General features: G+C 37.4%; 56 protein-coding genes and 1 tRNA gene (1 of these 57 running past the window's edge). 19 read left to right on the plus strand and 38 right to left on the minus strand.

Translation table 11 applies throughout. From position 1 onward, the window contains the following. The 6 genes from IKK64_07490 to IKK64_07515 all read right to left on the minus strand — a co-directional run. Nucleotides 1-1,302: hypothetical protein (locus IKK64_07490; protein MBR4119901.1), on the minus strand; the 1,302-nt coding region annotated here is incomplete at its 3' end. Nucleotides 1,303-1,332: 30 nt separating this feature from the next. Beyond that, on the minus strand, nucleotides 1,333-1,833 hold the full coding sequence (locus IKK64_07495; GenBank protein ID MBR4119902.1) for a T9SS type A sorting domain-containing protein: 501 nt from the start codon (nucleotides 1,831-1,833) through the stop codon (nucleotides 1,333-1,335). A gap of 391 nt (nucleotides 1,834-2,224) precedes the next feature. Beyond that, nucleotides 2,225-3,136 carry a ribonuclease Z gene (locus IKK64_07500; GenBank protein ID MBR4119903.1) on the minus strand — a complete coding sequence of 304 codons (912 nt, stop codon included), beginning with the start codon at nucleotides 3,134-3,136 and terminating at the stop codon, nucleotides 2,225-2,227. Between the two features lie 63 nt (nucleotides 3,137-3,199). Next, nucleotides 3,200-3,472 (minus strand): hypothetical protein, encoded by a 273-nt coding sequence (locus IKK64_07505; GenBank protein ID MBR4119904.1) that lies wholly within the window; start codon nucleotides 3,470-3,472, stop codon nucleotides 3,200-3,202. A gap of 1 nt (nucleotide 3,473) precedes the next feature. Further along, a complete protein-coding gene (locus tag IKK64_07510) occupies nucleotides 3,474-3,908 on the minus strand; it encodes a nucleoside deaminase (GenBank protein ID MBR4119905.1) in 435 nt (144 codons plus the stop codon). A 9-nt stretch (nucleotides 3,909-3,917) separates the two neighbouring features. Next, on the minus strand, nucleotides 3,918-4,625 hold the full coding sequence (locus IKK64_07515) for an SIMPL domain-containing protein (GenBank protein ID MBR4119906.1): 708 nt from the start codon (nucleotides 4,623-4,625) through the stop codon (nucleotides 3,918-3,920). 128 nt (nucleotides 4,626-4,753) lie between these two features. On the opposite strand from IKK64_07515, the gene IKK64_07520 reads away from it, so the two are divergent. Continuing rightward, complete coding sequence (locus IKK64_07520; GenBank protein MBR4119907.1) at nucleotides 4,754-5,275, plus strand: ferritin; 522 nt, start codon at nucleotides 4,754-4,756, stop codon at nucleotides 5,273-5,275. 142 nt (nucleotides 5,276-5,417) lie between these two features. Here IKK64_07520 and IKK64_07525 read toward each other — a convergent pair whose 3' ends face one another. The 8 genes from IKK64_07525 to IKK64_07560 form a co-directional block, all read right to left on the minus strand. After that, the gene (locus tag IKK64_07525) at nucleotides 5,418-7,454 is read right to left on the minus strand and encodes a transketolase (protein MBR4119908.1); all 2,037 of its coding nucleotides are present in this window, start codon (nucleotides 7,452-7,454) and stop codon (nucleotides 5,418-5,420) included. 172 nt (nucleotides 7,455-7,626) lie between these two features. Continuing rightward, nucleotides 7,627-8,787 carry a galactokinase gene (galK, locus tag IKK64_07530; protein MBR4119909.1) on the minus strand — a complete coding sequence of 387 codons (1,161 nt, stop codon included), beginning with the start codon at nucleotides 8,785-8,787 and terminating at the stop codon, nucleotides 7,627-7,629. A 31-nt stretch (nucleotides 8,788-8,818) separates the two neighbouring features. Then, the gene (locus tag IKK64_07535; protein MBR4119910.1) at nucleotides 8,819-10,099 is read right to left on the minus strand and encodes an MFS transporter; all 1,281 of its coding nucleotides are present in this window, start codon (nucleotides 10,097-10,099) and stop codon (nucleotides 8,819-8,821) included. 27 nt (nucleotides 10,100-10,126) lie between these two features. After that, a complete protein-coding gene (locus IKK64_07540; GenBank protein MBR4119911.1) occupies nucleotides 10,127-11,197 on the minus strand; it encodes a galactose mutarotase in 1,071 nt (356 codons plus the stop codon). Between the two features lie 110 nt (nucleotides 11,198-11,307). After that, nucleotides 11,308-11,979, minus strand: coding sequence for a YggS family pyridoxal phosphate-dependent enzyme (locus IKK64_07545; GenBank protein MBR4119912.1), 672 nt, complete (start codon nucleotides 11,977-11,979; stop codon nucleotides 11,308-11,310). A 17-nt stretch (nucleotides 11,980-11,996) separates the two neighbouring features. Beyond that, on the minus strand, nucleotides 11,997-12,446 hold the full coding sequence (locus IKK64_07550; protein ID MBR4119913.1) for a DUF4494 domain-containing protein: 450 nt from the start codon (nucleotides 12,444-12,446) through the stop codon (nucleotides 11,997-11,999). A 24-nt stretch (nucleotides 12,447-12,470) separates the two neighbouring features. Then, nucleotides 12,471-12,935, minus strand: coding sequence for a nucleoside deaminase (locus tag IKK64_07555; GenBank protein MBR4119914.1), 465 nt, complete (start codon nucleotides 12,933-12,935; stop codon nucleotides 12,471-12,473). Between the two features lie 19 nt (nucleotides 12,936-12,954). After that, on the minus strand, nucleotides 12,955-13,569 hold the full coding sequence (locus IKK64_07560; protein ID MBR4119915.1) for a YihA family ribosome biogenesis GTP-binding protein: 615 nt from the start codon (nucleotides 13,567-13,569) through the stop codon (nucleotides 12,955-12,957). Nucleotides 13,570-13,663: 94 nt separating this feature from the next. Between IKK64_07560 and recR the strand changes: the two genes are divergently transcribed. Together recR and IKK64_07570 are read left to right on the plus strand one after the other, a co-directional pair. Continuing rightward, nucleotides 13,664-14,287, plus strand: coding sequence for a recombination protein RecR (gene recR / locus IKK64_07565; protein MBR4119916.1), 624 nt, complete (start codon nucleotides 13,664-13,666; stop codon nucleotides 14,285-14,287). Between the two features lie 2 nt (nucleotides 14,288-14,289). Next, entirely contained in the window at nucleotides 14,290-14,814 is a 525-nt protein-coding gene (locus IKK64_07570; GenBank protein MBR4119917.1) for a GNAT family N-acetyltransferase, read from the plus strand. Nucleotides 14,815-14,865: 51 nt separating this feature from the next. Here IKK64_07570 and IKK64_07575 read toward each other — a convergent pair whose 3' ends face one another. From IKK64_07575 to IKK64_07605, 7 genes are all read right to left on the minus strand, one after another. Continuing rightward, nucleotides 14,866-15,471: a YqgE/AlgH family protein gene (locus IKK64_07575; GenBank protein ID MBR4119918.1), complete on the minus strand. Its 606-nt coding sequence runs from the start codon at nucleotides 15,469-15,471 to the stop codon at nucleotides 14,866-14,868. Nucleotides 15,472-15,548: 77 nt separating this feature from the next. Then, nucleotides 15,549-16,517 carry an ROK family protein gene (locus IKK64_07580; protein MBR4119919.1) on the minus strand — a complete coding sequence of 323 codons (969 nt, stop codon included), beginning with the start codon at nucleotides 16,515-16,517 and terminating at the stop codon, nucleotides 15,549-15,551. A gap of 127 nt (nucleotides 16,518-16,644) precedes the next feature. Next, nucleotides 16,645-17,853 (minus strand): cyclically-permuted mutarotase family protein, encoded by a 1,209-nt coding sequence (locus IKK64_07585; GenBank protein ID MBR4119920.1) that lies wholly within the window; start codon nucleotides 17,851-17,853, stop codon nucleotides 16,645-16,647. A 5-nt stretch (nucleotides 17,854-17,858) separates the two neighbouring features. Beyond that, on the minus strand, nucleotides 17,859-19,040 hold the full coding sequence (locus IKK64_07590) for an AGE family epimerase/isomerase (GenBank protein ID MBR4119921.1): 1,182 nt from the start codon (nucleotides 19,038-19,040) through the stop codon (nucleotides 17,859-17,861). A 3-nt stretch (nucleotides 19,041-19,043) separates the two neighbouring features. Continuing rightward, the gene (locus tag IKK64_07595) at nucleotides 19,044-19,961 is read right to left on the minus strand and encodes a dihydrodipicolinate synthase family protein (protein ID MBR4119922.1); all 918 of its coding nucleotides are present in this window, start codon (nucleotides 19,959-19,961) and stop codon (nucleotides 19,044-19,046) included. 20 nt (nucleotides 19,962-19,981) lie between these two features. Continuing rightward, nucleotides 19,982-21,235, minus strand: a complete 1,254-nt coding sequence (locus IKK64_07600) for an MFS transporter (GenBank protein ID MBR4119923.1) — start codon at nucleotides 21,233-21,235, stop codon at nucleotides 19,982-19,984. Between the two features lie 124 nt (nucleotides 21,236-21,359). Continuing rightward, nucleotides 21,360-23,741 carry a TonB-dependent receptor gene (locus tag IKK64_07605; protein MBR4119924.1) on the minus strand — a complete coding sequence of 794 codons (2,382 nt, stop codon included), beginning with the start codon at nucleotides 23,739-23,741 and terminating at the stop codon, nucleotides 21,360-21,362. Nucleotides 23,742-23,861: 120 nt separating this feature from the next. Here IKK64_07605 and IKK64_07610 point away from each other — a divergent pair, with 120 nt between their 5' ends. The 7 genes from IKK64_07610 to IKK64_07640 all read left to right on the plus strand — a co-directional run bounded on the left by IKK64_07610 (nucleotide 23,862) and on the right by IKK64_07640 (nucleotide 29,036). Next, nucleotides 23,862-24,467: a helix-turn-helix transcriptional regulator gene (locus IKK64_07610; GenBank protein ID MBR4119925.1), complete on the plus strand. Its 606-nt coding sequence runs from the start codon at nucleotides 23,862-23,864 to the stop codon at nucleotides 24,465-24,467. Between the two features lie 173 nt (nucleotides 24,468-24,640). After that, the gene (locus IKK64_07615; GenBank protein MBR4119926.1) at nucleotides 24,641-25,198 is read left to right on the plus strand and encodes a sigma-70 family RNA polymerase sigma factor; all 558 of its coding nucleotides are present in this window, start codon (nucleotides 24,641-24,643) and stop codon (nucleotides 25,196-25,198) included. Between the two features lie 41 nt (nucleotides 25,199-25,239). Beyond that, nucleotides 25,240-25,599, plus strand: a complete 360-nt coding sequence (locus IKK64_07620; GenBank protein MBR4119927.1) for a hypothetical protein — start codon at nucleotides 25,240-25,242, stop codon at nucleotides 25,597-25,599. 44 nt (nucleotides 25,600-25,643) lie between these two features. Continuing rightward, on the plus strand, nucleotides 25,644-26,108 hold the full coding sequence (locus IKK64_07625) for a hypothetical protein (protein MBR4119928.1): 465 nt from the start codon (nucleotides 25,644-25,646) through the stop codon (nucleotides 26,106-26,108). 21 nt (nucleotides 26,109-26,129) lie between these two features. After that, the gene (locus IKK64_07630) at nucleotides 26,130-26,624 is read left to right on the plus strand and encodes an SPOR domain-containing protein (GenBank protein ID MBR4119929.1); all 495 of its coding nucleotides are present in this window, start codon (nucleotides 26,130-26,132) and stop codon (nucleotides 26,622-26,624) included. Nucleotides 26,625-26,793: 169 nt separating this feature from the next. After that, nucleotides 26,794-28,068 (plus strand): glutamate-5-semialdehyde dehydrogenase, encoded by a 1,275-nt coding sequence (locus IKK64_07635; protein ID MBR4119930.1) that lies wholly within the window; start codon nucleotides 26,794-26,796, stop codon nucleotides 28,066-28,068. A gap of 14 nt (nucleotides 28,069-28,082) precedes the next feature. Continuing rightward, entirely contained in the window at nucleotides 28,083-29,036 is a 954-nt protein-coding gene (locus IKK64_07640) for an N-acetylornithine carbamoyltransferase (GenBank protein MBR4119931.1), read from the plus strand. A gap of 197 nt (nucleotides 29,037-29,233) precedes the next feature. Here IKK64_07640 and trxA (IKK64_07645) read toward each other — a convergent pair whose 3' ends face one another. Beyond that, nucleotides 29,234-29,548 (minus strand): thioredoxin, encoded by a 315-nt coding sequence (gene trxA, locus IKK64_07645; protein ID MBR4119932.1) that lies wholly within the window; start codon nucleotides 29,546-29,548, stop codon nucleotides 29,234-29,236. A 184-nt stretch (nucleotides 29,549-29,732) separates the two neighbouring features. Beyond that, the gene (gene dnaE / locus IKK64_07650) at nucleotides 29,733-33,605 is read right to left on the minus strand and encodes a DNA polymerase III subunit alpha (GenBank protein MBR4119933.1); all 3,873 of its coding nucleotides are present in this window, start codon (nucleotides 33,603-33,605) and stop codon (nucleotides 29,733-29,735) included. 179 nt (nucleotides 33,606-33,784) lie between these two features. Between dnaE and IKK64_07655 the strand changes: the two genes are divergently transcribed. The 3 genes from IKK64_07655 to IKK64_07665 all read left to right on the plus strand — a co-directional run bounded on the left by IKK64_07655 (nucleotide 33,785) and on the right by IKK64_07665 (nucleotide 36,357). Beyond that, nucleotides 33,785-34,453: an HAD family hydrolase gene (locus IKK64_07655; protein ID MBR4119934.1), complete on the plus strand. Its 669-nt coding sequence runs from the start codon at nucleotides 33,785-33,787 to the stop codon at nucleotides 34,451-34,453. Between the two features lie 516 nt (nucleotides 34,454-34,969). Then, nucleotides 34,970-35,515, plus strand: a complete 546-nt coding sequence (rfbC, locus tag IKK64_07660) for a dTDP-4-dehydrorhamnose 3,5-epimerase (protein MBR4119935.1) — start codon at nucleotides 34,970-34,972, stop codon at nucleotides 35,513-35,515. Nucleotides 35,516-35,526: 11 nt separating this feature from the next. Continuing rightward, a complete protein-coding gene (locus tag IKK64_07665) occupies nucleotides 35,527-36,357 on the plus strand; it encodes a sel1 repeat family protein (GenBank protein ID MBR4119936.1) in 831 nt (276 codons plus the stop codon). A gap of 122 nt (nucleotides 36,358-36,479) precedes the next feature. Here the strand turns inward: IKK64_07665 and IKK64_07670 are convergent, their stop codons facing one another. The 5 genes from IKK64_07670 to IKK64_07690 form a co-directional block, all read right to left on the minus strand. Next, complete coding sequence (locus tag IKK64_07670) at nucleotides 36,480-36,974, minus strand: hypothetical protein (protein ID MBR4119937.1); 495 nt, start codon at nucleotides 36,972-36,974, stop codon at nucleotides 36,480-36,482. 13 nt (nucleotides 36,975-36,987) lie between these two features. Then, a complete protein-coding gene (locus IKK64_07675) occupies nucleotides 36,988-37,635 on the minus strand; it encodes a PorT family protein (protein MBR4119938.1) in 648 nt (215 codons plus the stop codon). Between the two features lie 107 nt (nucleotides 37,636-37,742). Further along, a tRNA-Met gene (locus IKK64_07680) sits at nucleotides 37,743-37,816 on the minus strand. Between the two features lie 135 nt (nucleotides 37,817-37,951). Beyond that, on the minus strand, nucleotides 37,952-38,581 hold the full coding sequence (locus tag IKK64_07685; protein ID MBR4119939.1) for a porin family protein: 630 nt from the start codon (nucleotides 38,579-38,581) through the stop codon (nucleotides 37,952-37,954). Between the two features lie 22 nt (nucleotides 38,582-38,603). Continuing rightward, complete coding sequence (locus IKK64_07690; GenBank protein MBR4119940.1) at nucleotides 38,604-39,239, minus strand: DUF4136 domain-containing protein; 636 nt, start codon at nucleotides 39,237-39,239, stop codon at nucleotides 38,604-38,606. A 199-nt stretch (nucleotides 39,240-39,438) separates the two neighbouring features. On the opposite strand from IKK64_07690, the gene IKK64_07695 reads away from it, so the two are divergent. The 4 genes from IKK64_07695 (at nucleotide 39,439) to recG (ending at nucleotide 47,870) form a co-directional block, all read left to right on the plus strand. Further along, the gene (locus IKK64_07695; protein MBR4119941.1) at nucleotides 39,439-43,074 is read left to right on the plus strand and encodes a S8 family serine peptidase; all 3,636 of its coding nucleotides are present in this window, start codon (nucleotides 39,439-39,441) and stop codon (nucleotides 43,072-43,074) included. Between the two features lie 79 nt (nucleotides 43,075-43,153). After that, complete coding sequence (locus IKK64_07700; protein ID MBR4119942.1) at nucleotides 43,154-45,103, plus strand: WG repeat-containing protein; 1,950 nt, start codon at nucleotides 43,154-43,156, stop codon at nucleotides 45,101-45,103. 3 nt (nucleotides 45,104-45,106) lie between these two features. After that, a complete protein-coding gene (locus IKK64_07705; GenBank protein ID MBR4119943.1) occupies nucleotides 45,107-45,790 on the plus strand; it encodes a 2-C-methyl-D-erythritol 4-phosphate cytidylyltransferase in 684 nt (227 codons plus the stop codon). Continuing rightward, nucleotides 45,774-47,870, plus strand: a complete 2,097-nt coding sequence (gene recG, locus IKK64_07710; GenBank protein ID MBR4119944.1) for an ATP-dependent DNA helicase RecG — start codon at nucleotides 45,774-45,776, stop codon at nucleotides 47,868-47,870. Before IKK64_07705 ends, recG begins: the two co-directional genes overlap by 17 nt. A gap of 159 nt (nucleotides 47,871-48,029) precedes the next feature. Here the strand turns inward: recG and IKK64_07715 are convergent, their stop codons facing one another. Together IKK64_07715 and trxA (IKK64_07720) are read right to left on the minus strand one after the other, a co-directional pair. Next, nucleotides 48,030-48,263: a winged helix-turn-helix domain-containing protein gene (locus IKK64_07715; protein MBR4119945.1), complete on the minus strand. Its 234-nt coding sequence runs from the start codon at nucleotides 48,261-48,263 to the stop codon at nucleotides 48,030-48,032. A 72-nt stretch (nucleotides 48,264-48,335) separates the two neighbouring features. After that, nucleotides 48,336-48,683: a thioredoxin gene (gene trxA / locus IKK64_07720; GenBank protein ID MBR4119946.1), complete on the minus strand. Its 348-nt coding sequence runs from the start codon at nucleotides 48,681-48,683 to the stop codon at nucleotides 48,336-48,338. Between the two features lie 140 nt (nucleotides 48,684-48,823). On the opposite strand from trxA (IKK64_07720), the gene cls reads away from it, so the two are divergent. After that, the gene (gene cls, locus IKK64_07725) at nucleotides 48,824-50,281 is read left to right on the plus strand and encodes a cardiolipin synthase (protein MBR4119947.1); all 1,458 of its coding nucleotides are present in this window, start codon (nucleotides 48,824-48,826) and stop codon (nucleotides 50,279-50,281) included. On the opposite strand, the gene IKK64_07730 is transcribed toward cls, so the two are convergent. Further along, entirely contained in the window at nucleotides 50,276-51,688 is a 1,413-nt protein-coding gene (locus tag IKK64_07730) for an AAA family ATPase (GenBank protein MBR4119948.1), read from the minus strand. The genes cls and IKK64_07730 overlap by 6 nt on opposite strands. 156 nt (nucleotides 51,689-51,844) lie before the next feature. Here IKK64_07730 and IKK64_07735 point away from each other — a divergent pair, with 156 nt between their 5' ends. Beyond that, nucleotides 51,845-52,381 (plus strand): RsmD family RNA methyltransferase, encoded by a 537-nt coding sequence (locus IKK64_07735; GenBank protein ID MBR4119949.1) that lies wholly within the window; start codon nucleotides 51,845-51,847, stop codon nucleotides 52,379-52,381. Between the two features lie 7 nt (nucleotides 52,382-52,388). Here IKK64_07735 and IKK64_07740 read toward each other — a convergent pair whose 3' ends face one another. From IKK64_07740 to IKK64_07770, 7 genes are all read right to left on the minus strand, one after another. Further along, the gene (locus IKK64_07740; protein ID MBR4119950.1) at nucleotides 52,389-53,063 is read right to left on the minus strand and encodes a hypothetical protein; all 675 of its coding nucleotides are present in this window, start codon (nucleotides 53,061-53,063) and stop codon (nucleotides 52,389-52,391) included. Nucleotides 53,064-53,095: 32 nt separating this feature from the next. Next, complete coding sequence (locus IKK64_07745) at nucleotides 53,096-53,581, minus strand: gliding motility lipoprotein GldH (protein ID MBR4119951.1); 486 nt, start codon at nucleotides 53,579-53,581, stop codon at nucleotides 53,096-53,098. Next, complete coding sequence (locus IKK64_07750; GenBank protein MBR4119952.1) at nucleotides 53,565-54,725, minus strand: hypothetical protein; 1,161 nt, start codon at nucleotides 54,723-54,725, stop codon at nucleotides 53,565-53,567. Before IKK64_07750 ends, IKK64_07745 begins: the two co-directional genes overlap by 17 nt. 33 nt (nucleotides 54,726-54,758) lie before the next feature. Next, on the minus strand, nucleotides 54,759-56,297 hold the full coding sequence (rny, locus tag IKK64_07755) for a ribonuclease Y (GenBank protein ID MBR4119953.1): 1,539 nt from the start codon (nucleotides 56,295-56,297) through the stop codon (nucleotides 54,759-54,761). Between the two features lie 96 nt (nucleotides 56,298-56,393). Further along, a complete protein-coding gene (locus IKK64_07760; GenBank protein MBR4119954.1) occupies nucleotides 56,394-56,681 on the minus strand; it encodes a cell division protein ZapA in 288 nt (95 codons plus the stop codon). Nucleotides 56,682-56,693: 12 nt separating this feature from the next. Next, the gene (locus IKK64_07765) at nucleotides 56,694-57,011 is read right to left on the minus strand and encodes a DUF5320 domain-containing protein (GenBank protein ID MBR4119955.1); all 318 of its coding nucleotides are present in this window, start codon (nucleotides 57,009-57,011) and stop codon (nucleotides 56,694-56,696) included. An 89-nt stretch (nucleotides 57,012-57,100) separates the two neighbouring features. Then, nucleotides 57,101-57,671, minus strand: partial view of a thioredoxin family protein gene (locus IKK64_07770; protein ID MBR4119956.1) — the 3' end only. It continues 1,340 nt past the right edge of the window; the window shows 571 of its 1,911 coding nt (coding positions 1,341-1,911); its start codon lies off the right edge, out of view; it ends in the stop codon at nucleotides 57,101-57,103.

Below are 57,671 nucleotides of genomic sequence, written 5' to 3' on the forward strand. Positions count from 1 at the left end.
AACAGTATTGCGGTCAATCACATTTACAAGAGCAGTAGCTGTTTGAATACGGTATGTCTCGTATAATGCTTTGTCCTCTTCTGATAATGAAGGATCATCTGCTTTGGGGTTCTCAATTGTAAATCCAATATTTGCTTGTCCTGCTGCTTGTACCTCAAACTCAAACTCAAATTGTTGAGTATTGATTTTTTGCATACCAATATATTTAACAGGTGCATTTGCTCCTTGTGGTAATGTTAAGTTCCAGTCAATGAAATCTCCACGATCATCTGGACTCATTGTGTACCATACAATGATTTTGAATCTTTCTGGCTCTGCATTCTCTTCAACATTTCCACCTACATATTTTAGGTAACTTTTGTTTAATTTGCGACTTGTTAATTTTACATCCTCGCTGTATGTATTAATTTGGCTGAATGAGATATAAAGCTCATTAAAATGTTTTCCATCATCACATGTTAGGTAAAGTTGTAATGTTTTATCCTCTATTGTTATGGCAATAATTCCTTGCTCATAAACATTTGCAGTTGATGTTAATGGAAGAGAAACAACCCAAACATCATTGCTGTCATCAATTGTTACGTCTCCTATTTCAAGGGTTAATCCATCAGCTACATAATTTTCTTTGTTTAGCAAAATCTCTTTAACTGCTGCTTTTTGCTCATCGGAAGCTCCATCTAAATAACAGAAGAAAGAGTAATTCAATGTCAATGTCTCTCCTAAATAGATAGTTTTGTATGTTAACAATCCTATACCATCATTTGGGTTATTAGGGTTAATTATATTGTGAGATAGATATACACCATAGTCTACTGTTATAGGTATATCTTTTACATAACCGCCAAGAATTATACGACAGATTAGCTCCTCTTTTTGAGTTCCTGCTGTAAATTTTACTTTATAGCCTAAATCATCGGGCATTAAACTATATACCACCTTTGCATCGGTTATACTATTATCTGCAAGAGCCTCGTTTTTTAATAGTTCAACACCAAATGGATATAAATCAGAATCAAGATAATCAGATGATTCTATCTCTACATAAAATTCCGACTCAGCAAGTGGTGCCAGCTGTAAACTCTCTATTGATACAGAAACTAGGCTATAATCAATCTCTGGTTCTTCATATTCAAATCGTATAGAATCAACTTTAGATAGATCATAAATTGATAGGTTATCATCTTTCATATAAACCTGCATCATCTTTTTCTCATCAACACTCTCTTCTGTGTTTTGCGACTGTACACAAAAGAGTGTCATGAACAAAAGCATGGTTGTTAATATTGCTTTTATAGATTTCATGATAATTTTTGTTTTTTATGTTCAGTTATACTATTTTATAATTTTCTTTGTTACCACTTGTTCGCCTGATTGTGCAACTACGATATAGATTCCATTAGGGTAGTTGCTAACATTAAGGGTTACAACATCTACTCCATGAGCAACTGTTTGCATTAATACTCCTTGCATATTGTATAGTTGCACTTGATTGACTACTTCAGATGAGGTTACTTTTACTTCTCCTGTCGATGCTATATAGAGTATCTCTATTTCAGCAGTTTCAACTTCACTCTCCTCTATGGCTGTTATATCAGTATCACCAAAGGTAATAACCTCAATATTATCTATTGCCATGGGGGTTCCCATACCCGATATGGTAATATTTACTTCATCTTCTGACGGGAAGGTTATTTTGTCTATTTCATCAATATTTATTGATTGAAATGCTCCTTGCGTTGTTAAATAGACATTCATATATTCAGTTGCAGAAACTCCCACAAAGGGAATGAATGCTAATAACAACACTAATTGTTTAATGTAGTTTTTATTCATAATATATATTTAATTGTTTTACTATTACGTTTCTTGGATCATTTAAGTCATTTTAGTTATTATTGCGGTAAGTTTATGAAACCAAAAACTAACGAATGCACAATAACATGTATTTTTTTGCAAAAATAAACATAAATTTGCATTTTACCCCCCCCCCATTGTTAATTATTGTTAATTATTGTTAATCAATAATTAACAATGGGGGATAATATCTTTATATTTTACATAAAAAAAGAACTTCTCAAGTTTACAATAATATATAATTTGGTCATAACCAAACCTGCGTAAACATTTAATTAAGATATAGGCAGACAATTTATTAAAAGTTTGACAAAGGATAGGATATAAACTCTTTATTTAATTTATCTTTAACAAAAGAGGAGGATAGTATTTAAAACTTTATTTTCAACCCCTCGTTTGCTAAGATTGTATTTGCAAACTCCTTTTGTGCTTCTTGCAAAAGAGGGGATTCATCTTTGTAACGAGTTGAGAAGTGACCTATAATCAACTGCTCTACCTCTGCCTCTTTTGCTATTTTTGCTGCTTGTAGAGCGGTTGTGTGGTAGCGTTTACTGGCGGTCTTCTCCATATCGTGAAGATAGGTTGCTTCATGATACAGAAGTGATACTCCTGTTATATGCGGAATGATTGATGTTGTATATTTTGTATCGGAGCAATAGGCGTAACTTGATGCCGGTGATGGAGGTGATACCAACTCACAATTTGGGATTATCTCACCATCGGGTGTAATATAATCTGCTCCCTCTTTTATGCGAGGTAACTCTTTTAGAGGTATATTATACCTCTCTACCCTCTCTTTTATTATATGGGGCAATTTGTTTATCTCTTCAAACTTGAATCCGAATGTTGGAATGCGATGTTTTAAGGGGAAAGATGTTACTCGAAGTGTTCCATCGTTATAGATTTCTGCAACTTTAGATGGAAGTGGTTCTATTGTTATTTTTAGCGTACTTCCACTGCAATAGTAATCAATTTGCGGGCGAAGTAGTGTCTCTAAATCGGAGTGAGCATGTATCACTATTTCTCCTGTGCGTTCTTGCAATTCAAGGGTTGATATAAACCCTATTAGTCCAAAACAGTGATCGCCATGAAGGTGCGAGATGAATATATGAGAGAGTCGGTTTTGATTTAATCCATTACGATAGAATTGACGTTGTGTTCCCTCACCACAATCTATCATAAAGTGTTTCCCGCGATATGTTAATACCTGCGATGATAGCTGATGGCGTCCTGATGGTTTTGCCGAACCACAACCTAATATGGTTAATTCAAACTCTTTCATTTGATATGGATTACCTTTTTTCGGACGTGGTATGCCACGCACGCCCCTACTTTCCATCAATTTTTAACGACCGGTTGCTCGTTTTAATTCTTTGTAGAAAGCTTGTTCATCGGGTGTAAGTTTTGATAGTATCTCCTCTTCATACTCCTCTAAATCTTCTTGCTCCTCTACTTGTGAGATTATTGATGTGCCTATGTCGTGCATATCTTTTATACTCTTTGCAGTTAGCAATTTGCTCGCTGTTTGTACTCCGTATGTTCCACCATGTAATATCATACTCAGGAGTATTGCCATTTCGGGTTTTATCTCAAACGAGACTATTACTTTCTTGCTCATATCATCTTTTGTTTTTGAAAAATTCCTGTATTATCTCGGCACACTCTTTTGCCATTATTCCTTTTGTTATTTCTGTTTTGGGATGTAACGCCTCGGGAGCAAATCGTGAGAATCCTCGCTTTGCATCATCGGCACCCCAAACCAAACGTCCTAACTGCGACCACCCTAATGCTCCTGCACACATTATGCAAGGCTCCAATGTTACATACATAGTGCATTTGTTCAGATATTTTCCGCCCAATTGGTTTGTTGCCGCAGTTATTGCCTGCATCTCAGCATGGGCAGTTACATCGTTTAGCATCTCTGTCAGATTATGCGTCCTTGCTATTACCATTCCGTTGCACACCACTATTGCCCCAACCGGAATCTCCCCGTCAGAGTATGCTGTTTGGGCTTCGCGATAAGCCATCTGCATAAACTTTTCATCATCTGAAATGCTCATTATCTAATCTTCAAGAAAATATGTTACACTTGTTACTACTCGCACCTCTTTTATTTGAGGTGTGTTATTATCTCGGTCGCTTATGGTAAATTGTCCTTGATTGGCTGTTTTTATTTTCCCCAACTTGCTTTGTGAATCGGCAGCAAATTTCTCGGCTGTTGTTCGTGCATTTATGGTTGCCTCCTCAATCATTTGGGGTTTTATATCGTTAAGACCTGTAAATGTAAAGGTTGGTTGATATTCGTAACTCCCTACTATGATTGCTACTCCTTTTTTTATTAAATCGGCTTGTTTAAGCATCAATTGGGTTACTAAGTTTACCTTATTTGATGTTACGGTTATTATGGATGTTACATTGTAACGGTATAAGTAGTTCTGATTTCCGTAACGCTCCGCCTGTAAATCTACTATCTCGGGAGCTGCAATAATTATCTCACTCTCATCTATACCATTCTCCTTTAAGAATGATATTATTATATTGTTCTTTGTATTTATGGTATTATATAGGTCTGTTAAGTTATTGCCTATCTCCTTAAATGTAATTGGCCATATTACCTTATCGGCCGGCACTTCACGTACAGATAGTCCTTTTACATTTACCACTCGTGACATTTCTGTTGTTGTAATTATGGCTTTCGCTATCGCAAAGCCACCTAAAAAGATTCCTATGGCAACCAATGCCGCGGCTACGGGTAATTTACACTTCTCCATAAATATTTTTTTTAGTTTTTAGAATAGCAAAGTTATAAAAATATTATTTATCTTCGCAAACGAAACGGAGTTATTATACGTTTGTTTTATATATTATTAATGTATGTATAAACTTTAAATTAAATAATATGTTAAGTAAAAGATTAGAAGATGCTCTAAATGCACAAATTAGTGCGGAGTTCTGGTCGGCATATCTATATTTATCAATGTCGGTTGATGCTTCGGCTAAGGGTTACAAAGGTGTGGCTAACTGGTTTGCTGTTCAATTTAAGGAGGAACAGGCTCACGCTCAAATTTTCATTAACTATGTTCTTGCTCGTGGAGGCAAAGTTGAGTTAGCTCCTATCCCTGAGGTTAAGACAAGCTGGGAGACTCCTCTTGAGGCTTTTGAAGATACTATTGTTCATGAGCGTAAGGTAACTTCGCTTATTAACGAACTTTGCCATATTGCGGCTGAAGAGAAGGATTTTGCCACTTCAAATATGCTTGTTTGGTTTGTTGATGAGCAAGTTGAGGAAGAAGAGAATGTTCAAGAGCAAATTGATGCTATGCGTGCTGTGGATGGTAATAAGTTTGGCTTGTATATGATTGATAAAGATCTTGCCACTCGTACTTACGTTACCCCTACTCCTTTGGCAGGAAAAGAGTAGATTCATTTGTTAGCTGTCTGATAACAGAAACAAGTCAACCATATAGTTATGGTTAAAAAATAAAAATGTAAAAGGTTGTCCAAACTTTGAAGTTCACTTCAATATAGACAACCTTTTATATTATAACTATTGTATAGGTTTATTATTTCCCTAACATTGCTTTTACTTGTTTTAGTACGTTCTCAGCAGAGAATCCAAATTTGTCATCCAACACTTTATAAGGAGCTGAATATCCAAAGTGATCTAATCCCCAGACTACTCCGTTTACTCCTACCAAACGTGCCATTGCCGAAGGTAATCCTGCTGTTAAGCCGAATACCGGTTTATCTGTTGGAATTACACTTGCTCTGTACTCAGGTGTTTGGTTGAAGAATAGTCCTGTTGATGGAGCTGATACTACTTGTGCTTTTATTCCTGCTTCGTGCAACAGGGGTAGTGCTGCCATTAGGGTTGATACCTCACTTCCGCTTGCAACCATTACAACATCAGGATTTTCATCTTTTGCCACGATGTATGCTCCCTTCTCTGCTTGTAGTGCCTCTTCGTAACGATCGCCGTTCATCGCTGGAATATCATCTACGTTTTGACGTGACAAAATCAATGCTGTTGGCGAATCGGTGTTCTCCATTGCTAACTTCCAAGCCACAACAGTCTCTGCACCGTCGGCAGGGCGTAGTACCAACATACTGTTTTTACCTTTGTGGTTTTTCAACTCTTCCAACAAGCGGATTTGGGCCTCTTGTTCTACCGGTTGGTGTGTTGGTCCGTCCTCTCCTACGCGGAAGGCATCGTGTGTCCATACATATTTTACAGGAAGTCGCATTAATGCAGACATTCTTGCAACTGGTTTTATATAGTCAGAGAATACAAAGAATGTTCCACTTGCAGCTATTATTCCTCCGTGCAATACCATACCGTTCATTACGGCAGCCATAGTTATCTCACTTACTCCTGCATGAAGGAACGCTCCCTCAAAGTTATATGGTGCAAATGCTCCTGTCTTTTTCAAGAATCCATCGGTTTTATCAGAGTTTGCCAAGTCGGCTGATGCCACAACCATATTACCTATATTCTCGCCAAATACCGACAACACTGTTGATGATGCTACGCGTGTTGCTTGGTTAGGTTTTAGTGCTATTGATTTGTAATCGATAGCAGGCACTTCACCCGACATATATTTTTTGAGTAACTCTGCTTTCTCTGGATTTGCTTTCTCCCACTCTGCTTGTTGTGCTTTTCGCTCTGCTACAATTTTACGCAACTCCGCCTTACGCTCTTCGTATAGTTGAACTGTTTCGGGGAAGAATGTAAATGGATCTTCAGGGTTTCCTCCCAAGTTTAAGATTGTTTTCTCTACCGATGCACCTGCTGCACTGATTGGTTGCCCATGAGTTGAGCATTGACGCTCGAAATTGCTTCCGTCCTCTTTTACAGCTCCTTTACCCATTATTGTTTTACCAATGATTATGGTTGGACGCTTCTCCTCGTTTTGTGCTACTATCAAAGCATCGTATATTGCTTGAGAATCGTTTCCGTCTATCTCTATTACGTTCCAATTCCACGCACGATATTTTGCCGCTGTATCTTCTGTTGTTACGGCATCGGTATCTGTTGATAGCTGAATATCGTTACTATCGAAGAACATAATCAGGTTATTCAATCCAAAGTATCCTGCCATACGTCCTGCTCCTTGCGATATCTCCTCTTGAATTCCTCCGTCAGAGATGAAGGCGTATGTTTTGTGTGACATCCATTCTCCAAAACGTGCTACCATAAAACGCTCTGCCATTGCTGCTCCTACTGCCATAGCATGTCCTTGTCCGAGTGGACCTGAGGTGTTCTCTACTCCACGCTCAATGTTTAGCTCCGGGTGTCCGGGAGTTTTTGTTCCCCATTGGCGGAAATCTTTTATCTCATCCATGGTAAAGTTACCAATCATTGCCAATACGCTGTATAGCATTGGTGACATATGTCCCGGATCAAGGAAGAAACGGTCGCGATTCATCCATGTTGCATCATCAGGGTCGTAAACCATTACTTTTGAGTAGAGTGTATTTATAAAATCTGCTCCGCCCATTGCTCCTCCTGGGTGACCTGATTTTGCTTTCTCCACCATTGCCACTGTTAGTACGCGAATATTATCCGCTACTCTCTCTTGAATTTTCTTGTCGATTGCCATTTTTGATAACTCGTTAGGTTTTTATATAGTACGGTATGCCCGTATTTTATTCTCTTTTGCAAAATTAATTATTTATTCTGTATATTTTATATTTTATAGGTATTATTTATCAACAAAAAAAACGGAAATCTTCGACTTCCGTTTTAATGATTGGTTTTATTACTGTTTTTTATTACTCTACAACCAATTTACGAGATCCATCACCTATTACAACATCATATACTTTAGGTGATTTTCCGTATTTCTCTTTGTATTTTTTCTCGGCTTGTTCAATGAATAGTTCGTACAACTCCTCTTTTACCAAGTTGATTGTACATCCACCGAAACCGCCTCCCATCATACGAGAACCTGTTACGTTGCAATCAATTGCTACATCTACCAAGAAATCTAACTCTTCGCAACTTACTTCGTAATCTTTGCTTAGGCCAAAGTGTGTTTCGTACATTTTACGACCAACTGTTTCGTAGTCGCCTGCCTCTAATGCATCACATACATCAAGTACGCGTTGAACCTCTCCAATTACGTATTTAGCTCGGCTGTAATCTTCTGGTTTCAATTGCTCTTTTACCTCCTCAAGCATTTCAAAGTTTGCATCACGCAATGACTCCACTTCGGGATATTTTGCTTTGATTACCTCTGCTACATGCTCACAACTTAAACGGCGATCGTTATAAGGAGATCCTACCAATGCGTGTTTTACACATGTGTTAAGCAATACCAATTTGTATCCCTTGGGTTCAAATGGGAAGTATGAGTACTCTAATGAGCGACAATCCAAACGGATTAGGCTTCCCTCTTTTCCGAATACACTTGCAAATTGGTCCATAATTCCGCAGTTTACTCCTACATAGTTATGCTCTGTTGCTTGACCTACTTTTGCCAACTCAAATTTGTCGATTTTGTTATCACCAAACATATCGTTTAGTGCGTATGCATAAGTACTCTCTAACGCTGCCGATGATGACATTCCTGCTCCAAGAGGTACATCTCCTGCAAATGCTGTGTTGAATCCTTTTACAGGAACTCCGCGTTTAATCATTTCGCGACATACTCCGAAGATGTATTTTGCCCATGATGCACGTGGTGCATCCTCCTCGTTTAGACCAAACTCTACATAGTCTTTTTCATCTATTGAGTAAGCTTTTACTTTGTCTGTTCCGTTTGGTTTCAACTCTGCTATTATTCCTTTATTTACTGCTCCAGGAAATACGAACCCGTTATTGTAATCGGTATGCTCTCCGATTAGATTGATACGACCTGGTGATGCGTAAAGTTCTCCTGTTGTACCATCAAAGTGTTTGATGAAACGACTTCTGACAAAATCTATATTCATAATTAGTTAGTTTATATGATGAATTAATATATTACTCTTTTACTTGCGAGGGTTTTGAACCAATTAGTGCATAGAACAATAGGTAAGCTGCACATGCTACTACTACCCAGAAACTTGTCATATAATCGGTCATCTCTGCTACTTGTGCTTGGATTGCCAACATTACTGCACATCCGAATACCATTGTCATAAAGATTCCTGATGCTACTGCTGTATATTTTCCAAGTCCCTCTACTGCCATATTGAAGATTCCTCCCCACATTACTGATGTACATAATCCCACTAATAGGAATGCAAAGATTCCAACTGGCACGTTAGCCCAAATCAAAGTTAATGTTCCCCAATCAATTCCGGGTACTTGTACTTTAATATCTGTTGGAGCAAACATTCCAAATAGCACTAATACCAAAGTTAAGATTGATACTGTTGTTATCATTGCACGACTTGATACTTTGTTTCCGATTGATGCTCCAACAAAACGTCCTACCATCATCAAGAACCAATATACTGCTACTATCAATCCTGCTGTTGCCGCATTGATTCCTAATTCTGGAGTGTTTACAAGATACATATTTACGTATGTTGGTGTTCCTACCTCAATTCCCATGTATAGGAAGATACCTAAAATTCCTAATACAAAGTGACGATATTTGAACGCTCCTTTTACCAATGACATATCAACTGGGGCTTGCTCCGGCTCTTCGATTTTTGTTTTCAAGATTGTTAAGAATGCTACTACGAAGATTCCTAATGCTATCATTAAAGCCGGTGTTGCATCTGCAATTTTTGTCTCTGATGTTACCTCGCCAATTAATGCTCCCATTATGATATATACTGCTACTGCTGCCAATGAGTTGAATACTCCTCCTGTTTGAATTAATTGGTTTCCTGAGTTACCTCCGCCACCAAGCAGGTTCAACATTGGGTTTACTACACAGTTTAGAATACACATACAGAATCCTGTAATGAATGCTCCTATTAAATATACAGTAAATACTACTCCTATTCCGTTTGCTACATCTAACAAGCTACTTGACCATTGAACAAGAATACCTACGATTCCGACCATTAGACCAATTAAAGCTGTTTTTTTGTAACCAAATTTTGAGATTAGCATTCCTGCGGGTACTCCCATAATTAGATATGCAACGAAGTTTCCGTAGTTTCCAATTTGTGCTAATACTTCTGATACTCCGCCTTGTGCTTTAATGATGTTTGCCATTGGCGAACATAGGTTTGTTACGAAGGCAATCATCGCAAAGAGCGCAATCATTACGATTATGGCTCCCCATTGTTTCTTTTGTTGACTCATAATTGTTTTAATTTAGTTTATTGTTAATTATTTTTCTACTCCAAATTTATAAACTGTTTTTTGATAATACTCCTCGCCCGGATTTAAGATACAATCGGGGAAATGAGGTTTATTTGGTGTGTCGGGGAAGTGCTGTGCCTCAAAACATATTGCACTGCGTTTTGGGAAAGTTGCTCCGAATGCTCCCTCAAATCCATTATGCCAGTTTGATGTATATACTTGTACTCCCGGCTCTGTTGTATAAACCTCTAATGTGCGTCCGCTTATTGGCTCTACACATTTTGCTGCGTATGACAGCTCGCCTACTTCGCGTTTATTTAGTACCCAACAATGGTCATATCCTACACCAAATTTTGTTTGTTCAAAATCTGTGTCAATACGTTCGCCCACCACGTGTGGAGTACGGAAATCCATTGGTGTTCCCTCTACTGCATCAATACGCCCATATGGGATTGATGTTTCATCTACTGGTACATAAAAGTCAGCATTCAAGGTTAGGATGTTATTCTCAACAGATGCTGTATCTTTTTGTATTCCTGATAGACTGAAAAATGCGTGATGTGTTAAGTTTACAATTGTCTTTTTGTTGGTTGTTGCCGAATACTCTATTACAAACTCATTATCTTCACTTAATGAATATATAACTGTTACTTTAAGTTCTCCAGGAAATCCCTCTTCACCATCGGCAGATGTGTATTTTAATTTAAGAGTACTGTCGTTAATTTGCTCGGCATCCCATACTCTTGCGTGAAATCCTGTTGGTCCTCCATGTAGCGAGTTTGGCCCGTTATTTATTGCAAGGGTGTACTCTTTACCATTGAGAGTAAATTTTCCTTTTGCAATACGATTTCCGTAACGACCTACCAATGTACTTAAGAATGGTTCGGGACTTTTTACTACTTTTTCAATTGAGTCGTGTCCTTGTATGACGTTTGCGTATTTACCATCTTTATCGGGCATCATTATCGACATAACTGCTCCTCCGTAGTTGGTTACACAAATTTCGGCTCCCTTACTGTTTTTTAGAACATACATAGCAGTTTTCTTTCCTGCTATCTCTGATTCAAAATCGGTTTGTTTTAATCCTGATAATGTCATAATTACATTTTATTCTAAAAAGTTCACAATATGTGATTGTACAAAATTAGCATTATTTTGCATCGGCCGACCGATACTGTTATATGTTATATAACATAAAAACAGAGTTTTTAGTATTTTCTTTCACCAAATATATCGGTTCCCACTCTTATTATGTTTGACCCGCACTCTATTGCCAAGAGATAATCATCAGACATACCCATAGAGCAATAAGAGAATTTATCATCATCCGAGAAGTATTGTTGCTTGATTTTATCAAACTCTCCTCGTATGATTTTAAACTCAGAGGCTATCTGTTCTTGATTATCGGTAAAGGTTGCCATACCCATAACTCCACAGAGGTGTATATTTTGCAACTCTCGCCACTCGCCCTTTGCCATATACTCTTGCAACTCGGTGGGATAAAATCCGCTTTTGCTCTCTTCTTTTGCTACATGCAACTGCAACAATACATCTACTACTCGCCCCTCTTTTTTAGCACAACGATTAATCTCGCTTAATAGTTTTGCACTATCGCCACTATGTATGAGCGAAATAAACGGCACTATGTATTTTACTTTGTTTGTTTGCAAATGTCCTATAAAGTGCCATTCAATATCTGTTGGTAAGGCTTGTTGTTTAGGTATTAGCTCTTGTACTCTACTCTCTCCAAAGATACGTTGTCCTGCATCGTATGCCTCTTGTATTGATGTTTCGGGATGGAACTTTGAAACAGCACAAAGCTTCACTCCTTGCGGAAGCGAAGCCTTGTATTGGTTTATATTTTCAGTGATTGTTCCCATCTCTGAAAAGTCTTTTTTTATTGTTGTACGTCTGGGGTTGATACCTCATATCGATAGACATCCATAATGGCTGTTTCTGTTATTGATGCCACTTCGTAGTCTATCATTGTTGTTCCCATCTCGTTTGTGAGTGTTGTGAGTGCTGTTGCAAAGTCTTGAGCTTGTATCAACATAAATGCTGCGGTACGTTTCTCTGCTCCACTCTTCTCATCAAGGGTTATATAGTTTAGTTTTGCTTTGTACCATTTATCGCCAGTCTCATCAAAGAATATATCAGCCAATTTTACTCTTTTTATATTTGCAACGGTAAATTCACCAGATATATAAGGTTTCATCTCTTCGATTATTCGTGCCTCTGCTTCGGTAAACGATAGAGCATCTACTAAATAGGGTTCGCTCACGCTTTTGGGCAAACCATTCTCCATCATCTTGTCATATTTGACTTTACATTCAAACCAATTACTCATATTCTTATATCTTTATTTTTTATTTTACTCTTCTAATTTCTCTAATACATTAACACATTCGCCTCCCTCTTGGCGTAATATATTCGTTAATTTTATATCAGACACCATCTTCATCTTTACCGTGGCGGTATGTTGATAACGTTTCATTACGGCATTTGTAGAGATATCTTCTTCGGTACATGCGTAATATACTTCATCAATATTAGCTACCTTTATTGCTTCCATACACATTTTACATGGAATGGTTGATGTATATATTTTACAACCCGAGAGATCGTATGTTTTGAGTCGCGATGCTGCTTGGCGTATTGCAATAATCTCGGCATGTGCCGTTGGATCTATTTTTCTTGCAACTCTGTCTGCTCCTCGTGCCACTATCTTATTATCTTTTACAATTACTGCGCCAAATGGTGCCTCACCTATTTTTATACATTTTAAAGATATGGCTATTGCCTCCCTCATAAATTCAGTATCACTCTTGGTAATCATTTTTATCCTCTCCACTTTATTATTTCTCTGTTCTTATACTTTTATTTATATCAAATATATACTCTAAAAGTTGTGTACGCCCTGTTTTATTCTCAGATGAAGTTACAAACATTGGAGGTAGTTCTTCCCACTCTTCCAACAATTTTCTTCGATAATTGTTTATGTTTGCATCTAATTTTGTTTTCCCCAATTTGTCGGCTTTGGTAAATATTATTGAGAACGGAACCCCATTCTCTCCCAACCATGCCATAAATTCGGTATCTATTTTTTGAGGTTCGTGTCGCGAATCCACCAACACAAATAGCAGCGTCATTGTTTCGCGATTTAAGATATACCCCTCTATTATCTTTTTTATTTTTTCTTTTCCCTCCTTGCTACACTTTGCATATCCATAACCCGGTAAGTCAACAATATACCACTCTTCGTTTATTAAAAAGTGATTTATACATAGTGTCTTACCCGGAGTTGAAGAGGTTTTTGCCAATCCGTTTACTTGTGTAAGAGCATTTATAAGAGATGATTTACCCACATTTGAGCGTCCTATGAATGCATACTCGGGTAATCCATCTGCCGGACACTTTCTTACATCGGTATTGCTTACAACGAATTTAGCACTTTTTATCTCTTCTTGCATATCTCTACTTTTTCATCCTACAAATATATAAAAATCTTTGTTTAGATACGATTTTTTTTGCTACTTTTGGTGCAAATTTTCTATTTTTACTTAAATGAATAACACTTTTTCTTCTCCTTTATTGGATAGTGCTATTAATGAAATTTCAAAATTGCCCGGTATTGGCAAAAAGAGCGCACTTAGATTAGTTTTGCATCTACTTCGCCAAGACGAGGCGATTGCCGTTGCTTTGGGCGAGGCTATTATCAAATTACGCAAGGAGATTAAATATTGTAAAGTTTGTCACAATATTTCAAATAGTGATGTTTGTGATATTTGCTCCGATTCAAAACGAGATAAATCTACTGTGTGTGTAGTGGAGAATATAAAAGATGTAATCTCTATTGAAAACACAAACCAATTTAACGGAGTTTACCACGTATTGGGTGGAATTATTTCGCCTATTGACGGCATTTCTCCTAACGATATTGAGATTGAGTCGCTTGTTGAGAGGGTTAAAAACGAAGATATTAAAGAGGTTATTCTTGCACTTAGCACCACTATGGAGGGAGATACTACAAACTTCTATATATTTAGAAAATTGGCAGGAACGGATGTAAAAATTTCGATTCTCGCACGCGGTGTTTCAATTGGCGATGAACTTGAATATACCGACGAAATTACTTTAGGCAGATCTATTTTGAACAGAACTCTTTTTACAGAATCTTTTAAGTTGTAGTTATGAATATTTTAGACTCCCAGAATATATATTTAAGGGCTATTGAACCTGAAGATTTAGAATTTCTATACAAATGGGAAAACTGTATTGATGTTTGGCAAGAGAGCAACACTCTTGCTCCCTATTCTAAGTTTGCAATTAAAGAGTTTATCGAGAGGAGTTTAAGTGAGAATGTCTTTGAAACAGGACAAATCAGACTTATGATTTGTTTAAAAGAGAACGATTTGGTTATTGGCACTGCCGATATTTTTGACATTGACACTATTAATAGCAGAGCCGCTGTTGGTCTTTTAATTGATAATGATTATCGTGGCAAGGGTTATGCCAAAGAGACTCTTGATTTATTGTGTAACTACGCTAAAACCACTCTTCTTTTAAATCAACTCTATGTTCATATATCTACCGACAATAGTGCTTGCTTAACTCTTTTTGAGAAGAGCGATTTTGAAAAGTGCGGCATCCTTAAGAGTTGGATAAAAGTAAGCGGTGGCTATAAAGACATCTTTGTTTTCCAAAAAATTTTGTAAGAAGAAAGATTCGTTGTTAGTTAACTAATAGCTGATAAATGACAAATGCTCTTAATTAAACTCAGGCATTGGAGGCACTCTTAACCATGCAGAGTAGCCGTCTCCTAAGCGACGAGTATAGGTTCTCCACATCTTTTCGTTTTCTTTTGAGTAGAGTATTCCATCGCCATACAAACCTGTGACGCCCCACGACTCTTCTTTTATCTCTCTCAATAATTGACTGGCACTCCAACCGCTATAACCTAAGAAAAATTTTATATATCCCTCTATTTTGTTCCCTGCTGAAAGATACGCTAATATAGATACGATATCTCCGCCTATGCTTATTCCGTTTCCTATATATTGCGAATCGGGGATAGTATTTCCCAATGCGTGAAGAAAGAAAAGACGGTCAGGCTCAACAGGACCTCCACAATATACCGGTATATTTTTGAAATCCTTAAATGCGTCAGACACCGAATCCAATGTAAAGGGATATGGTTTATTTTGCACAAAACCCATAATGTTGTCGCCATATTCTAAGGTTGCAAGATATACCACCGAGCGACTAAAACAGACATCATCCAACAACGGGTTTGCCACCAACAACATATTTTTCTGAACAAGTTCTCTATTGGGGGTTATCCCAAATAGATCAGAATAGTTATATTTTTCCATATCCTTTTATTTTACAAAAAAGAGCGGCACAACTTCTCTTCGGAAATAATGCCGCTCTTGTCTGATAAAAACTTATTTTATTGTTTGTCTTTTGCTTCCCATCCAAGAGCACTTGCTCCTAATACGGCTGCGTCACTCTCTTTTAATTCAGAGAATAGTAGAGTAACTTTGTTTTTGTAAATATTCAACATATTACGCTCCATACTCTCTTTGATAGGTTTCATTATCAAATCTCCAGATTTTGCAAGACCTCCGAACAAGATTATTGCTTTAGGACTTGAGAATGCTGTAAAGTTTGCAAATGCCTCTCCTAAAATGTTTCCTGTATATTCGAATATATCTTTTGCTATTTGGTCACCTGCTATTGCGGCATCGTAAACATCTTTTGAAGTGATATCTTGTACTGGTATTTGACGCAAAAGGCTATTGTCTTTGCGAATCTCCAAGAACTCTCTTGCTGTACGAGCAACTCCTGTTGCTGATGCGTATGTTTCAAGGCATCCTGTTCTTCCACAACCACAAGCACGACCGTTAACTGGTTTTACTATTACGTGTCCCAACTCTCCTGCAAATCCATCATGTCCGTAAACCAATTGTCCGTTTACAACGATTCCACTACCTACTCCTGTTCCAAGAGTTATCATTATGAAATCTTTTAATCCACGCGCTGCACCGTAAGTCATCTCTCCGATTGCCGCTGCATTTGCATCGTTTGTTAATGCTACGGGTATTCCAAATCTTTCAGTTAGCATATCTGCCAATGGTAATACTCCACGCCATGGCAAGTTAGGAGCAAACTCAATTGTTCCATTGAAATAGTTTCCGTTAGGTGCTCCAACTCCTATTCCTGCTATTTTACCAACTGCATCGTTTTTCTCTAACAATTGAAACAAATTCTCATGAAGTTCATCAACGTAATCTTCAATTTTTGAATGTTTTCCTGTTTTTATTGATCCACTTGCAATTATTGTTCCTCGTGCATCTACGATGCCGAATACGGTATTGGTACCACCTATATCAATACCCACTACATAAGGTTTGCTCATAACAATTTTATTTTAAATTATAGTATGTGTTGTTTTGCTATATCGCAAAGTTATATCTCTTTTTTTTTATTTCAAAGATATTGTTTAATATTTTTTTAATATTGAGAACTTTTTAATCAGTTTACCTCTATTCTAAGAGTATTTTTACTACATGAGCATCTCGTATTCCGGGTTTTGTCTCTCCTCCTATGGAATACAACTCTCCCTCTTTATGCAAAAGAGACGCTCCTGCTCGTGCTGTTAATGGTGTAACAACTATCTCTTCCCAATTGTTCCTTACCGAGTTATATACTAATACACGAGAATTGAATTTATACCACTCGGGCTGTTGTATCATATACTCTTTTGCATCTGCTCTTAGCAACTTTTCGGTTACTGTATCTTTTTTAGATACCGCCTCTTTTATTGCCTTCTCACGTTGTAGAGCCTTTAAGAATATATCAGGGTTTACTCCTCCTGTGAATACACTCATTGTATCATTTATTACCGACACTGCTGCTCCACCTAAGAATATCTCATCCTCTCCCACTTTGGGAGCAGACAACTCCTCCCACTCTCCTTTTTTGAATATATAACGATACCCGTTAGCAGATACTGTTGGGGGTGTATCATTTATTGATGGAGAAAATCCTCCCCATATATAGAACGCCTTTTCTCCCACTTGGTTTGTCATTACCGCACATACAGGTTGCACTCTTGGATTTCCCGGAAACGGAGGCAACTCTACCCACTCCTGTTGAAGGTTTGTGAAATCCAAAAGGAATACTCTGTTTGAAGGTTTGCCATTGGCATTTCCACCAGCCACAATAAGCATTGTGTCCATTACTGCTCCACCCATATTGTCGAGAGTAACAGGCAAATCAGGCAAGGGATTTATAGTTATCTGCATAGAGTCTTTATCCACCATTATTATATTAGCAGTAGAGAGGCTCTTTTTTTCGGTAGTTCCGCCCACACATACCACTCCTCCCAACATTGAGAGCGATACACCATAGGCTGAAGCATCTTCAATTTCGCCTACCTTTTGCCACTGCAGAACAGTATCAATATCAGTTGGGATGGGTGCTAAGTATATTGATTTGTAGTATCGTTTTTTACCACCCTCTGATGCTGGTTGCTCGGGAAAGTTACACCCTCCCATAATGACTATATTATCATCCACTAACCCTGCGTATAGTGCAGATAAACCTTTTTCACTTCCATCAGTTACCGAAGGGAACGAATATATGGCTGAACTTTCCTGCTCGGTATCACCGCTTTGGCACGAAACAAAAAGCATCACTGCCATAATGATTAGGCAGCAATGCTTTAATGTTATTGTTTTTATGATATTCATATCTATTACATATTCAATATATCATCGCACAACATATAAGAGCGTATCATCATACGTGGTATATGGAATGGTCCTTTAAATATGTTTCCTTTTGCGGGTTGTGCTACTGTTCCATCACGATGAAGATAACCATACCACTCGCCAAACTCTTTATCGGGGAAGTGAGCGTATGTCCACTCGCTTACTTGACGGTGCATTTCAAGATATTTTTCATCTTTTGTTGCCAAATATGCGTATAGTGTAGCAATGATTGCCTCAGTTTGCGGCCACCAGAACTTCATATCTTGTGAATAGTCTTGAGGTGGTAGATTTTTGCAATCTTTGAAATTGATTATTCCTCCATATTGCTCATCCCAGCCCCACTTCCATGACCAGTCAAGTATCTTTATTGCAGTATCAACTATATCTTTATCCCAGTTACGATAACGAGCCTCCTCTAATAAGAACCATGCTGTTTCGATACAGTGCCCCGGATTTATGGTGCGTCCGTTAATAGTATCAATAATCTCTCCGTTTTCACCTACCATTTCAAGTAGAGCCTCATACTCTGGATGGATAAAGTATTTTTTAAGGTCTGATATTGACTCTTCAATTCGCTTATCAAGTTTTTCCGATGGAATGGCGGCTCTTATACGAGATGCAGTATTTATCAATATCATTGTTATTGAGTGTCCTCTTGCCTTTAGCGTAGGAAGATATTTTGGCTCTAACACACCGGGTGTTTCATGATAATAGAGTATTCTTTCAAACAAATCCAAAGCCTTTACTGCATAACTTTTATCGCCCGATGCTATTGAATATTCCGACATTGCAATGGCAGCAAAACACTCAGAGAAGAGATAACGGCGTTTACGCAATGGTGTCCCCTCTGCGGTTACTTCAAAGTACATTCTGCCGTCACTATCAAAACAGTTTTTTTCGATAAAATCGATACAACTTTTCGAAGCCTCCAACCACTCTTTGTTCTTTTCTATATTGTTATATGCAAAGGCTGCAACAAAGCCAAAACGACCTTGAAACCATACCGACTTGGTTGTATCAATAAGAGAGCCATCTCGATTAAGACAGGTATATACTCCGCCATTCTCTCTATCTAATCCATACTTTAACCAAAAGGGCATTATATTGTTTACAAAATCACTTTTATAACTCTCTTGCCACCCTTTTATATATGCTTTTACGTCCATTGTCTAAAATTTATTACAACGTTCAAAGAATCCTATTGCCTCCAACTCCTGTTTCATTGCCATCTCCTCTTCATCTGTCATATTACGGAAGGGAGTGCGGTTTTTACCTAAATCAAGACCAATGAGTTTCATTATTCGTTTACCGCCTACAATATTTCCACGATAGTGACATATTACATTGATAACCTCTTGTGAGAAGTTCTGACGTTCACGAGCCGACTCAATGTTTCCTGCTTTCCAATCTTCGATAATTCCAACCAATTCACGCCCGTTGTAGTTGGTTGTTCCTCCAATACCTCCTTCGGCACCACCCATTGCCAATGAGGGGAGAATTGTCTCATCTTGTCCGTGAAGCATATCATACTTTCCGTTCTTATATAAACGGCATTGGTTGTATTCGTATATACTCTCATACGTATATTTTATTCCTGCAAAGTTGGGAACTCTGCCATCAACAGCCGCTAACAACTCTGTCATTGGCAAAAATGCTCCGTTAAATGCTGGTATATGGTAGTAGTAGAATGGTAGATTTGGAGCACCAGATGCTATCTCCTCAATATATTTTACCAACTCCTCAATGCGTCCAATTTTTGGGAATGGGGGAGCCATTGCTCCTATACCCCATGCTCCTATCTCTTGTGCATGACGTGCCAACTCCTTGCTCGATTTGACACAACAACTTCCAACGTGTACTATCACTTTGAAATCTTTGGGAGCACACTCCATCCAACGCTCTGCAAGACGTTTACGCTCTTCATCGGTCAGCATATATCCCTCACCCGAAGAACCATTTATAAAAACTCCTTTTAGCCCGTTTTTATATAACATATCGGCATACGCCGCTATTGGTTCGTAGTTTACCTCGCCATTCTCATAGAATGGGGTAAATGGTGCATCAATAAGTCCTTTAATCTTTTCCATAGTCTTATATTATGTTTGTTTTATTCCATATTTACTGTTTTAGGGCGTAGCATTGTTATCTGCACAAGTAACGATAACACAACAACTCCACCGAGTAAGGCAAAGCCTGTTCCTAACGACAAGTTACCGAGTGCCGTTGTTATGGCTGCTCCTCCAAGTACTCCTGCCATATTTATAAATCCGTATGCTGTTGCTCGTTGATTTGAAGGCACAAACTGACAAAGAATAGGCATATTGTTTGTATCAAAGAATCCGTATCCTATACCAAAGCATAGTATAGCAAGTACCACAGCAAAGAGGCTATTACCTAAGCCCATAAATACCAACGATGGCACTATCAATGCCAATCCTATACAACTTGTATATACACGTCCACGAACATTCTTTTGCACCCATTTGTCGGATAGTTTTCCGCCTATCATCGCTCCAATGAATGATGCTCCCGCAAGCGATATTACCGCTATTGGCCCTGCATAATCCATTGCCTTTCCTATCTCTATTCCCCAATTGCTATTGATTACCTTTGCCAATAGTTCAGGTAACCAGTTTTTAGTTGCCCATCCCGGCATACTCAATGTGGTAAAGACAAACAATACTGCCCAGAATGCTACATTGGTCAATACCAAAGCCACACCCTTGAATATGCTTGGCTGAGTGGTTGCAACACTCTTCTTCTCACGACCCGGATCACTTATAAACAATATAAGCACTATGGCATATATCATACCTATTAATCCGCATAATAAGAATACATTTTGCCACTCAAGTTTGCTTGAGAATATTGAGCCAAAACCTCCTGCTATCTGACCAAGATACAGACCTGTCATATGTATTCCAATGGCAATAGAGCGTGTTTTTCCGCTATGAATATCGGCAATTAGAGATAGTGCTGCGGGGATATATAATGCTTCGCTAAATCCCATTACTGCACGTAGAGTGTATAGTTGCCAATAGTTATCAACGTATCCCATCAAAAAGGTTACCGCCGACCATACAAATAGACTGCCAACAATTAGATATTTGCGGTTTAGTCTGTCAGCAATTGTTCCTGATATAGGACTCATCAATCCATAAATCCACATAAAGGCAGCCATCAATGCACCCCAGCCCCATGGACCTGTGTAACTCTCGGCAACCTCAATTATATCTTCCGACATGGCAAATCGCATTGTACTTAGCATCTGCCTATCCATATAGTTAAGAAATGCCACTCCTGATAGCAACACAACAACCAACCATGGATAATAACTCTTCTCTTTAATTTTCCCTAGCATTATTCCTGTTTAAATAAAAAACCTGAATGAGAACTTCATTCAGGTTATGTTTTAGCACTCATCTGTGTGCAAACTTAATAATTGTTTATCTATTTTCAAAATTATATCTTCCGAAAGTTCTTTATTAAAAACGCACTACCACATCGGCTCCAAATGTTATGGGGCGACCTCGCTCTACAAATGACGATTGAGACATTACGTTTTTAGCATTAAGTGTCTCAAAATAGAAGGTGTGATAGTTGGTTGCGGTTAGGTTTTTACCCCACACCGATACCGATGCTACACCTTTGCGGAGTGTTATGCTTGAGTTCAATAATCCATAGAAGTTCTGCCAAACATCGTTTGCCTCGGTCCAATATATGCGTCCTTGCCCAGTCATTCCCAAGTTGAACTCTACTGCATCTAAACATTTTTTGTTCACATCAAGAGTGTATGTTGCATCAACTGCCAATGTGTGTGCTGGTGCAAATGGCACATAGTTACCTTTATATGAACGCTCTCCGTCATAGTTCTCACTAAAAACTGCGTGTGTATATCCGTACGATGCCGACAATTGCAATGGTTTTATAGGAGAGTATCGCAACGCAGCCTCCACTCCTGTACTATGTGTGCGACCTGTATTTTTTGTTACACGTCCAAAGCCCTCTACAACCGATATTTGTTGGTCTTTGCAATCGATAAAGAATAGAGCCAAATCAAATGCAACACGTTTGTCGGCTAAATCGTAGTGCATTCCCGCCTCATAATTCCAACTATGCTCGGGTGCGTAACTTATCATTGTGTTTACATCTGTTTCGGCAGTCATTGCAGGAGGCATCATTGATGCATAATTGCCAACAGCTCCTATTATCATCTTGTTGCGGATTATGTTGGAGAATGCTTGGAAGTTATATCCTCCCGAGCGATAACCTCTTGCTGCTGAAACGTATGTATATAATGAAGAGTTTACTTTATACTCAATCTCAAATCGAGGTAAGAGTTCAAGAGCATCCATACTCTCATCCCCCTGCACCGATAGAGGAACGTCTATTGCCTCGTTGATAGGTATAGGGAATGGCATTTGTGGTATCTGCATTGAACCAACTATTGCCCCTGTCATATTGCGGAGAGAGTTGGTTAAGTGGTTGAGTTTTGTCTTCTCATACTCCAATCGTAAACCTACTGTTAGTGATAAGCCCTCAGTAAATAGGTTGTTGTATGTTGCTTGTGTATATCCTGCTACTCCCCATGATGGAGTTTTGTATAGTCCATCAACACATAAAGGTGTGGTTTTATCGAGTTGAAGTGATAAATCTTTTGGTCCTCGAAAACCTGGTCGTGATGCTATTTGCGAATACATTGTATTAAATGGCATCTCAACCATATATTGTAATCCCTCATCGTAGAAAGTTACAGGTCCTTTGGTACGAATATGCGAGTAATAACCATATACTCCTGCCAACCAATCCCACCCTTTAACTGTTTTGGGCGAACGGAAAACTATCTCTTGTGTTATAGCGTTTTGTTTCTGTTTTTGTTGCAATGTAAAATCTCGAACAGGGGTGAAATCTTGATCAAGATTCATATCATCGGTTAAGAATTGATAACTTGTAACCGAGTTCATCAAGAATTTTTCGTGTGTGTATGCTATCTTTAGCGAATTAACCGACATATTTCTCTTATATCCGGCATAATCGTTATAGTTTATGGGAGAGACCTCTTGGGTTGATTTATCGTACATTTGATAGGCATAACCATCCTGATTGCTATACTCATATATTGATGAAAGTGTTATATCTAACGATGAAGTGGGACGGAATTGTAACTTTAAGTTTGCTCCTGCAACATCTTCATCTCCACAACTTTTACCCGTAAATTGGTTTGTGTAATAGCCATCACGAGTGTTATAATTTGCCGATAGTGAAAGAGCGAATTTATCGGAAATTTTCTTTCTGAAATTAAATGCGGCATTGTAGGTGTCGTAGTTTGCCACACCAAGTTTTACTTTTAGTCCCTCCTCTTGGAATGGCGAAACGGTATAGAGATTTATTAGACCTGCCATAGTGTTTCTTCCAAAGAGAGTTCCTTGCGGACCACGAAACACCTCTACTTTTGATATATCGTTAAAATCAAAGTCGAACGAACTTTTATCTATATAGGGGACGTCATCAACATATAATCCTACCGCTGGAGAGTTTATTCGTGAGCCTATTCCTCTGATATATATTGCCGATATTAGTTTTGTTCCATAATCGGGGATATATAGGTTGGGAACATACGATGATATATCTTTTATTGACACTGTATTGGTTTGTTCCAACATTTGAGCATTTAAGACCGATACCGATCCCGGAAATGTTATTACAGGGGTGTTGGTTTTTGGGTTTGATATTATCTCTACTGCATCCAAATCAACACTATATTGTATTGAATCGGGCATTGCCTCTACGTTTACATTGGTGGCATTTGCCGAAATTGTTGCAACAACGAATAATAACGGAATTATCGCTTTTAAAATTTTCATCATTTACTATCTTTTTTTAACGTTTGCAAAATTACACTCTATTATAGTTTTAGTCAACTATCATTTATTATAGTTTTATATTAAGGTTAATTGTATTACTTTTGTATCGTAAACATTTTATTTATGCACAATCATCCCTCACATATTGCAGTAATACATCAAAATTCGCTTTGTTGCCTTGCTATGCGTACTATCTTAAATGATATTATGCCTTTTATGGGTGCAATGGGGAGTGTTGAGATTATATCGTTCAGTAATATTGAGGAGCTAACCGAGGAGTATAAGGATAAGATATTTCTATATTTTGTATCTGGAGAGATTGTTTGCGAGAACTTGCAGTACTTCTCACAAATTGCACGAAGATGTATTGTACTAAACGAGGGAGAGGAGTTTACTCACAAAGAGTTTAAGCATATAAACATTTTGCTTCCCGAACGTGAGTTGATTAAGAGTTTACTTATGATTCACAATCACACTCATCATTCACATTCGCCACACCACCACACAGAGAAGTTCAAAGAGGAGAGTTTGTCGCTTCGCGAAAAAGAGGTACTTGAACTTATTGTTAAAGGTTATATCAATAAGGAGATTGCCGACAGGCTTAACATATCTACTTCAACAGTTATTTTTCACCGAAAGAATATCTGCGAAAGGGTTGGCTCTAAATCAATTGGTCGCCTTACCATTTATGCCGTGATGAACGGCATTGTTGATTTAAGGGAACTTTAGGTTTGTGTTAGTTATCATCTATTAGTTTTTTTGATATATTAGTCCAATTGGTCTAATTAGTCAAATTAGACTAATTACAAATAAGCAAGTGGTTGTAACTAACAACTTTTTTATTTGAGTTTTATTTCGTATCTTTACACCGATTTATAAACCAAGATATAACGGACATTTAGATGGCACAATTTGATGAAGATAAAATCACCGAAGAGTTGAGACACCCCGATACTTGCAGAGATGCGTTTTCGGAGGTTGTTAAACATTTTGGACGTCCGCTATATTGGCAAATAAGAAGAATGGTTGCTTCGCACGAAGATGCCGATGATTTATTACAAAATACTTTCTTAAAGGCTTGGGATAACATTGAGATGTTCAGAGGTGATGCTAAACTATCTACATGGTTATACAGAATTGCTGTTAATGAGAGTATAAACTTTTTGAACAAGCAACGCAAAATGCAAAATATTTCGTTGGACGGCGAAAACGACTATATGTTATCGTCAGTTGAGAGCGATGAATATTTTGATGGTGATGATATCCAAAAATATTTACAAGAGGCTATTATGTCTCTTCCAGAGAAACAGAGATTGGTCTTTAATATGAAATATTTTGATGAAATGAAATATGAGGATATTTCGGATATATTAGGGACTTCGGTGGGTGCATTAAAGGCTACTTATCACCATGCAGTAAAAAAAATAGAGAATTATATAAAATCCAAGAGTGTTGATTAAACCATTTTTTATTTAATCTGTCAAATAGCAAAAAGAGAGGTATGAATAAAGGTATATTGGATAATATTAACAGAAATAGTGGTATGAAAGTTCCCGATGGGTACTTTGAGACACTACACGACAGAGTGATGCAAAATCTGCCCGAAAAGGAGATTATTGTTGAACGCCCTGCCCCTATCTCGTTTTGGACTATGGCTAAGCCATGGGTTTATATGGCAGCAATGTTTGCCGGTATTGCTCTTATGTTCAAAGTTTTTGTATGGACAAGCGGAGACTTGAGCAACCAACAACAGATGGCTTCTTCGACAGAGGAGATTGAGAGCGAAGTTTTTGAAGACTTTATGTTCTATAACAATGTTTCGGATTTTGCTCTATACGAATTTATTGCCGAGGGAAATTAAAAAAAAAGACTCAATATTCTTGATAACAAATAAACAATAGTGTTATGAAACGTTTTTTACTCATATCATTTTTAGCTCTTATCCCTTTCTTAGGTGTTAATGCTCAAGAGAGCAACGCCAACAAAAGTGGCAAATGTTCTCAAATGATGATTAAGTACATGGAGACTAAGAAAGAGTACTTAAAACAATGCATTCCTTTGAGCGATAGTGAGGCAGAAAAATTCTTTGTTCTCTATAATGAATTAGAGAAAGCAAAATTTAATATTATGTTCTCTGTTCATAAAGAAGCGAGAAAGATAAGAAAATCAACCGAACCTGTAAGTGATGAAGCGTATGCTGAGGTTGCTAACAAATTGGCTGAACTTCCATCTAAAATTGCGTATATTGAGAGCGAGTACTATGAGAAGTTTAAACAAATACTTACTCCCAAACAGATGTTTATGTTCTTTAACTGCGAACATAACTTTGGAAAACAGATGCTAAAGAGAGATCAAAATCAAAATAAATAATTTAATTTTTAATAAAAGAGTATGAAATTTTTAAACACTATTGCAATTATTGCTATTGCCGGTTTTCTAATGGTAGGATGTAAAGCTAAAGAGAGTACTTACACTGCAGCTTACAAAATGGCTCAAGAGAAAGAGTTAGCAGACGAGTCGGTTAATACTCCTACTCAACCAACTCAAACTACTGTTGTAACTGAGACTCCCTCGGTTACCAAGGTTGAATCGCCTGTTAAAGTTACCGTAGAGAAAGTTACCACCGTTGATGCTGGTGATGCTGGTAAACTTAAAAGATTTAACGTTATTGTTGGTACATTTTCAATTACCACCAATGCTAACGGATTAAAAAACAATCTAATAAGTAACGGCTACAATGCTTTTACCGTTCAAAATGCTAAAGGATGGTACAGAGTTGTTGCTGCAAGTTTTGATACAAGAGAAGCGGCTACTACTTTCAGAGAGGCTATCAAACAACGTTTCCCAGGTAAATTTGATGACGCTTGGTTGTTAATCAACGAGTAAGAGAAGGGAATATATTAAATAAGCACAAAAGTCCAAGGTTAAATACTTTGGACTTTTTTATTATGACATAGAAATTTTAGTTATCACATCTTTTAATCTGTAATTTATACATATAGCATATTTCGCATTTTTTATTACCTTTGTAGTTATATATATAATGTATAAGATTATGATACTTAAAGATACTTTTGTAAATGCAAGGAGAGCGGCGGCGGCTTTAAACTTGTTGGATGAGAAAACCATTAACGAGGTTTTGACGGCTCTTGCCGACCAAGCAGAGGAGGATTGCCAATATATTTTAGAGGAGAACAGACGCGACCTTGATGCTATGGATAAGAGCGATCCTAAATATGATAGGCTGATGCTCACCGAGAAGCGTATTAAAGATATTGCTTCGGATATTAGAAAAGTTGCTACTCTTCCCTCACCTCTTGGTAGAACGCTTTGGGAGGATGTTCGCCCTAATGGAATGAAGATTAGTAAGGTCTCTGTTCCTTTTGGTGTTATTGGTATTATCTATGAGGCAAGACCTAATGTTACCTTTGATGTTTTCTCGCTTTGCTTTAAGGCCGGTAGTGCCTGTATCCTAAAAGGTGGCAAAGAGGCTCAGTTCTCAAATGCAGCAATTATAGAAGTTATCAACAAGGTGTTGATAAAGTTTGGAATTAACTCTAACTCAGTCACTTTGCTTGGTAACGACAGGACTATTTCAACAGAGTTATTAACAGCTGTTGGTTATGTTGATTTGATAATTCCAAGAGGCAGTAAAAATCTTATCAACTATGTGAGGGATAATGCTAAAGTTCCAGTTATTGAGACTGGCGCCGGTATTTGCCACGCATATTTTCACACAGATGGTGATATTGAAAAGGGTAAAAAGATTATCTTCAACGGAAAGACAAGAAGAGTTTCAGTTTGCAATGCTATTGACTCTGTAATTATTGATAAAAGTAGAATTGCTGATTTACCTGCTTTGTTTGCTCCTCTAAAAGATAAAAATGTAATTGTTTACGCTGACGAAGCGTGCTTTGATGCTCTAAACGGAGAATATCCTAATGAGTTACTAAAATATGCCGATGCTGAGAGTTGGGGTACAGAGTTCCTTGATTACAAACTCTCGGTGAAATGCGTTGAGGGTTACAACGAGGCTGTGGAGCATATTGCCACATACTCTTCGAAACATAGCGAGGCTATCATTACAGAGAACAGCGAAGTTACAGAGCGTTTCTCAAAAGAGGTGGATGCTGCGTGTGTTTATTGTAATGTATCTACTGCGTTTACCGATGGAGGTCAGTTTGGTTTTGGTGCAGAGATTGGTATCAGCACTCAAAAACTTCACGCTCGTGGTCCTATGGCTCTGAACGAGATTACAAGTTATAAATATATTATTAGAGGCAATGGTCAAACCCGTGATGATGCGACCGTTCAAAAATGTTGTCAATAAAATTATAATTAGATATGAGACACTTTACCAATGTTAAAGATTTAGGCAATTTAAAAGAGGCTCTTAAAGAGGCTTTTGAGGTTAAAGCAAACAGATTTGGATACAAAGAGTTAGGAAGGGACAAAACTCTTATAATGATTTTCTTTAACTCAAGTTTGAGAACTCGTTTGAGTACCCAAAAGGCTGCTATGAACTTGGGAATGAATGTTATGGTATTAGACATCAATCAAGGTGCATGGAAGTTGGAGACTGAACGTGGTGTTATTATGAATGGCGACAAGAGCGAGCATCTATTAGAGGCTATACCTGTTATTGGTTGTTACTGCGATGTTATTGGCGTTCGCTCGTTTGCCAAATTTGAGAACAAGAGTGATGATTATGAGGAGAAGATTATCTCTCAATTTATTAAATATTCGGGCCGTCCTGTATTCAGTATGGAGGCTGCAACAAGACATCCTCTTCAAAGTTTTGCCGATCTTATAACTATTGAGGAGTATAAAAAGAGTGAACGTCCAAAGGTTGTTCTCACTTGGGCTCCTCACCCAAAGGCTCTGCCTCAGGCTGTTGCTAACTCGTTTGCAGAGTGGATGAACGAGACCGACTATGAGTTTGTTATTACACATCCTAAAGGTTATGAACTTGACCCTAAGTTTGTTGGTAAAGCAAAAGTTGAATATGACCAACGCAAGGCTTTTGAGGGTGCTGATTTTATTTATGCGAAGAACTGGTCGGCTTATAGTGATCCTAATTACGGAAAAGTTCTAAACCAAGATGCTGATTGGACAGTTGATAGCGAAAAGATGTCTTTAACTAATAATGCTTACTTTATGCACTGTTTACCAGTTAGACGCAATATGATTGTAACTGATGATGTTATTGAGTCGCCACAATCAATTGTTATTCCTGAGGCTGCTAACCGAGAGATTTCGGCTCAAGTTGTTTTGAAGAAGATTCTGGAGGATTTATAATAAACATTGTTACCAATTCTTATAACTCTTAAGAGGCTGAGCCAAAATTTGTATTTTGACACAGCCGCCTGCATTCTAAAGATATACAATTAGGTATTAAACTAAAATATCCACAATAAGAGAGAGGGCAACTTTGAAAGTTGCCCTCTCTTATTTTTGACCTTTTAGGTTACTTCTCTTTCTTTTACGGAAGGAGATTATAGATTTGCATCTATCTTCTCTTTTAGTTCTGCTTTTGTTGCCGATCCTACGATTTTATCTACTAACTCACCTCCTTTAAAGAATAGAATTGTTGGAAGACTACGAACTTTGTAGTTATCTGTTAAATCGTAATTATCCTCAGTATCGCATTTTCCTATTATTGCTTTACCTTCATACTCTGTTGCAAGTTCCTCGATTGTAGGCAGCATACCTTTACAAGAGCCACACCACTCTGCCCATAAATCTATTACTACTAATTTATCGCCTGATAATAACTCTTGATAGTTACCATCGGTAACTTCTAATGCCATAATTTTCTATTTTTTTTTATTTTTCAGGGACTACTTCTACGATTGATCTCCCCCGAAAAAACGAGAATCAACCGCTCTGTTATTTTTTTTAGGTTTACAAATTTATATATATTTTTTTATTTTACAACCAATTATTATATTGAAGTTATCAACACTTTTCAAATATTTTGTATTGTTTTAATTACTAATCGGTTGTGTACTCTTCTTCATAAGTTTCTTCTACTTCCTTCTCTTTTCGTTCAATGAGCTTACCATTTACCTTTACCTCTATTCCGTCTATTGCTTCGAGTGCCGAAACCAAAGCAGGTTCAATGTTTACTTTCTTAGAACGTGAATACAACGGGACACTATAACCCAAACTTCTGTCAACTATTTCAAATTTCAAATCGCCTGTTCCGCCAACATATTTATTCACTAGTTCATTAAGGGCAATTGCTTTTGACGAATCGAAGTTTTGAGAATCAACTACTATTGTTAAATCCTTTATGAGATTCTTAGACGACTCATCCATTAATGAAATATTTTTTATAGAGAAGAAAGGTTTATCGCTATATTTTCGTTGCTCTATCTTTCCTTGAACAAGTATATATAAATTATCCTGTCCATATACACCAAAATCTACAAAACTTTGTCCGAAGAGTGGTACTTCTGCAATTCCCGAATAATCCTCAAGAGTTATTACTCCGTACTGCGTATTTTTTTGGGTTATCCCTTTTCTATATGAGACTACTATTCCTCCAAATGCTACCTCACTTCCAATATATTTTGAGAAAGAATTTTTAAAATCCATCAAAGATATATTACATACATACTTCAACAACAGTGAGTATTGTTGTAAAGGATGAGATGACAGATAGACACCAACCAAATCTCGCTCTTTTTTTAGTCGCTCCAAATCACTCCACGGCTCTACTTTAGGTATCTCGGGCTTAGGTATCTCTACTACCATATCTCCACCAAAGAGAGAATTCTGCTGTTGCATCTTATCTGCCTGAAAACTTGAACCATATCGCATAAACAAATCAAGAAAGCTCTCTCCTTTCGGGTTGGTACCAAAGAACTGTTCACGTGTCGCCTCTTTGAAAGTATCAAATGCTCCTGACAATATTAAATTCTCTACATTCTTTCGGTTACAAGCATTCAGGTTAACACGTTGAACAAAATCAAATAGCGATGTATATACACCGTTCTTCTCTCGTTCCTCCACAATTGCTTTTACCGCATTCTCTCCTACTCCTTTTATGGCTCCCAATCCAAAACGGATATTACCCTCTTTGTTTACCGTAAACTTAAGATTACTTTCGTTTATGTCGGGCGAGAGAACTTTTATTCCCATCGCTTTACACTCATCCATAAACTTGGTAATCTCAGTTATATCTGAGATATTGCGACTCAATACTGCCGCCATATACTCCGATGGATAGTGAGCCTTTAGGTAGGCGGTTTGATATGCTACCCACGAATAACATGTGGCGTGTGACTTATTGAAGGCGTACGATGCAAACTTCTCCCAATCTCCCCAAATTTTTTCAAGTACCTGAGGATCGTGCCCGTTTGATTTTCCTCCCTCGATAAATTTTGGTTTAAGTTCATCAAGTTTTGAGCGAATCTTTTTACCCATCGCTTTTCGGAGTGCATCGGACATTCCTCGCGTGAAGTTTCCTAATAGTCTCGACAAGAGCATGACCTGCTCTTGATATACGGTAATTCCGTATGTATCTTTCAGATACTGCTCCATAATGGGTATGTCGTAAACTATTGGTTCTACTCCATGTTTACGTTTGATGAACTGAGGTATATACTCCATTGGTCCCGGTCGGTAGAGTGCATTCATAGCGATAAGGTCCTCAAATGTGGTTGGTTTAAGGTTACGCAAGTGGCTCTGCATTCCCGGAGACTCAAATTGGAATGTTCCTATTGTGCGTCCTGCACTATATAGCTCGTATGTTAGTTTGTCATCAATAGGTATGTTATCAATATCTACCTCTACTCCCTTTGATTGCTTAATATTCTTGATTGCCTCTTTTATTATGGATAGGGTTTTTAATCCCAAAAAGTCCATCTTAATTAATCCTGTGTCCTCAATTACAGAGCCCTCGTATTGAGTTACAAGAAGTTTCTCCTTTGTCTCCTTATCATCGGCTGTACTTACTGGCACCCAATCTGTTATATCATCACGACAGATTATTGTTCCACAAGCATGCACTCCTGTACCACGTACGTTACCCTCTAACATTTCGGCATAGAGCATTGTTTCACGCGTGAGAGCGTCACCATTTTCGGCAGCATCTTTTAACTCGGGCACATATTTTACACAGTTCTTTATGTTTATTTTTGGCTCTTTACCGTCAACCTCAGGCAGATGGGCAGGGATTAATTTTGCTAACCTGTCGGCGTCTTTTAATGGAAGTTTCTCTACTCGGGCTACATCTCTGATTGCCATCTTGGCCGCCATAGTTCCGTAAGTGATAATATGAGCTACTTTATTTGCTCCATACTTTTCGGTTACCCATCGCAACACCTCGCCACGACCGTCATCATCAAAGTCAATATCAATATCGGGCAATGAGATACGATCAGGATTTAAGAAACGCTCAAACAGAAGGTCATATTTTATTGGGTCAATTTGTGTAATTCCCAAACAATATGCTACCATAGAACCTGCTGCCGAGCCACGTCCCGGGCCTACCGACACCCCCATGTTACGTGCCGCAGCAATGAAGTCTTGGACTATAAGGAAGTAACCGGGAAATCCCATAGTCTTCATTATGTAGAGTTCAAAGTTCATTCGCTCCTGTAACTCAGGGTTTAACTCTCCGTATCGTTTTGCGGCTCCATCGTATGCCAATTTTGAGAGGTAATCTGCCTCAAATTTTATTCGGTATAGTTTATCGTATCCTCCTAATCGAGCAATCTTTGCCTCAGCATCCTCTTGCGATAAAACTACATTTCCGTTCTCATCGCGAGTAAACTCATCAAATATATCCTGATGCGAATATTTTTGTCGGTACTCCTCCTCTGTGCCAAACTCCTCAGGTATATTGAAGGTTGGCATAATAGGAGGATTATCAATTGAGTAGAACTCAACTTTATCTAATATCTCGTTTGTATTTGCCAGAGCCTCAGGAATGTCGGCAAATACTTTGTTCATCTCCTCTGTTGTTTTAAACCACTCCTGCTTTGAGTAGAGCATACGTGTCTCATCATCTAAGTCTCGGCTGGTACTTAGACATATTAATCGGTCATGAGCTTCGGCATGCTCTTCGTTTACAAAATGTACGTCATTTGTACATATTAGTTTTACATTGTGCTTTTGGGCAAGTGAAATAATAACTTCGTTTATCTCTTGCTGTATTTGATAAGTTTCATGGTTTGCTCGTGACACAGTTGCTTTGTGTCGTTGCAACTCAAGATAGTAGTCATCGCCAAATACGCTCTTATACCACTCTATTGCCTCCTCGGCTTCAGAGATTAAGCCGTTGCGGATTTTTTGTGGCACCTCTCCTCCTAAACATGCCGATGTTACAATTAACCCTTCGCTATATTTTTTGAGATCATCGCGGTCGGTACGTGGACGCATATAGAATCCTTCGGTCCACGCATGTGATACCAATTTTATCAGATTGTGATACCCTGTAAGATTTTTTGCCAACACTACTAAGTGATAACCTCCTTGCTCATATTTTGATTGCTTACTGAAACGACTCTCACCTCGAGCAACATACATTTCGCACCCTATTATAGGTTTGAATATCTTTTGCTTTTGTTGCGAGAGGGCTGTCTCTGCCTCCGCTATCTGCTCTTCACTTGCACCTTCGCTCTTTAAGGTCTCTATCTTTTTTGTTAGAGCTTTTATTTCAGACTTTACTCCTGAGTTTTTCTTATTTACATAGTTATAAAACTCTTTTATTCCGAACATATTTCCATGATCGGTCATTGCCATTCCTCGCATATTATCGGCTATGGCCTTATCAACTAATGCCGGAACGGATGCTTGTCCGTCGAGTATTGAGTAGTGTGTATGTACGTGCAAATGCACGAAAGGTTGTAACGACATATTATTATTTTTTTGAGCGTTTAGGTTAGTTTACAAATTTAAGAAACATTAATTGGCTTTCAAATCCAAAAGCATAAAAAGTTATCAACAATTTGCGTTTTATATTTTACTATGTTATTTGCTTTTTACTATTGACTGGGTTTAGAATATTTTTTACTTTAGCAAGAAAATATTTTCGTATGTACAAACTTGTTATTTTTGATTTGGACGGCACTCTTTTAAACTCTATTGGAGACCTTGCCGAGAGTTGCAATTATGCATTGAAGATGTGCGGTTATGATACCCATCCTGTTAACGCCTATAATTTTTTTGTAGGTAATGGTATTATGAAGCTTATAGAGAGGGCTCTCCCCGAAGAGGGAAGGGATGCTAAGACTTTGAGGGAGATGAGAGAGTATTTTTTGTGGCACTACTCAAAGAATAATAATGTATTTACAAAACCTTACAATGGGATTGTGGAGCTATTACATAGATTAATGAGCGATGGTTGCATGTTGGCTGTTGCTTCAAATAAATATCAAGAGGCTACCGAATCTATTATTAAGAGTTATTTTGGCGATATAGATTTCATAAAAGTCTTAGGACAGAGAGAGGGCATTCCTATAAAACCCAACCCTTACGTTATTAATGAGATTTTGTCGTGTACAAATGTTCGTGCCGAAGAGACTATTTATGTTGGCGATTCAGGCGTTGATGCTCAAACCGCCAAGAATGTTGATGGACTAACCTTTATTGGTGTCACTTGGGGATTCAGACCTCAAAAGGAACTGGAAGAGAATGGTGCCAATATACTCGCATCTTCGTGCGAGGATATTTGGGATATATACGCAAGCAACAAAGACTTATAAAAAACGACGGGCACATTCTCACGAATCTGCCCGTCTTAAATATATAGAATAGTTTAACCAAAAAAAATTGAGGAAGTATGACTACTTTCAATTACAAAGGTAGGACATACTATTCCTTTCGCAATTTTTTTAGACCAATATAAATAAATCTCGTACCAAACTTTAACCTCGATAGACAACTATTATTACACAATTAACAGAGTAGCGAGTAAAATAAATTTACACTATTTTATTCTTGTCCTTACGTCTATCCAATAGTTACTATACAAATATCTCTGTTGTGGCAAAAGTATATATTTTTAATTAAAAAGGCAACACCTTATATTAAAATATAATTTTTATCGACCAAAAGAGTGTTTCAACAGACTAAGCAAGCTCCTGTTTTTATTTTCCAAAGTAATTATTTGCTATCTGCAATATTTTTTTTTGATAAAGAATATTGTTTTTAATAGAAATATTGTAACTTAGCAAATGTTAAACTTAAAATTATTTGATATTGATTTATTTCTACGCACTATGATTTTTGAAAAAACCAATATTGATGGGGTTTTTGTAATTACTCCTAATTTTATTGGCGATAGCAGAGGCTACTTTATTGAAAGATACCGCAAGGAATTATTCGACAAAGAGATTGGCGAGGTTGATTTTATTCAAGACAATCAATCACTATCGTCAAGAGGCGTTTTACGAGGACTACACTACCAAAAAGGAGATTTTTCTCAAGCCAAAATGGTTTGGGTGTTATCTGGCAAAGTTATTGATGTTGCCGTTGATCTAAGAAAAGAGTCTCCGACTTTTGGCAAATATGTAATGGTAGAACTTTCGGATGAAAACAAAAAGATGGTGTTTATCCCTCGTGGTTTTGCTCACGGTTTTTTAGTGGTTTCGGAGAGTGCTACCTTTGCTTACAAGGTTGACAATATTTATGCTCCTAAAGAAGAGGTTACAATCTCATTTGATGACAAAGATTTGAATATTGAGTGGCCAATTGGGGATATGAATATCATAATGTCAGAGAAGGATAAGAATGGCATTAAGTTTATTGATGCTGAATATTTTTAAAGATATTGATTATGAAAAGATTTATTTTGATGTCAATTCTATTATTGACTGCGGTTTGCGGTTTTGCACAAACTTACGAGGAGGCTAAAAGTGCATTTGACAGTGGCGATTACAAAACTGCCTTAACTATTGCTCAACAACTACCTGATTGCAATAAAGCAAAGATTCTTTTAGGAGATATGTATTTAGACGGTTTAGGTATGACTCATGCCGATTTTGCTAAAGCATTGGAGTGTTATACTGAAGCCGCAAACGCAAATAGTGCAGAGGCACAATATATTATAGGCTCATTATACTACACTGGAAGAGGTGTTCATAAGAGCTACCCCGAAGCTGCCGCTTGGTATGAGAAATCGGCAAACAACGGCTATGCCACTGCTCAATCAGATCTTGGAGAGATGTATTATAGAGGCAAAGGTATTCCTCGTGACTACACTAAAGCCGTAAAATGGTTTGAAATGGCTGTTGAGCAAAACGATGCTAAAGCAATGTTCTTCCTTGGAGGTATGTATAACAGCAGAGGTCAAGGTGTTCAAACAAACACATTAAAGACTGCCGAGCTTTGGAGAAAAGCAGCCGCTTTAGGTTATCCAAATGCTGAGTTCTATTTAGGACAAATGTATATGATTGGCAGGGGAGGTATTACCCAAAATGCAGACTCGGCTATGATATGGATTAACAAAGCAGCTGAAGATGGTTGCGTTGATGCTCAATTCTATTTAGGCGAGAGTGCCGCTGTCAAAGGCGACATAGAGAAGGCTAAAGAGTGGTATGGTAAAGCTGCTGAAAAAGGTCTTCAAAAGGCTCAACTTAAACTTGACGCCATTAATAACGGGCAATAATATTGAATAAAACGGGCTTTATTAAAAGCCAAACAAATTCAATAGCATAAAACAGATATTAAAAAAATACGGATTGATAGACAATCCGTATTTTTTTTGGTATTTAGATATAATCCCGGTAATTACTCTTTTTCAATCTCAGTAGAAGCCGGATATACCTTATAGGTTTTCTCCGCCATATCGTTTATGTATTTTGTAAATTCTGAAAGTGTTGCAAACTCCTCTTTTACCTCTAAACGAGCCGGAAGTTGATCTCCGTCTGATATTCCCATCCTAAGATGGATTACCGCAGGAAAATCACTCTCTGTAAATACCAAATCTTCGGGTTGGATTATTGTTGCCTTCATTCGAGGTATAAATCCCCATGGTAGACGCGTAAATATTGTATCCCATTGACCAAATCCCTTATAATCATATTTACGTTCAAGGGCAACCCTATCAACGTATGTTATATCAACATGTAGTCCTTTTAGAGAGGTTGCATCCTCTACCATATCAAAGGCATACCATACGTCTTTCCAATTATACATATTTGATTCATCATCAGGATCTCCACACGATGTAAACGTACTCACCCCTACCACTGTCACAATTATTGCTAAAAGTAATTTTTTCATAGTATTTTATCCGTTAAAATATATATGCTGCTGATATTTGCCAACGTTTTGCTTTTGATGAGAACTCCAACCCCATATCATCTAAGACATATTTATAGGTATAATCAAGAGGGAAGATATAGTTAAAACCTATATTCAGGTGGTCAAACAAAACTATTCCAGCCCCTACTCCTACTCCCATTGAGAGTTTTTTTGTTTGTGATTCCAGTGTTGAGGAATCAACACCCTGTTCATCTAATGTTCCTTTTATAAAATTCTCTATATTATCTATATCTCCTAAATTAAACGAGAAATCAGGACCCGCCGACAAATAGATACCAATCACATTCGCCAGCGAAACTTGCCACTTTAAATTCAGAGGAACATCTATAAGGTTGCGGTTATCTGAAACTCCTCCTTGTTCGTTGTCGTAGTTTACTGTTTCTCGTGCATACATTACTGCCGCATCAATATTAAAACCTAATGGCAACTTTGCATTAAGCATAGGACCGATAAAGAATCCCGCACGATTTTTAGATGAGAAGTTATCTGTAAAATCACCTTTAAACGATAGCGTTGATAGTGTTACTCCACCCTTTACCCCAAACGAAAATGTTTTTGCCGAGACAGGTAAAAAGGCTAAAATTGTTAGTAGTAGTGATATTATTATCTTCTTTTTCATATTTATTGCCAAACTTTAGTATCTGTTTATTACCACGTTATTTACGTGCAAATATAAGAAATTTAGAGAAATAAAAAAAGGTTGCCATTTGACAACCTTTCCCTCAGTAGCGGGAACGAGAATTGAACTCGTGACCTCCGGGTTATGAATCCGACGCTCTAACCAACTGAGCTATCCCGCCATCCTTTTTGCGGTTGCAAAGGTAGTCATTATTTTTCTCTTATGCAAGAGAAGATGTAAAAAACTTTTAAAAAATATGCCATTCATGACTCTACTTTAGAATCTAAATGGCACATTTAAGTTTATATCAAAGAGTTTAGAACGATAATCCTAATCTAAATCCTGCATTGTTTAACCCTTTTACACTATATGTCAAAACTTCTGATTTGTTTGTTGCATAGCTATAATAGAGAGCAACATGCAATCCCACTTTTTGACTTGAAGTAAAATAGATGGTTGTTCCAACTTCAGGACACACATAAAATCCCCAACTCTTATCTCGTGATGTAAATGAGTTATAGTACGATGACACTTTTGAAAATTCGGGTCCTAATTTTACTGCCAAATAGGGCTTCACTATTGCATCGGGGATAAAACGATAACGCAGTGACACACCAAATGGAAGTTGAAAAATTGAGTGTTGTTGATCGGTTGTAAGTGCCGATGTTTCGGACAACATCAGAGTTTGCCTCTCAATATATTGATTATTTGTACTATATGTCATAAAGGCTCCTATTCCCACATTGTCAGTCAGATAGTATCCTCCGTCTAACGACATTCCCCAACCGGCTGCTTTGTCGGCAAAGTTTGTGTTTATTGGAATATTAAACTGCCAATCTATATCAAGATAACCACTATTGGTTATTTGCGCTTTTGTTGTTTGCGGAACATATAGCAATGACACTAACAGTAATGCCGATATTATTATTTTATTTATGTTTTTCATAATTGTCTGCTTTTATATTATTCTACTTTTTAATATAGGGAGATTGGGTAAATGCTTGGTTTATTCCACGTTTTGCATTGTTTATATCAGAACGGGTTGAACCACTCATTGTTCCTCCTACGCACATACTCCATATTTGGTGAAGTTTCTCTTTCTCCTTATTTATCCAAATCATTTCGCCCAATAACGAACCTATATCGTAACGATATGTTACTGCGTATGCAGGATATGGATACATTGGACCCCATCCCGGCCAATAGTTATATCCCCACCACCAATCGTACCAATAATAGGGCGAATAGTAATCGGTAAAATAGTATGAGTTTTCAACATAACTTAATTGGATTCCTAAATCGGCACTCTCTCTGTCGGCTTTGCTCAACTGTACATATCCCCTGTCCTTCATATTATTGGCAAATGTATTTATTAATGTTTGAGCATTCTCATCATACCAATTCTCAACCTTTCCCGACAAAACCTTTATTGTATCAGATATGTAAAAGGTTGAAAACGATGAGAAATTGACCGACTTATCGTAATCGGTGTAGGTCACAAACTCTGTTGAGAGCTCATCAAAGTCGGGATCTTTCTGACAAGAGGTGATTGTTAGAGAGAAAAACACGACCATCATCATTAGTAGGGTTGTTAATCTTTTCATATTGTTCTGGTTTTAATATCACAAACTAAAAACACATATCTTCATAGATTTGTTTAAGGCACAAAAATAATTAAAAATAATCTTCTCTTTTTGTTAACTAAAGAAAATATTTATTTTAAAATTGTTAATTTCCATTTTCTCCTGTAAAATTGCCTTTTTGCTTTTTTTTGAGTAACTTCGCCACTAAAATATAAGCACTATGAAAAAACACTCCTTTTTTATAGCATTTTTGCTATTTTTATCTTCTGTTATTGTAGCCCAACCCAAAGTTGAGCAAGAACTTCAACAATTAATAATGCAACGTTGCGATGATATGATAAGCATTAATATTGTTTTCAAATCGCAAATAGACAGAAAGGGACTAAAATCAAAAACCCTGCTCATTAAAAATACTGAAATAAAAAAGGATGTTGTTATTAATGAACTTAAAAATCATTCACAAAAGTCTCAAACAAATATTCTTGAACTTTTAAAAAGCGAAGAGAAGATAAACCGCGTGGCTAATATCAGTTGCCACTGGCTTTCTAACTCAATATGCTGCGATGCAAAGAGGGAGGTTATTGAGGCTCTTTCTTTTATTGATGAGATTGACATTATAGGATTAAACAAAGAAGTTACGCTTATTTGCGACAATTTGGAAGATGAGAGTTTGGCAGAGACTCTTGCTAATAATACAAATGCTACACCTCACGTTCTTCAGATTAATGCCGATGATGTATGGGCATTAGGTTATACCGGAAAGAATGTTGTTGTTGCCGTTCTGGACTCAGGAACAAACTTTGACCATTACGACCTAAGCGACCACCTATGGAGCGGATATGCTGATTGCGATGGTGATGGTATTGCTGACGATATTATTCACGGATGGAACTTTGCTTCTAAAGATATTGGAGGTAATAGCAACATTAAAGATGACTTTGGACATGGCACACACTGTGCAGGTATTGTTTGTGGAGATGGAACATCGGGAAACACAACAGGTATTGCACCTGACGCATCACTGATGACCTTAAAAATTGTAAACAGAAGTGGAGGCGGAACTCCCGAACAGATGATTAAGGGTGTTGAGTTTGCCGTTGAGAATGGCGCTGACATATTGAGTATGTCGTTAGGTTTTAAGAATAGTCAGATTGGCGATGCTGCTAAAACATCACTTCGAAAAACATTTGAGAATGTACTTGAGGCCGGTGTTATTGTTTGTGCTGCAGCAGGTAATGACGGCAATAGTATAGGTGTCCCCAATAATATTGACATTCCGGCAAGTTGTCCTCCTCCATATATTCACGAAGACCAAATGGAGAATAGTGGCGGAATCTCGAGTATTGTTTGCGTTGGTGCTGTTTACAGCAATGACGAGTATGCATCTTTCTCTTCTCAAGGTCCATCAACATGGCAAGGCAGTGAATGGGACGACTATGCTTACAATGAAAACAATATTGGTCTTATACGCCCCGACATAGTTGCTCCCGGAAATATGATTTACTCGCTTAAACACGATACAAACAACAAATATAAATTTAACTCAGGCACATCGCAGGCTACTCCATGCGTTGCAGGTGTTATGGCTCTTATGTTAGAGAAAAATCCCAACTTAACGCCTGCCGAGATTTGCGAAATAATTGAGAATACAGCTGTTAAATTAGGAGACAAGAAAAATAACCTTACTGGTTCCGGACGTATTGATGCTTTAAATGCTATTAATGGCATTGAGAGTTCTATTGAAAAACCTTTCGTTAAATTAACCGGGTTTTCTCCCACCAAGGCAAATCAAGGCGCATTAGACATTTGTTTGACTCTTAGAAACTTTGGCAAGGGTAATAGTGGCGAGAGTACAACTACAATTCTCACAACCAACGACAACTACGTTTCTATTAATGATGACACTAAAAGTTTGGGCATAATAAACAGCAATGAGGAGAAAGAGATTACTTTCTCATTAAATATTGATTCTGCCACTCCTAATGGTCATAATCTGCTCTTAAAACTAACTACCACCGATGGAGAACTTGTTTGGAATGACGAACTTGTTATAAAGATTGATGCTGAGCCTAAGATTGTTTTCAACTCAAAATCCATTGAGACTATTGAGGCTGGAGAAGATGTTTGGTTTGACGTAGAGTTGATTAATAACGGAACTGTTGCTACTACCGATAAGTCTTCGGTTACACTAAGTTCTACTTCGCCATACGTTAGTTTCATTAAAAAAAGTGATGAGATTAACACTTTAAGCGTAGGAGGCAAAGAGAGTGTAAGTTTTGGCGTTAATATAGATAAATCTATTACTGACAACTCAACAGTAAATTTTGATATTTATACTACCCCTAATAACTTCAGTCAAGTTAAAGATATTATCTATGAATTTGAAACAGAAAAGAATGACTATGGCTATTATGACGAAGGTTTCTGTGGCTGGACTACTTTTGATGCAAGTAATGACGACAGAGACCATCCATGGTGGCACTCATCAAATTATGTTAGCCATTATGTTGAAAACATAGGTGAAGTTTATTCGGGCAAAGGTTGTTTGATAAGCGAAGCATATTGTATGATAGCAATGATTGAATATAGCGTTCCTATTGACAACTATTTAGTATCGCCAAAAATAAGAGCCACCAAAGATAGTAAATTTAAATTCAAAGTAAGAACTGACAATATTTTCTATAATGGTCAGCATTTTGGGGTTGCTATTTCAGAGACAGGAAACAACTCTGCCGACTCCTTTACCACTATTAAGGAGTGGATCATTAACGACGTAAGTGGCACAGAGTGGCAAGAATACTCTATTGATTTAAGCGAGTATGAAGGCAAGGATATTTATGTTGCTATCAGAAACTTCTTTACCGAAGAAGAGTGGACTCTCCTTAATAACGGATATGATCTCCATCTTTTACTTGTTGATGATGCAATGTTTGAAAGTGTTATTGATGTTTCAGATAACGTTAAATACAACAATTACAGCTACTTCTCAGTTAAGGTAAAATCTGATCCTATCCCTGCTCCCTCAAATATTGTGGCTACGGCTATTGATGAGAAGAGCATCAAACTCTCTTGGGATGCAGTTGCAAATGTTCAAAGCTACAACATATATAACAGCGATTGCGAACTTATAACTACTGTTAATGGAATAACTCAATTTACAGATACAAATCTTAGACCTAATACAGAATATTGGTATAAGATTAGTTCGGTTTATAATGGTAGCGAATCGGAGTTATCAGAGTGGGTTTCTGCCACAACAAACAAAGCCGACTACAATATTGCCATAAAATCGGTTGTATATAACGAAGCAATGGAAGTTGGAGATAACGAGATAGAGATTACATTTGTTAATGATGGTAAATATAACCAACAAGCAAGAAGCACTATTACTCTTTCAACAGAAGATGAATATTTGACAATCGTAACAAACAATATTAATCTTAATGCTTTGGATGTTAATGAAGAGGCAACTAAGATATTTACTATATCATTAAACGAAATTCCACCTTTTGGTTATAAGGTTAATATAAATGCCAATATTACACAAAAGTTTGACCCGTTCCTATCTTGGGATTGTCCTTTCTCTATAACACCTAACACAACTATTGGAATTGAGGAGAGCAAAAATAATGAAGAGACTCTATTTGCCATTGTTAATGGCGAGGTATTGACAATTAATGGCATAGAGGGTAATGCACATATATGGATTTATGATGTTTCGGGTATGTGTATTCACAACTCTACCAGCAATAACAGTTCTTTGTCTGTAAACATTGGCAAATACAATAAAGGTATATACATTGTAAGAGTTAAAGATAATAGTGGTGTAAAAGTGCAAAAAGTTTACTTTAAATAGGTATAATTTATATAAAATAGTTGTATAAAACACTTTTTTGCATATATTTGCATTTATAATTAAAAAAAGAACATTTATTATGAACCAAAAAAGATTTTCCCTATTAGTATTGTTTTCGCTTGTAATTGCATTTGTATCGGAGGCATCAACAGTAGAAAAATCCGTAAACGCAAGATATGGATTTTCTCAATTTGATGACTACAAAGATGGCTATTTCAAAGTTTGGAATAATTTGAAATGGGGCGTTTGCGATGCTGACGGCAACGAAATTACAGCTCCTGCATACGATGCTATATGGGACTTTAACAATGGTTTTGCTGTTGTTAATATGGGAGCAAAGTGGGTTAAGACCGGCACTCCAAAAGGTGTGAGCGACACAGAAAAAGAGAGAAATTTTGAGAAGATTTGGGTATATGATAATAGTACAACATCCGCATTTGTATATGAGCCAACTATGCAACAAATCTATAAACTTAGAGGAGGCAAATATGGTCTTATAGATGAGAAAGGCGAAGAGGTTGTTCCACCTATCTACGATGAAATCATCTTTACTTCGGAGTTTGGGATTCTTAAAGTTAAGATGAATAATAAATTTGGTTATATTAATTACAAAGGAGAAAATGTAACCGATATTAAATACGATGATGCATCGGATTTTTGCGATGGAATGGCAATTGTCAATATTGGAGGAACACCAAATAAAAGAGGTGTTATCTCTGGCGGAAAAAAGGGTTATATCAACACCTTAGGCAATGAAGTTGTCAAGGTAAAATATGACAATGCTACTCCTTTTAGCGATGGTGTTGCCACAATATCAGAGGGAACTTCGTGGTACGTTATTAATAAAAGCGGTAAGAAAGTATCGAATAGTGCTTTTGAGCAATTAGGAGCTTTTGCTCAAGGTAGAGCCCCATACAAAGAGTTTAGCAAATACGGATATATCGATAACACCGGCAAGAAGATTACAGAGGCTCATTACGATTATGCTATGCCTTTTAGTGATGGTATTGCAAGAGTTAAACATGGATGGTCGTGGGGTTACATTAACATTGATTGCAACACTGTAACCTATTTTGAATTCCAAGAGGCCGGAGACTTTAAGGATGATATTGCAAAAGTTAAAAAGAATGGCAAATGGGGATATATCGACAAAACCGGTAAAGAGGTTATTCCTGCAAAATATACTGTAATATCTGAGTTTGACGAAAATAACATTGCCAAAATCAAAGATGGTTTGAAATGGGGATTGATTAATAAAAATGGTTCTGTAATTGTTGCCCCAAAATACCAACAAATTGAGTCGTTTATTGGCGACTATGCAAGAGTTAGCATAAATGACAAGTTTGGTTTTATCGACAAAACCGGTAAAGAGATTATTGCTTGTAACTTTGATGATACCCAAGAGATTGAAAATGGTTTGGTTAAAGTCAACTCTATGGGTATGTGGGGATATGTAAACACTAATGGAGAGGAGATTGTTCCTTGTATGTATGTTAACTTGGGTAAACCCGATAGTGAGTTAAGAACTCCTGTTAAACTTAATGTTAAATGGGGTTACATTGACGCATACGGAATGGATATTGCTCCTGCCAAATACGATACTATCGGTAATTTTGTTGATAGTTTGGCCATTGCTAAATTTACAGGCAAGTGGGGCTACATTAACAAAAGCGGAGAAACAAAGATTGCTTTCAAATATAATGAAGTATCGGAGTTCTGCAATGGTATGGCAAAAGTCAAATATGGCGGTAAATATGGATACATTGATTGCGAAGGCAACGAGGTTATTCCTTTTGAATACCAGAATATTTACGCTTTTAACGATAAACTGATTGAGGTTAATATTGTTAACTCATACAACGGCGATGATGCTGTAACAGTTGATGTTTTTGAAATTTTGTGTTTTGACGAAGAGATATTCATCTTTAAGAAAGATGGAAAATGGGGAGCTATGGATAAAAACCAAAATATTGTTGTTGAAAACAAATACAATAGTATTAAAGACGTTAAAAAGAATCTGTATAAATAGAGAATGAAGAGGTGTGTTGTTATTGTCGCAGGAGGCAAAGGCACTCGTTTTGGAAGTGATATTCCAAAACAGTTTTTGCTTTTGAATAACAAACCCGTCTTAATGCGTACTATTGAAGCCTTCTACCGTAGCGATAACTCCTTTGAAATTGTGGTTGTTATTCCCGAAGGACACTTCTCTCTTTGGCAAGAATTATGCAAAAAATATAACTTCACAACTCCCCACAAGCTTGTCAAGGGTGGTACTTCGCGTTGGGAATCGGTAAAAAATGGTTTGACCGAGATTGACAACAACTCTATTGTTGGCATCCATGACGGTGTACGTCCGTTAATTTCCAAGCAACTTATTGATAGATTATACTCAAATGCAGAGACTTTCTCCGCTGTTATCCCCGCCATTAAAGTAACAGACTCTTTAAGAGTTGTGAACGAAGCGGATGGTAAAAGTCACTCTGTTAACAGAGAAGCTTATAGAGCAATACAAACTCCTCAAGTTTTTAAAAGTAATATTATTAAGAAGGCATACGAGTTACCCTTTGAGGAGTGCTTCACAGATGATGCTTCGGTTGTTGAGAGATATGGCACGCAAATTAGCATTATAGAGGGAGAAGATAGTAACATTAAAATCACTTCGGCAAAGGATTTATCTATTGCCGAGTTATTAGCAAACCATGTCGGAATTTTCTAAAATCGATATTAAATTTCTTGCCGGCGTTGGACCTAAACGTGCCGAAATTCTAAAAAAAGAGATTGGTGTTGCAACTTACGAAGATTTGTTGTACTACTTTCCTTATAAATATATTGACCGCAGTAAAGTTTTTAAAATCAACGAGATTGACGGTAATTTTCCATACATTCAGATTGAAGGTGAGATTATCTCATACGAAGAGGTTGGAACAGGCAGAGCAAAACGATTGAGTGCCACATTCTCGGATGGCACTGGAACAATTGAGTTAGTTTGGTTTAAAGGTACAAAATATATTAAAGAGAGCTACCGACTTGGAACTAAATATACGGTATTTGGGAAACCTGCCCAATATGGTTCTAAAATATCTATTGCCCACCCCGAGATAGACAAAGTTGATCCTGTCACAGAACGCAAACACTCTCTTCAAGGGTATTATAGTACCACCGAAGAGATGAAGAAGAAATTCATTAACTCCAAAGTTATTTCAAAACTTGTTGAGAGCATCTTTAAAAGTTTGAAAGTTCCTATCTTTGAAACCATATCGATAGATGTGGCAAAAGAGTGCAACCTTGTCAATATTAATGACGCTTTAAGAAACATACACTTCCCAAAGTCAAACGAAGATTTACAGAAAGCAAGTTTCAGACTTAAATTTGAGGAACTTTTTTATATTCAACTTAACATACTGCGATATATGAAGTTGAGAGAGAGAAGTTTGAATGGGTTTAAGTTTAAGAGAATTGGAGATAATGTAAATAACTTTTACAAGTATTGCCTACCCTTTGAACTCACCAATGCTCAAAAGAGAGTTATTAAGGAGATTAGATATGATATGGGTAGTGGCAAGCAGATGAACAGATTATTACAAGGAGATGTTGGTAGTGGCAAAACTCTCGTGGCTATTATGAGTATGCTGATTGCTGCTGATAATGATTTTCAGGCCTGTATTATGGCTCCCACTGAAATTCTGGCTACTCAACATTATGAGAATATCAAACGACTTCTCTCTGGCTTAAACATTAATATTGCTCTACTTACCGGTTCAACAAAGAAAAGCGAAAGAGATGCTATTGACAAGGGATTAAAAGATGGTACTATTAATTTTATTGTTGGTACGCACGCTCTTATTGAAGATAATGTAATTTTCAAGAATCTTGGTTTGGTTATTGTTGATGAGCAACACCGCTTTGGTGTTGTTCAGAGATCGAAGCTTTGGAAAAAAAATAACCAACCTCCTCATATTTTAGTTATGACCGCAACTCCTATTCCTCGCACATTGGCAATGACTCTGTATGGAGATTTGGATGTATCGGTTATTGACGAACTCCCTCCGGGTAGAAAACCTATCTCCACTATTCTTAGATTTGATTCTGGTGCCGACAAAATGTATAGCGGTATTAGAAAACAGATTGAAGCCGGAAGGCAGGTATATATTGTTTACCCCTTAATTAAGGAGAGCGAGAAGAGCGACTTGAAGAATCTTGAAGAGGGTTATAACTACGTTAAGAACCTGTTTAAGGAGTACGAGGTATGTATGGTGCATGGCAAGATGAATAGTTCAGAGAAGGAGGAGGAGATGCAGAAATTTGCATCCGGCAAGGCTAAGATTATGGTTGCCACCACAGTTATTGAGGTTGGAGTAGATGTACCCAATGCATCTGTTATGGTTATTGAAAATGCCGAGAGGTTTGGACTTGCTCAACTTCATCAACTTAGAGGTAGAGTTGGCAGAGGAGCAGAACAGTCGTATTGTATTCTTAAAACCACACACAAACTTAGCGAAAACTCTCGCAAACGTTTAGATATTATGTGCAAGACAAACGATGGTTTTGAGATTGCTGAAGCCGACCTTAAATTGAGAGGTCCGGGCGATATGGAGGGAACTCAACAGAGCGGAATGGCTTTTAACTTAAAGATTGCAAACATTACTCGCGATGCTCAAATTTTGCAGTTGGCAAGAGATTGTGCAAGCAGAGTGTTAGAAAATGACCCCGACTTATCTCAACCCGAACATCTTATTTTAAAGCTTAGGCTTGATAAACTATTTAAACGCATCGTAAACTTTGGTTTAGTAGGATAAGGGGTATTGGTTATCTCTCCCAGCAGGGAGGAATTATTAGTTAGATGCTGTTCTTACTTTATAAAAAAGATTTTATATATAAATAACAGAACATAATAAAATAAGAGGTGTTATTCAATAGAAAACACCTCTTATTTGTTATCTTTCGATAAATTAAAATTATCCGAATACGAAGAATCCTTCAATAAATTTGTTGCTGAAATATAGTGTTGATTTCTCCTCGCGACAATATATTTTACCTTCACGAGCCAACCATCCTATTGCAGCATACAAATCTGCTGTTTTAAGACCTGTTTTCTCTTTTAATTGAGTTACATTCATTTCAGTATTAGCCTCTAAAACGTGCCAAAGTTTTCCTGCATTCTCACCAATTGAAAATGTTAATGCTTTCATCTTTTTACTTAGTTTTTAAATTCTACGGGTGCAAAAGTAATACTTTTTTGTGGAAAAATAAAATTTTTAACATTATTTTACAGTCATCTTACTTATTGCTCCCTTTATAAGTATTCTTAAATCTTCTTTACTTCTACCCCCTATCCATTTTTGAACTTGTTTACCATCCTTGAAAAGGATTAGTGTTGGAATAGATCTTATTCCATATAGAGCGGCGGTTTTAGGAGCCCTATCCACATCTAATTTCACAAACTTCACCTCCCCGGCAAACTCTTGTGATAGATCAGCAAAGATTGGAGCCAATGCTCTACATGGAGGACACCATGTTGCCCAAAAATCTACCAATACATATCCCTCTTTTATCTCGCTGGCAAACGTTTCATCTGTTGCTTGTGTTATCTCCTTGGCTGATAGTGACATTGAGGTCATACTCATAATTGCCAACATAAATAGTAAGAAAATCTTTTTCATAATTCTTTGTTTTTAATTTATACTCTTTGTTTCTATTTTTTATTTATATCTTTTTTCGTAAGTTTGCATCAACCTTTTTCTCTTATTATATGAATATTATATTATCAATTAGTAATGCAGGAGAGTGGATATATAATTTTATCTACCTCACCATTATTCTGCTTAATATTATATTTATAATTCTTATAATATCTGAGAACAGAAATCCTGTTAAAACTATTGCGTGGTTATCTGTATTAACTCTTTTACCTATTGTTGGGTTTATTTTCTACCTGTTTTTTGGCAGAGACCAGCGTTCTCAGCGTATGATTTCGCGTAGAAGCAAACGCAAATTAGAACGTTTGGTAAACAATAGTATTTTGGTTAACAACGCTAATATTCCTGATTTCAAAGATACTACTCAACAACTTATTATCATGGGACATAAACTTACTCGTGCTTTAGTGACCATCAATAATAAGATTGATATATTTACTTGCGGTAAAGATAAGTATTATATTCTTTTTAATGATATAAAAAATGCTAAAAGTTTTATCCATATCCAATATTATATCATAGAGAATGATAATCTTGGCAACGAGCTTAAAAGGTTGCTAATACAAAAGGCTTCGGAAGGCGTTGAGGTGAGAGTTCTATATGATGATGTAGGGTGTTGGAGTTTGCGAGAGAAAGATTTTTTTGAGAGTATGATTGTAGCGGGTATTGACGCTAAACCATTCTTTAAAGTTACATTCCCTCAACTTGCTAATAAACTCAATTACAGAAACCACCGAAAAGTTGCAATTATTGATGGTACTATTGGCTACGTGGGCGGAATGAACGTTGCAGACAGATATGTTACTGGCGACAAATGGGGAGAATGGAGAGATACTCATATCAGAATTGAAGGCGAAGCTGTTAAAGAACTTCAAGCAATTTTTATGGTGGATTGGAACTTTACCACTAAAGAGTTACTATCAGATAGCAGTTATTTCCCCAAAACTGAAAATTTCTCTAATGGTGCAACTATTCAACTTTTGACCAGTGGCCCTTTGGATGAACATAAATCTATTTTTTTAATGTTCTCCAAAATTATTACCAACGCCAACGAAAGGGTATTTATTCAAACTCCATATTTTCTACCCAATAGTGCGGCTATTAATGCTCTTAAAATTGCGGCTCTTTCGGGTGTTGATGTTAGAATTATGCTCCCCTACCATTCTGACTCCAAACTTTTACAGAAGGCAAGCTGCTCCTATATTGCAGAGATGTTGAAGTCGAATGTTAAGATATATTTTTACAAAAAGGGTTTCCTACATGCCAAGACTATTCTTGTTGATGATGAGATTACAAGTATTGGCTCAACAAACTTTGATTCAAGAAGTTTTGAACAGAACTTTGAAATTAATGCTTTCATTTACGATAAAGAGTTTAATAGCAGGTATGCCGAGATTTTTATGCAAGATTTGAAAGAGTGTAAAAGAGTCTCTATTAAGAGTTGGAACAGACGTAGTATATTCTCTAAGATTGCCGAGTCTGTTGCCCGACTATTTAGCCCTATCTTATAACTCCTCTTCTCTCTCTTTTAAAAAGTGCTTTGGGGTATTTATCAAATAGAGCCTTTCGGTTGATCGGGTAAATGCAGTATATAACCACCTGAAAAAATCGAGACTTACAGCATCCTCTGAGATATTACCCATATCTATAAATACGTTCTGCCACTGACCACCTTGTGCTTTGTGACAAGTTACGGCATAGGCATATTTTACTTGTAGAGCATTAAACCATTTGTCGAGTTTTACTCGTTTCACTCTCTCTCGTTTAGTTCTCACATCGGCATAATCTTCCATTACCTTTGTAAAGAGTTGATTGTTGAGTTCAGGAGTGAGAGATGGATACTCCAGATGCAAAGTATCAAGCATTATCTTTGCATCTATATCAACATCATAATCAAGGAGGCGTAGTGTTACATCGGCAAAACGAAATCCATACATTTCATTATATCCTCTTACTCGCAACACTTGAGCAACATCGCCATTGGCAATGAAATCTAACTCCTCTATCTTCTCACCCCAGTAATAGTTGTTTTTTGCAATCATTAGCAAATCGCCCGACTCTAACTCCTCCTCTCGATATAGTATTCTGTTTCTTACTCCATCGTTAAATATATTTGCTCGCTTGTTGGAGCGAGTCACTATTATGGTTTGGTCTTTTCCGTCACGAGAGTATGCACTCTCAAGCTCCTCTAACAACTCATAACCTGTGATGCTTCTAATATCTGAGAAAGAGGCTATCTCTATCTTTGGCGTAGAGAGAAAATCCTCTTGCATCATCTCTCGGAGTTTAGTCGCATTGTAGAGTATTCCCGAAGTTAAACTTTGACGTATTACCTCTGTGAGTGTTACTTCAGTCACCTTCAAAAGATACTCTTCCAGAACTCTCGACTCTAAGGCCGGGGTATTTGCTTGACCTACCGGAGGCAATTGTGCCGTATCTCCTATTAGCACAAGTTTACATCCCGGAGATGAATAGACATACTCTATTAAGTCACTTAACAGATCTGAGGAGGTATCGGAAGAGGAGGCTATCATAGATGCCTCATCAACAATAAAGAGTGTTTGTTTATGGCGATTATCCGTTAATGTAAAACCTGTCATATCAGGCGAAAAACTCTTTTGTCGGTATATCTTTTTATGTATTGTATATGCCGGAGTGTTTGCGTATAAACCAAAAACTTTTGCTGCGCGTCCTGTGGGTGCTAATAGCACGCTTTTCATTGAGTACTGAGAGAGGGTTTTTACCAATGCCCCCACAAGCGAACTCTTTCCCGTTCCTGCATATCCTTTTAACAGAAACACCTCGCGACCTACTGCTCTAAAAACAAATGTTACAAGTTTTGCCATTACTATTGCCTGATCTTGGGTAGGGGTATATGGCAAGTTTTGCGAGAGACTATTTATAAATTTATCCTTCATCAGTTTATATCGTATAACAATGCGAAGATAACTATTTTTATTAAGATTTTATCTTAGATAAAGGAATTGTTGTTACAAGAAAATATCTTTTACCTTAAATGTTTTTTTAATGAAAACTCTTTACTAATTTTATGCTAAATTTTAGATTGATTTTTTATGCGTATCATAAGCGGTAAATACGGAAAGAGAAGATTTGATGTTCCCTCTAATATCAAGGCTCGACCAACTACAGATTTTGCTCGTGAGAATATTTTTAATGTTCTATCCAACAGTATTGAGTTTGAGGGCTTGAAGGCTCTTGACCTCTTTGCTGGCACTGGTGCTGTTAGTTTTGAATTTGCATCGCGTGGTTGCAGCAGGGTTGTTTCGGTTGAGAACTATCCAGTTCAGTTCAAATTTATAAAGAAGGTAGCTGAGACTTTAGGCGCAAACGAGATTGAAGTGATAAGAGGAGATGTATTTAAATTTATACCATCGTGTAGCGAGAAGTTTGATATTGTTTTTGCTGATCCCCCTTACGATATGAAGAATTTTGATACGATTCCATCGTTAATTCTCGAGAGAGATATTCTTAATGATGGGGGTGTATTTATTATGGAGCATCCAAGAAATTTTGACTTTTCATCTCTCCCCTACTTCTCAGAGCATAGAGTTTATGGTAGCGTAAACTTTTCAATATTCGTAAAAGAGTAACTCTCTTTTACGGATTTGCCGTAAATATTGCAGATCTTATATCTTGGGCATTTGCATATTTTTTTAGCAAACTTACGGTAAAATCAATTGCATCTTGTAAACCCTCAATGCCTGAATAGGCATTTATTATTACAAATATTCTTTTTGTAGTAGAGGTTATTGAGGTACGCACTTCATCGCTTGTAGGTGTTCCAATTCCGCCCATTTCATCGCGATAGACTGGCAATCCCTCAATATTGAGTAGCCCACGACCTATCCCTTCAAATTGTTCATCTTTCTCTCCTACTCCAAGAGTAGGGCACCCTACAATTTTATCGTTATCAAATCCCCCTATTGAGTATCCCGTTTTAAGCGAAACAAGATTTATTAAATCAACAAGGGTCGATATTTTATATAGGTCATTACCATTAATCAACCTACGCATTAGTGCCTCAGCCGATGGACGATAACGATTGGGATCTTTTCCTGCTATTTTATAGGCATTGCGTGTTGCGTGTATTGTGGGCAGCTGTTTAATATCTGCAACGGTATAATTAGTTCTTATTTTTGCGGTCAATTCATCAATCTCTCTCCACAATTCTGAGCAGTATTGAGTATTCTCTACATCAGCCCATACAACACCCGCTGAGTACTCCACGAAGAGAGTTCTCGCCAATTCCGATATTTGAACTTCTGTTGCCATACCTTTATCAGTGTTACAGTGTATTATTTTCTCTATTTCTCCACTTTATCAACCTTCACTCCCACTCTCTCTATACCCTTTATAGGTTCTCCTCTCATTCCTTGAGCTATTGTTATATTATAGTTGCCCGATGAGGGAAATTCAAAGGCACGTTTATACTCTTCGCGTTGCTGATAAGTTGTTCCCCACCCATCACCATTCCACTCGCCATACTCATCGGCAAGAAGTAACTGAAGCGTATCTGACGATACGATATTTGCCATACTATCTGCAACAGAGAGTAAGAGATATAGATTGCTGTATGGATAGTTGTTATTATAAGTCAGTTCAATATCAATATTGCACTCTTGGCTTAACGAATCTATTTGAATATTGTATGTTAACAGAGAGTCTCTACTCCATCCATCCTTTGGCACACTATTATAGATATGTGCTACTGATGATTGCGTACAAGAATAACATAGCAACACCATTAGTGCTGCTATGCTTAATATTATAGAGTTACTCTTTTGTACCATTCTTTGGTTTATCTTTTGAATGATAATTATTAGATTTACGATATTTTCCGTTTTTATTACCTCTCTTTTTTGCTCCTTTATCAAATCGTGTAAGGCTATCTTGCCCAACTACATCTGAGAACTCTTTTCGCTCCTCTTTTTGAGGAGTTACATTATCCAATGCCTGAGGTTTTGCTCCTCGTTTATTCATTGATATAACCTCAAATGCTCGCGATGCAGATATTGTCACTAAGTTTGCAGGAACCTCCTTACTTGTTGAGTAGGTGATTTCGCGTTTGAATATATCCGATTTGAAATGATAATAATCGCCATCAATTGTCTGCAATACTATCTCTCGAGAAGGCATTCGTTTTGTTCCCTCAACGTATGCATCAATCTCATAATTTATACAGCATTTCAGTTTTGCACATTGTCCAGCCAATTTTTGAGGATTGAGCGATATATCTTGGTATCGAGCCGCACTTGTTGATACAGAGATAAAACTTGACATCCAAGCCGAGCAACATAGTTGTCGTCCACAAGGGCCTATTCCTCCTATTCGACCAGCCTCTTGTCTTGCTCCGATTTGTTTCATCTCTATCCTCACCTTAAAGGCATCAGCCAATACCTTAATAAGTTGGCGAAAATCCACTCTATCATCGGCAATGTAGTAGAATATAGCCTTAGCTCCGTCTCCTTGATACTCAACATCTCCAATCTTCATATTAAGATTTAGATCTTCGGCAATTTTCCTTGCCCTGAGCATTGTTGAGTGTTCTAACGATTTTGCCTCTTGCCACTTCTGCAAATCGGTCTCTTTTGCCTTTCGATATACTCGTTTTATCTCTTGATCAGTTTTAAACCCGACCTTCTTCATTTGGCATATTACCAATGGTCCTGTTAGAGTTACCTCTCCAATATCGTGACCCGGATTACTCTCTACCGCAACCATATCACCCTTTGAGAGATCAAGATTAAGAGAGTTTAGGTAATATCCCTTGCGGGTATTTTTAAATTGAACTTCAACTAAGTTGCACTGCTTTGTTCCCACCGCAGGCACATCGCTGAGCCAATCGAATGTCTCTAACTTATTTCGACCGTATCTTTTATTGCAGACAACAGGAGAATCGTTATCTTTTATATTGTTTTCTTGATTGTTGTCCATTTAAGTAATTACAATAGGTGATAATATTATTGATTACTTCGCATAACTTACTGCACGTGTCTCACGAATTACAGTAATCTTAACTTGTCCCGGATAGGTCATCTCATCTTGTATGCGTTTTGCTATCTCTACCGACAAGTTTTCGGTCTCAACATCGTTTATCTTATCTGCACCAACTACAACACGCAACTCACGACCTGCTTGTATTGCGTATGTTTTGGTTACTCCCGGATATGATAGAGCTAATTGTTCCAAATCGTTTAGACGTTTAATGTAAGCCTCAACAATCTCGCGTCTTGCTCCCGGTCTTGCTCCTGATATAGCATCGCATACCTGAACGATTGGGGCCAACAGAGATGTCATCTCCACCTCATCGTGGTGTGCTCCTACTGCATTGCAGATATCAGGTGTCTCTTTGTATTTCTCAAGGAGTTTCATTCCTAATAGTGCGTGTGGTAGTTCTGGCTCATCATCGGGCACTTTACCTATATCGTGTAACAATCCTGCACGTTTTGCCTTTTTGGGATTTAATCCTAACTCACTTGCCATAACAGCACATAGGTTTGCTGTCTCGCGTGAGTGTTGTAGTAGGTTTTGTCCGTATGATGAACGATATTTCATCTTTCCTACCATCCTTATCAACTCAGGGTGTAATCCATGTATTCCCAAATCTATTGCAGTTCGTTTTCCTGTCTCAATGATTTCATCCTCAATTTGTTTACGTACTTTTGCAACCACCTCTTCGATACGTGCCGGGTGAATACGTCCGTCAGTTACAAGTTGGTGTAGAGCCAAACGTGCTATCTCACGGCGAACAGGATCAAATCCTGACAATACTATTGCCTCTGGGGTATCATCAACAATTATCTCTATTCCTGTTGCTGCCTCTAAGGCACGTATGTTGCGGCCTTCACGTCCGATGATTCTTCCTTTCATCTCATCAGATTCAATATGGAATACTGTTACTGCATTCTCTATTGTAGTTTCAGTTGCAACGCGTTGTATTGTTTGAATTACTATTCGTTTTGCCTCTTTGTTTGCGGTTAGTTTTGCCTCATCCATAATGTCGTTTATGTATGATGCTGCTTGCGTTTTTGCTTCATCTTTTAGAGTTTCAACTAAACGCTCTTTTGCCTCTTCTGCCGATAAACCTGATAGTTTCTCAAGTTTCTCAACTTGTGCTTTGTAGATTTTTTCAACCTCAATTTTTTTCTTTTCTACCTTCTCTAATTGAGAATCCAAGTTTGCTTTTTGATTCTCTAACTCATTCTTTTTACGTTGTAATTCTTGTTGTTGTTGATTGATTTGTGATTCGCGTTGTTGAGCTTTAGACTCAGCCGATTGAAGTTTTGAGTAACGAGCATTTATCTGTTGCTCCATCTCTGACTTCATTTGAATACACTTCTCTTTTACCTCTAACATTTGCCCACGTTTATGAGCATCAGCCTCACTACGTGCCTCCTCTAAGATTCTCTTTGTTCTTGAGCGAAGAAGCACTTTTGTTATAAACAGCATCAACACTGCTCCCGCAACCACTCCTACTGCTGTCATTATAATAATACTGCTATCCATATTATATTTTTTAATAGTTAATAAAAAAAACGCACCACCCAATGGCAATCTCTTGCCATGGCGTAGTGCGGTATATATTTATATTTTACGTTTCGTTTATTCTTGTGAAGGCAATATTGCCTCTATATCTTCACATATATCTGTTATAGCCTTCATCTCTTGAGTATGTGACTCTTTTAAGAACTGAAGGTGTAGCGACATATAAAAGGCCGCTTGTGCTAATATATCCGACTCTGCCATATCGGGAGAACGGCGAGTATATTCCTCTATCTTTTTTGAGAGTTGTTCAGCCGCTCTACGATACATCTCCTCGTTTTTTCGAGGGACGCTCATTGAGAATCGTTTTCCTGCAACAGTTATTGTTATACGTAATTTATCTTCCATAGCATCTAAGAACTATTGATTAAGTAATGAGATGCATTTGTCTATTTCCCGCACTAACCTACTTACCCTTAATCTGGCACTCTTAATGTCGCCCTCTTCGGCAACAAATCCTCGAGCTGTGATTAGTCTTTGTTGTTTGGCTTTTATGTCGTTTAGTTGTGCCTTTGACTCTGCCAACTCTCTTTTTAGTGCCTCAACTTCACCTCTTAAAGATTCCAATTCTGTTTCAGCAGCAGTCTTGTCTTCAACGACTTGAAGGTAACTCTCCTTTAATAGACTTACACTATTTTGCAATCGTTTTATAATATTAGTCTCTCTACCTTCTGACATAATTTTCCGAATAACTACACAAATATAGTGTATTAATCGTAACTTCCAAAATTTAAAACTATATTTTTAACTTACGATTTTTATTATTGTTATTTATCTATACCTTTTTTTAAGAATTTAATAAAATTATCTACATCCTCGTTATAACCGTATGGCGAGGCAAGAGGTTTTCCTTTTGGAGATATAAGCAAATAATAGGGTTGAGCATTAGCTCCAAATTTATATCGTTGCAAATAGCTCCACTTATCGCCGTATGTTTTTAAGGTCACTTTTTTCCCATACTCCTCAATCTCAATAGGTGTTGAAAGTGGAGTTTTGTCATCAACATGTAAGGTTACCACTACATACTCTTTTTCTAATATATCATTTACTTTATCATCTGCCAATACTGCCGCCTCCATTTTACGACAATTTACGCATCCGTATCCTGTAAAATCAACAAACATAGGTTTGTTTTGTTCTTTTGCGTATGCCTTTGCTTGGTCATAATCATCAAATTGCACACCCGTATTATGAGGCAAAACATTGAATGTTTGGGTACTCATAGGTGGTGCAAATGCCGATATTGCCTTTAATGGTGCTCCCCATAATCCGGGTATCATATATATTGCAAATGCCAATGGAATTATAGCAAGAAACAGACGCGTAACCGAAAGATAT

It is taken from the genome of Bacteroidales bacterium (genome assembly GCA_017521245.1).
Classification (GTDB): Bacteria; Bacteroidota; Bacteroidia; order Bacteroidales; family G3-4614; genus Caccoplasma_A.

Excerpts from the sequence above, each read along its gene's own strand:
- IKK64_07495 (MBR4119902.1), bottom strand. The coding sequence starts at position 1,833 with ATGAATAAAAACTACATTAAACAATTAGTGTTGTTATTAGCATTCATT.
- IKK64_07500 (MBR4119903.1), bottom strand. The coding sequence starts at position 3,136 with ATGAAAGAGTTTGAATTAACCATATTAGGTTGTGGTTCGGCAAAACCA.
- IKK64_07505 (MBR4119904.1), bottom strand. The coding sequence starts at position 3,472 with ATGAGCAAGAAAGTAATAGTCTCGTTTGAGATAAAACCCGAAATGGCA.
- IKK64_07515 (MBR4119906.1), bottom strand. The coding sequence starts at position 4,625 with ATGGAGAAGTGTAAATTACCCGTAGCCGCGGCATTGGTTGCCATAGGA.
- IKK64_07520 (MBR4119907.1), top strand. The coding sequence starts at position 4,754 with ATGTTAAGTAAAAGATTAGAAGATGCTCTAAATGCACAAATTAGTGCG.
- IKK64_07525 (MBR4119908.1), bottom strand. The coding sequence starts at position 7,454 with ATGGCAATCGACAAGAAAATTCAAGAGAGAGTAGCGGATAATATTCGC.
- galK (MBR4119909.1), bottom strand. The coding sequence starts at position 8,787 with ATGAATATAGATTTTGTCAGAAGTCGTTTCATCAAACACTTTGATGGT.
- IKK64_07535 (MBR4119910.1), bottom strand. The coding sequence starts at position 10,099 with ATGAGTCAACAAAAGAAACAATGGGGAGCCATAATCGTAATGATTGCG.
- IKK64_07540 (MBR4119911.1), bottom strand. The coding sequence starts at position 11,197 with ATGACATTATCAGGATTAAAACAAACCGATTTTGAATCAGAGATAGCA.
- IKK64_07545 (MBR4119912.1), bottom strand. The coding sequence starts at position 11,979 with ATGGGAACAATCACTGAAAATATAAACCAATACAAGGCTTCGCTTCCG.
- IKK64_07550 (MBR4119913.1), bottom strand. The coding sequence starts at position 12,446 with ATGAGTAATTGGTTTGAATGTAAAGTCAAATATGACAAGATGATGGAG.
- IKK64_07555 (MBR4119914.1), bottom strand. The coding sequence starts at position 12,935 with ATGATTACCAAGAGTGATACTGAATTTATGAGGGAGGCAATAGCCATA.
- IKK64_07560 (MBR4119915.1), bottom strand. The coding sequence starts at position 13,569 with ATGCAAGAAGAGATAAAAAGTGCTAAATTCGTTGTAAGCAATACCGAT.
- recR (MBR4119916.1), top strand. The coding sequence starts at position 13,664 with ATGAATAACACTTTTTCTTCTCCTTTATTGGATAGTGCTATTAATGAA.
- IKK64_07570 (MBR4119917.1), top strand. The coding sequence starts at position 14,290 with ATGAATATTTTAGACTCCCAGAATATATATTTAAGGGCTATTGAACCT.
- IKK64_07575 (MBR4119918.1), bottom strand. The coding sequence starts at position 15,471 with ATGGAAAAATATAACTATTCTGATCTATTTGGGATAACCCCCAATAGA.
- IKK64_07580 (MBR4119919.1), bottom strand. The coding sequence starts at position 16,517 with ATGAGCAAACCTTATGTAGTGGGTATTGATATAGGTGGTACCAATACC.
- IKK64_07585 (MBR4119920.1), bottom strand. The coding sequence starts at position 17,853 with ATGAATATCATAAAAACAATAACATTAAAGCATTGCTGCCTAATCATT.
- IKK64_07590 (MBR4119921.1), bottom strand. The coding sequence starts at position 19,040 with ATGGACGTAAAAGCATATATAAAAGGGTGGCAAGAGAGTTATAAAAGT.
- IKK64_07595 (MBR4119922.1), bottom strand. The coding sequence starts at position 19,961 with ATGGAAAAGATTAAAGGACTTATTGATGCACCATTTACCCCATTCTAT.
- IKK64_07600 (MBR4119923.1), bottom strand. The coding sequence starts at position 21,235 with ATGCTAGGGAAAATTAAAGAGAAGAGTTATTATCCATGGTTGGTTGTT.
- IKK64_07605 (MBR4119924.1), bottom strand. The coding sequence starts at position 23,741 with ATGATGAAAATTTTAAAAGCGATAATTCCGTTATTATTCGTTGTTGCA.
- IKK64_07610 (MBR4119925.1), top strand. The coding sequence starts at position 23,862 with ATGCACAATCATCCCTCACATATTGCAGTAATACATCAAAATTCGCTT.
- IKK64_07615 (MBR4119926.1), top strand. The coding sequence starts at position 24,641 with ATGGCACAATTTGATGAAGATAAAATCACCGAAGAGTTGAGACACCCC.
- IKK64_07620 (MBR4119927.1), top strand. The coding sequence starts at position 25,240 with ATGAATAAAGGTATATTGGATAATATTAACAGAAATAGTGGTATGAAA.
- IKK64_07625 (MBR4119928.1), top strand. The coding sequence starts at position 25,644 with ATGAAACGTTTTTTACTCATATCATTTTTAGCTCTTATCCCTTTCTTA.
- IKK64_07630 (MBR4119929.1), top strand. The coding sequence starts at position 26,130 with ATGAAATTTTTAAACACTATTGCAATTATTGCTATTGCCGGTTTTCTA.
- IKK64_07635 (MBR4119930.1), top strand. The coding sequence starts at position 26,794 with ATGATACTTAAAGATACTTTTGTAAATGCAAGGAGAGCGGCGGCGGCT.
- IKK64_07640 (MBR4119931.1), top strand. The coding sequence starts at position 28,083 with ATGAGACACTTTACCAATGTTAAAGATTTAGGCAATTTAAAAGAGGCT.
- trxA (MBR4119932.1), bottom strand. The coding sequence starts at position 29,548 with ATGGCATTAGAAGTTACCGATGGTAACTATCAAGAGTTATTATCAGGC.
- dnaE (MBR4119933.1), bottom strand. The coding sequence starts at position 33,605 with ATGTCGTTACAACCTTTCGTGCATTTGCACGTACATACACACTACTCA.
- IKK64_07655 (MBR4119934.1), top strand. The coding sequence starts at position 33,785 with ATGTACAAACTTGTTATTTTTGATTTGGACGGCACTCTTTTAAACTCT.
- rfbC (MBR4119935.1), top strand. The coding sequence starts at position 34,970 with ATGATTTTTGAAAAAACCAATATTGATGGGGTTTTTGTAATTACTCCT.
- IKK64_07665 (MBR4119936.1), top strand. The coding sequence starts at position 35,527 with ATGAAAAGATTTATTTTGATGTCAATTCTATTATTGACTGCGGTTTGC.
- IKK64_07670 (MBR4119937.1), bottom strand. The coding sequence starts at position 36,974 with ATGAAAAAATTACTTTTAGCAATAATTGTGACAGTGGTAGGGGTGAGT.
- IKK64_07675 (MBR4119938.1), bottom strand. The coding sequence starts at position 37,635 with ATGAAAAAGAAGATAATAATATCACTACTACTAACAATTTTAGCCTTT.
- IKK64_07685 (MBR4119939.1), bottom strand. The coding sequence starts at position 38,581 with ATGAAAAACATAAATAAAATAATAATATCGGCATTACTGTTAGTGTCA.
- IKK64_07690 (MBR4119940.1), bottom strand. The coding sequence starts at position 39,239 with ATGAAAAGATTAACAACCCTACTAATGATGATGGTCGTGTTTTTCTCT.
- IKK64_07695 (MBR4119941.1), top strand. The coding sequence starts at position 39,439 with ATGAAAAAACACTCCTTTTTTATAGCATTTTTGCTATTTTTATCTTCT.
- IKK64_07700 (MBR4119942.1), top strand. The coding sequence starts at position 43,154 with ATGAACCAAAAAAGATTTTCCCTATTAGTATTGTTTTCGCTTGTAATT.
- IKK64_07705 (MBR4119943.1), top strand. The coding sequence starts at position 45,107 with ATGAAGAGGTGTGTTGTTATTGTCGCAGGAGGCAAAGGCACTCGTTTT.
- recG (MBR4119944.1), top strand. The coding sequence starts at position 45,774 with ATGTCGGAATTTTCTAAAATCGATATTAAATTTCTTGCCGGCGTTGGA.
- IKK64_07715 (MBR4119945.1), bottom strand. The coding sequence starts at position 48,263 with ATGAAAGCATTAACATTTTCAATTGGTGAGAATGCAGGAAAACTTTGG.
- trxA (MBR4119946.1), bottom strand. The coding sequence starts at position 48,683 with ATGTCACTATCAGCCAAGGAGATAACACAAGCAACAGATGAAACGTTT.
- cls (MBR4119947.1), top strand. The coding sequence starts at position 48,824 with ATGAATATTATATTATCAATTAGTAATGCAGGAGAGTGGATATATAAT.
- IKK64_07730 (MBR4119948.1), bottom strand. The coding sequence starts at position 51,688 with ATGAAGGATAAATTTATAAATAGTCTCTCGCAAAACTTGCCATATACC.
- IKK64_07735 (MBR4119949.1), top strand. The coding sequence starts at position 51,845 with ATGCGTATCATAAGCGGTAAATACGGAAAGAGAAGATTTGATGTTCCC.
- IKK64_07740 (MBR4119950.1), bottom strand. The coding sequence starts at position 53,063 with ATGGCAACAGAAGTTCAAATATCGGAATTGGCGAGAACTCTCTTCGTG.
- IKK64_07745 (MBR4119951.1), bottom strand. The coding sequence starts at position 53,581 with ATGGTACAAAAGAGTAACTCTATAATATTAAGCATAGCAGCACTAATG.
- IKK64_07750 (MBR4119952.1), bottom strand. The coding sequence starts at position 54,725 with ATGGACAACAATCAAGAAAACAATATAAAAGATAACGATTCTCCTGTT.
- rny (MBR4119953.1), bottom strand. The coding sequence starts at position 56,297 with ATGGATAGCAGTATTATTATAATGACAGCAGTAGGAGTGGTTGCGGGA.
- IKK64_07760 (MBR4119954.1), bottom strand. The coding sequence starts at position 56,681 with ATGGAAGATAAATTACGTATAACAATAACTGTTGCAGGAAAACGATTC.
- IKK64_07765 (MBR4119955.1), bottom strand. The coding sequence starts at position 57,011 with ATGTCAGAAGGTAGAGAGACTAATATTATAAAACGATTGCAAAATAGT.